Genomic DNA, 57,671 nt, shown 5'->3' on the forward strand with positions numbered 1-57,671 from the left:
TATGGAACCGATGGACGGCGGAGCCGCCCTGATCGCAGGCGCAATCGATGCAACCTTGCCGTCATTGGCGGCAAAAGCCGCAATCTTCGATGCTCTGCCGGAAGCCAGCATGGTTGTTGACGGCGCCGAACTTCAAGGCGCGCAACGTCCAAAAATCCTCGACATGCTTATGACGACGCAGCAGGTCATTGATGCCAAGGAAGAAGCCTTGGTTGAAATCGTCAGCGCATATCATTCGAAAGCAATTCCGATGATGCGCGAAGACTATGACGGCACGGTTGAACTGATCACGCGTTGGCTGAAAGGTGTTGGTCGTCCAAACGTGACAACAGATGATGTCGCGCCTCTTCTGGGTGTGACAGATTATCAAGACCGTCAGGGTATCAAAGATGCCTATGCTAGCGGCGAAATTAAGGATGCGTTCGAACTGCAGTCTAACTTCCTGCTAAAGAACGAGTCGATTGGCGAGTTGCCAGACCTTGACGCGCTTGTAGACGATACAATCGTCAAAAAGATCTAGGTCGCGGCAAAGCCACCAAGAATAGGCGCAAAAAGCGCCGTGCGCTCCGGTTGTGCTTGCAATTCGGAGCGCGCCAAATCTGACCCGGTCACAGAAATTCGTACGCAGAACAGGCCGAGGTATAGCAGAAGCTTGCCGTATGGTTGCGTACGAAGAAGAAACGCGGAAAGTGTTGGCGTAGACCACGCTCCAACGGGAAGAGGCTTCATGGAACAACTAAAGGCATTTTTGACAGGTCGGTTGGTCCTGGGCGTTCTAGCCGTCTCGGTGGTCCTCTTGGCTTACCATCTGATAACCCTGAAGCCTGGAAACAACCCAGCCCTGCTTCCACCAATACCGTTAATCGTCACCTCTTTTTTCAAGACACTGGGCTCAGGCGCACTTCAGGAAGCACTTTTTGCCAGTCTTTACAGGATTTGTCTGGGATTTGTCATCGGGACAACATGCGCGCTGGTTCTGGGATGTCTCGTCGGCTGGTACAAAACAATCGAATACATCGTGGACCCTTTGATCGAAGCCGTCCGTCCGATCCCGCCGCTGGCATATATTCCGATCATCATCATCTGGTTCGGGATCGAGGAATTCAGCCGCGTTCTATTGATCTCGATCGCTTGCTTCATGGTGTGCGTGGTCAACGTGATTGCAGGCATGAAGAACGTTCCCCAAGTTTATGTCGATGCGGCTTCGACGATGGGCGCGTCACGGTTTCAGGTGTTTCGGACGGTCGCAATCCCGGCTGCCACACCGTTTATCATCACCGGTTATCGCATCGCACTCGCTGCGGCGTGGACAGCCCTTGTCGCCGCCGAACTTATTGCCGCTCCAAGTGGTCTTGGTTTTATGTTGCAAGAAGGGCGACGCTACTTTCTGACAGATCAGGTCATGATGATCATCGTCATTATCGGAGCCTGCGCGTTTATAATGGACCGCACTTTTCGTTCCGTTCAACGGCGTTTAATGGTTTGGTCGGAGGCTCGCGAATAAATGTCCGAGATCAAAGTCAAAGACCTTACTCACACTTTCGGAGAGGGCACAATCGAAGCCCTGACCGTTTTGGAGGATATCAATCTCAATATTCCATCCGGTAGCTTCACCTCGATTGTGGGAACATCTGGCTGTGGCAAGTCCACCCTTCTTAAGATGATGGCCGGATTGTTCGATCCGTCCGACGGCGAAATGACCCTGGATGGGAACTTGATCAAGGGCACGGATCGCAAGCGCGGCATGGTCTTTCAACAGGATGCTGTATTTCCCTGGATGACGGTCGCAAAAAACATCTCCTACGGGCCCCGGATACACGGGGCATCCAAGGCCGAGCAGGCCGCCGCCGAGGAAAAATGGGTGGAAGCCGTCGGCCTTAAAGGATTTGAGCATCGCTGGCCGCGCGAGTTGTCGGGCGGTATGCGAAAACGTGTCGATATCGGTCGGGTCTACGCCAACGATCCTGACGTCTTGCTAATGGATGAACCGTTCGGCGCGCTCGACGCGCAAACCAAAGAGCGGTTGCAAACCGATTTGCTGGACACCTGGCGCGAGACTCAGAAAACAGTTGTCTTCGTAACCCACGACCTGGAAGAAGCGATTTTCCTGTCGGACCAGATCGTTGTGATGTCTGCACGTCCCGGCCGCATTCGGCACATTGAAGATGTATCGCTTCCACGCCCCAGAACGAACGAAATGCGGCTGACGTCCGAGTTTCTGGATATCAAGCGCAAATTGTGGAATATGCTCGACCATTGATTTTTGAAAGGCGGATACAGCGGCATGCAGGCGGGTAACAAAAAGCGAAAAATTGCTGGTCGACCAAGCTTTCAGGATGCCGAAGCGAATGCGCTTGAACTTTTTCGGGATCAGTGCCGCCATGTGACTTTGTCGCGCAAGCAGACGATGCCTCTCTGGGAACAATTGTACCTGCATCTGGAAAGCATGATCCTCAGTGGAAAGCTGGTGGTCGGCAGTCGAATTCCTCCCGAGCCGATCCTTTGCGAGATATTCGAGGTGTCAAAGCCCGTAGTGCGGCATGCCATTTCGGCTTTGGCGACCAAGGGTCTGGTCGTGAAAATCCCGCGCAAGGGTATGTTTGTGGGTGAGCGTCCGAAAGAAAGCGGGTTTATCACGTCAAATATCAGCCTGTTTGATGATATGTTGTCGCGCGGTGCTTCCATCGACACGCAGACGTTCGAATTTGTGCGCGAGGCAGCGGACTCGCAAGAACGAACCAATCTGGGCCTAGAGGTCAACTCTGAAGTCATTCGGATCACCCGCGTCTTTAGGATCGACGGCCATGCGATCACACATTCGGTCATGTCCTTTCCGGCAGACCAGCTTGAGGGCTTTGACCACGACAGCTTTCGCGGCGGTTCGATCCACAACGTTCTGGCGACCAAATTCGGCCTGAAGATTGTGCGCGCGGATCGATGGTTGAACGCTGAAACACCCCCCAAATTCGTGCTGGATCGCATGGGTATTCCGGAACCCCGGTCGATGATTTTTATTGAATCCATCGGTTACCAAGACGACGGGAATCCCCTTGAATACTACCGGTCGTACTACGATTCGTCGGTCGTACGCATCCGCGTTTCGGTTTCAGATTAAAGCGGGAATCGTCCAATTTGATGAGCTTGGCGTTGCATATGGAAGCGATTGTATCCGAACAGGATGCAGGAGTGGGGGTCGTTTACGGTACGGGGCGAAATGACACTCTAAGCATTTCCACGATGCCGTTTGACGATATTGAGTACGGTATTCTTGCTGATGCCGAGGTCACGCGCGATCCAGCGATAGCTACGACCTTCTTCAACGGCGGCAAGAACGTCCGGTGCAAGTTTGTCTGATTTCGGACGCTGCCCCGGTTGGCGCCCTAGTTTTTTCCCATACGCGCGGGCCGCGGCCAGGCCGTATTTCACACGCTCGCTAATCGGGTCTCGCTCATGCCTTTAACGCTTTTTTCACCGGCAAGCCTGCCGTTTTGTTCCCTGAAATCACCTATAGTTTCTATCGCGCATGCTGCCAGTTGTATGGAGTGCAAAAAAGAGAAACCCGCTCGACATAGATTTCCGCATAGATCCTAAACGGTTCAAAGGTGAATCTGGTGGCATCGTCATTGCGAACCCAAATGCACCTACGGGTATTGCCATTGAGCTTTCAGAAATAGAGATAATACTACGATCAAATCCTGATATCGTTGTTCTTGTTGAAGAAGCATATGTTGATTTTGGCGCTTCAAGCAGCGTTAGCCTGGTTCCGCAATACGACAATCTGATAGTCGTTCAGACGTACTCGAAATCAAGAAGTCTTGCAGGGCTTCGCTTCGAAATGGCAGTCGCACATCCGGATCTTATTGACGCTCTCACCAGAGTAAATGTCACTGTACCCTAAAAAATCAGAATCTTGTCTGAAATTGCCCCGCAAAATCAATGCAGGTTTGTGCCTTTAATTTTCATATTGTACCGTTAATTGTAGTACTGCACCATTAATTGCCAGACAGTCGCGCTTGTGGAAAACTTTACTCTCCCTTTGTAGCGCACCGACGGATTTCGCCTTGCTACCAAGGACACAAGTATGAGTTCCGACCTGCAGCATCGCCTGCGGAAGTATTGCAATTAAGGGTACAGATTCGCCTCAGAATACTCCAAATCCGCAGAATCTGATTAATTAGGGTACAGTGACAGCAATCAATGAAGCGTCCAACTCAGAAGTCCTGGAGAATGGACGAGACTTACATACGTGTTCGCGGCAAGTGGATGTATTTCTATCGAGCAGTCGACAAAGCGGGGAACACCCTTGATTTCATGCTGTCCGAGCGACGAAATCGCCCAGCAGCTACTAGGTTCTTTGCCAAAGCACTGTCGTCAAAGGGGATCCCAAACAAAATCATCATAGACAAGAGCGGCGCCAATGCTGCGGGCATTCGAGCAGTGAACAGAGTCCTGAAGCGGTTCGGTTGCCCAGCCAAAGTACAGACGATCAGGTCCAAATTTTTGAACAACATGATCGAACAGGATCACAGATTCTGCTGGCGCTTTTGAGGGATGTGTCCCCAAGTGATATTTAGCCCGCCTGCCAATAACGGACCAGGATAGTCAGCCATCATCCGTGATACATTTGAAAGAACGAGTTAGACGAGAACTTTGGACAATAAGCATGGCATCGTTTGTCGGCTTGTTTTTCGGGCCAGGGCTGAGCAGCCTGGGTTAGAAATCCAACTCGCCATTCAGTTAATGAGAGCAGCTTCGGTGCGGCGGATAAACGGGCGAGCAGGACTTGGTTTGTATCTTCTGTCAGCAAGCTCAGGGAAAATCTCAACTAACTCCTGATAAACTTCAAGATCTGCATTGAGTATGTGTTCACCTGCGTAAAAGCTTTCGAGCAGGGCGTTCTCGCAGACTACGATTTCGTGTTTGTCAAACATTATGTGGATGTAGTTTACCGTATCACAAGGTTCACGGTAGATTCGGTCTCCATCACAAAGATGTTTGGCCGCACAGAGCAACTCGGGTGCATGGAAATGCAGTTCACAGCGCCAACCTGAAACCAGAATTCGATGCTGGGGTGAAACACGCAGCTCACGACGGTTTCCGATCGTGCCAGGTGCAAACCGGATTGGCGTATGTTTGCCCCGACCGCAAACAGAACGTTTGCCGATCCATCTCACGGGCTGCGGTCCATGATCCAGTGTTTCAACCAGATCGCCAACTTTCAGGTCTTCGATTGGGCGATCACCGCTCGGGGTGCGAATTTGCGTTCCCTCAGTGAAACATGCGATTTCGACCGTCTCGATACTCAGATAGGTAAAACTTCGACCGTTCGGGAGGTTAACCGTCCCACCGGTAGATCCAGGAGAAAATGGAGTGAATGTAGAGCCCGGAGGCAAAATCAACCGGTCGTTTCCATTGCCGCCATCAACGAAACTTGTGTTCAATCCGGCGTGTATGACGTCTCTGCCGCCGCCGCCGTCCAGATTGCCGCTGCCGTCTTCCGCGAAAAGCGTGTCGCGACCGCCGCCTCCACTGAGATTGTTATTTCCTGAACCGCCGCGCAGGATATCTTGACCCTGACCGCCAAAGATATTGTTGTCGCCTGAGCCGCCTTGCAGCGTGTCATTACCCCGCCCACCGCTGATACTTCCACCGAGCGAGCCGCTATCGACAAGGGTATCGTTGCCCCGCCCACCGCTATACCCACCTGCGTTCAGACCTACGGACCCACTTACATCGTCATCATTGTTGTTACCGGTGTACTCAACAAACTGGCTAAAAGACCCACCAGCAAGATCGCCGTCGGTATAGGACGTGACGGTGCCTGTATTTACGTTGGTAAATGTAATGGAACTTCCAGTCATGGTAACTTGGATAGCGTTGCTCAACCCCGATGCATCAATCGTGCTATCGGGGCCAATATCCAGCGAAGCCCAAAAAGAGGGATCGTTTATGTCTGCATTGGTTAGAGTGATAAAAACCGGCATGCCGCGATCCACTATTCAAACAAGTCAGTACAGTGCAGTCATTTTTGAGGTACATCCTACCCGACCAGCCGTTCAAACCCAACCTTGGGAAAAACGACGCATGAGAACTGGATATAGCAAGCTCGACCTACCTTGTTCGCAATTCGAAAGAACGGAGAACTCTGAGAATTGTGCCTGTTTCGACCAGCAGCTTAGCGGCGTGTCACGGTGCCCTGATTTGTTGGACACTCGCTTCAGAAGGTGAGCAAAATCAGTGCTTGTTTGTGCCTCTAATTGCTGGACTGTATCGCTAATTACCGGACTGTGCTCTTAAATCCTGGACGACGTTTCCTGTAGATAAGCTGGGTTGCGGTCAGACATGAGTAGGGCGGGTGCTCTTTTTTCTTTGCCGTTGGAATAGGCAACCCCTACTCGGCGACCCCCGGATATACAGACATTTAGGGCAGAGTGACATCTATACACCGGAATCTGTAGGGCGCGGTAGCTGATTTGGTAACTCAAATAAAGTAATCTACGGCAAGTATTTTGAGTGTGCCAAGATGCACAACTTATCTGAACGCCTTGATAGGTTCTGATGTCTCATTTCAAAAGGTCTTGGAGATAGAGGCCGCCAGGCACAAAAAGATGGTCATGATAAGAGCTTGATACAGGGTTCATCTCCAAGTCATTTTGTACGAGCGCCTATGCTATTCCTGTTAGAAAGCCGATAGCTTCACTATCCCGCAGTGTACTATTCCATGAAAAAAACTTGTTCCATATCGGCCCACCATTCACCTTCTTTGCGGGTCTCGAACGCGTCTTGCATGGGGCCGCAGACTTTCCACCAGTCTTGCGTAACAGGGTCCGCTGCGATTGCGGCGGTATCGGCGGCGAAATCGGTTCCGGAATATTCAAAATATCCGAACATCAGGTGTTCGGGACGTTTGAGAAAGATCGAGTAGTTGCGAAAGTTCGACGCTTTGAGCCGCGCGAGGACACCATCCCATACATCTGCGTGCAGGCGGATGTATTCCTCTGCGTGCTCAGGCCTTAGCCGGATTATGCTGCCGATGCGGCGAACGGTGGGTGGCGTGTTGCGAGGCAGGATTGCGCCCTTGTGGCCGATTACCTCAGCCGCCAACGTGTGTGCTGTCATAAGCCGGTCGGCCTCCGGTGCGCCATGAATAAAACTGGCAAGATAACCCCCATTGAAACTGTCGCCCGCCCCAGTGGTATCGATGACCGATTGTGCCTGTGAGAACGTCAAATCCTGTAACGAGGCATCAAGCGGAACGGGGCCCTTTGCGCCATGTTTAACCGCCCCTTTCTGAATTCCCATACCGCGCAGACGGAATACGACATCACGAGGGGTGGCGTCTCCGAATATCTCAGCTTCGTCCTCATACGTGGGCAAGGCGATGTTGGTGATGGACCAGAACCGTTCCGTCTGAACGTGGGCGGTGCGGGCGTCTTCCCACAGCATTGCGCGATAGTTTGAATCGAATGCCAAAAGGCCACCTGCCTTGCGCCGCGCCACAAGCGCCTTGAATAGTCGGTCTCGTGCGGGCGGTGAAATGATGGCGAGCGTAATGCCCGAAAGGTAGATCAGGTCGGCATGTGCAATCGCCTCTATTTCGTCACTCTCATCATTCGCAAACAGCTGTCGCGCCGCTGACTTGTCGCGCCAGTAGTGAAACCTGCGTTCGCCGTTTGCATCATTCTGGATCGCATAAATTCCAATCTGGCGGTTCGGATCTCGCCGAACGAATTCTATGCTGAGTTCTTCGGATCGCATCAGATCAATTGCCGCAACAGAAGCAGCGTCTTCGCCTACGGCGGTGACATAGGTCACGGTGATGTCTTGGCCCGCGCAGGCACGGGCGCAGTAGATCGCCGTGTTTAATGTGTCGCCACCAAAGGCCATTTTGAGCCCACCGGGCCCGTTCGACATTTCGGCAAGAGGTTCGCCAATGCAAGCGATATGAAAACTCATTCTGTGGTATCCAATCCGTAAAAACCCGTGGCGGTGCCACCATAGATCGCCGCCTGTGCGTCGGCGGGTAGGTGGCCCAGAAGTTGGGTCGAAACGTCTCTCCACCGCGTATAGTCGCCCGCAAGGTTCAGCACCGGCCAATCGCTGCCCCACATCAGGCGAGACGCACCAAAGGTGGACAGGACGTGGTTCACAACCGGTGATAACCAATCGGCATTCCAGCCGGGTCCGGCCTCATTGGCGAGGCCAGAGATCTTGCAGTATGTGTTTGGCAAGGCCGCGAGCCTCTCCATGCCATCGCGCCACGCGTTACCCGGATCTACGCCGCCCGCAATTACCGGTTTGGCACAATGGTCGATGACGATGCGCAGGTTTGGCAGGCATTCAGCCATCGCGGCCAGCACATCCAGATGCCGTGGCACGACCAATGCGTCGAGCCGCAGGCCACGGTCCGCCACTTGTTTCAACGCCTCCATCACGTGAGGGCGCAGGATCCAATCGGTGTCTTCGATATCCTGCAGCATCGGGCGGATGCCCTTGAGGACAGTATTTTTCGTCAACCGATCCAATGTTGCGGCAACGTTGGCGTCTTCCAGATCAACCCAGCCGACAACGCCTTTGATAAAGTGCGCCTGCCTGGACAAGGAGACCATGAACTCCGTTTCGGCCACCGCACCGGCAGCTTGAACAAGCACCGTGCCGTCAATTTTGTGCTGCCTCAAGTGGGGCTCCAGATCGCGAGGCAGGATGTCGTGCCGTATGGCTGCCACCTCATCCGTCATCCAGTCGTAGTCGCCGCGCGCAATCTGCCAGAAGTGTTGATGTGCGTCGATCATGGCGGGTTTTGACATGGGATACCTCACGAAGTCCTTGTGTTTTGGTTTTATATAATTAAAAACACATTGGGTAAAGCAGTCACATTAAGGCACCGACACATTGGAAACTCTGACCCCCATCATGCAGTTCGGCACCAGCCGTTTCCTTCAGGCGCACGCCGATCTGTTCATATCCGAGGCGCGCTTGGCGGGGCAGGATGTGGGACCGATCAGCGTTGTGCAAAGCTCGGGCGATGCGGCACGGGCTGGGCGTCTACAGGCCCTTGCAGTACCCTTCCCGGTTAAGATCGAGGGGCTTGAGAACGGCGTGCGGGTTGAGAAAACCGTCGAGGTCGGCAGCATTGCGCGCGGTTTGTCCACGTCAAACGACTGGGCAGACGTGCGGCGGCTCTTCGTGGAAGAGGTGCAGATTGTATTGTCCAACACGGGCGATGCAGGATATGCGCCGCAACCCGAAGATGAACGTCAGACCTTCGATCAGGCGATGTCGTATCCGGCTAAACTGACCCTCCTTTTGCGGGCGCGGTTCGAGGCCGGGGCGGTGCCGATCCAAATCATGCCGATGGAGCTGATTTCGGGCAATGGCGAGGTGCTCAAGGCTCGCGTCATGGAGCTTGCGAAGAATGACTCGCACGCATTCCTTGACTACCTTGCGACCGGTGTGACTTGGGTCAATTCGCTGGTCGATCGGATCGTTTCTCAACCGATCGAGCCTGCGGGCGCCGTTGCCGAACCCTATGCGCTTTGGGCGATCGAGGATCAGTCGGGATTGCGCGTTCCCTGCATACATCCTGCGGTGAAGGTTGTGCCCGCGCTGGCGGAAATCGAAGCGCTGAAGCTCTTTGTGCTGAACTTAGGTCATACAGTGCTGGCGGATCGGTGGCTTACGGCGGGTGGTGCCGCAACGGTCATGGTGCGGGATCTGATGGAAACACCGTCTGAGCGTGAACATCTTCAATCCATTTACACCAACGAAGTCCGGCCCGGATTTGCCGCCGCTGGCCAGGGTGCAGCCTTCGACGACTATGTGTCCACAACACTGGAACGGTTTGCCAATCCCTTTCTGGGTCACGCCATTGCCGACATCGCGCAAAACCATGCGATGAAAGTAGAGCGTCGTATCGAGGCGTTTTTGAGTTTTGCCAGAATCCAAAGCGATACTTCCGCCAAACCCATACTGGAACACATTTGCGCCCGTCAAAAAGGAGCTTGAGATATGACATTCGCAACCAATCAGGTGGGGCAGACTAATCTTCGCGTTTCCTCCGTGTCGCTTGGCGGTTCAAGCTTTGGCAACATCGGCTACGAGATCAGCGATGCAGAGGCGATCTCAGTGATGGAACACGCCTGGTCGCGGGGCATTCGCTATTTTGACACTGCTCCACACTACGGGCGGGGCCGGTCCGAGGCGCGGCTTGGCGCCTGGTTGGCGGGTAAACCGCGCGAACAGATTGTACTGTCGTCCAAGGTGGGGCGTGTGCTGTCGCCAGGACCGCAGTTGGGAGAGGCAGACGGGTTCATCAATCCGCTGCCCAATGCGGTGCGCTATGATTATACCGCAGACGGCATCCTTGAAAGTTTCGACGGCAGTTGCGAACGGCTTGGCACCACCGAGATTGAAATCCTCTTTGTCCATGACATTGGAGTTTTTACGCACGGGGTTGAGGCGAACGCCAAGCATTTCGACGATTTGATGGGGTCGGGTATGCGGGCTCTTCATAACCTCAAGCAATCGGGCCGGGTTAAAGCTATCGGGCTTGGCGTCAACGAAACGCAGGTCTGTCTGGATTTGATGGCAACGGAAGCGCCGGATGTGATCCTGCTGGCCGGTCGATTGACGTTGATGGACCGTGAAGCGGAAGACGGGTTGCTACAGGCTTGTGCTGATCAAGGGACCAGTCTGGTTTTGGGCGGAATCTTCAATTCCGGGATACTGGCAACGGGCCCAAAGCCTGGCGTCTGGTTCAACTATGGCCCCGCGTCCGATGTTATTCTTGAAAAGGCCTCTCGGTTGCAGGCTCATGCCGCCGATGTCGGGTTGACGCTTGCGCAAGCGGCCCTGCAATTTGCAATGCGCCATCCCTCGGCGTGCTCGGTTCTGATCGGGACCGGGAAGGTCAGCTCCTTGCAACGCAATTTGGACGCGGCCAACCTAAACCTGTCAGACAATGCGCTTGCGTTCGTGTCCACCTAGACGGCGCGGTCATGGGCCTTTAGTGAATTGACCAATGTCTTTGTCGACGTGGCCAAATGCTGTTGCGCCGCCTGTTCTGCCCGGCCTAGATCACCGCTGCGCAGCGCGTTGATATAGGCAAGATGTTCGTGGATGGCCGTCTCGTTCCGGACCCGCTCGTCCTCTTTGTTCCATTGGAAATGGTAGTGGAAGATGAGCGAAATGATCTTCTGAAAGTCGCGTACAAAACGATTGTCGACGACCGAATTGATCGTGAAATGAAAGGTCTCATCCAGTTTTGAGAAGTCGTGATAATCCGTTTCGATACGCGACAGCAGGTGGCGGTGCTCGTCTTCCAGTTGGTCTAGGCGGACCCAAACAGTGTGCTCGGCGGGCAATGCGATCAAACGCCGGACGGCGTTCATTTCCAGCACAACGCGCAGTTCCGAAAGCTCAAGTGCGAAGCTCTGGGTGAAGCCTTCGAGCCGCCAACCACCGCGCGGCCGCCGTTGGACGATGCCATACCGGTTGAGCGAAGACAGGAACTCTTGCAGTGTGTGCTTCGCCACGTGAAAGTCTTTCGCGATCTGGGCGACGTTCAAAACCGTGCCGGGGGGCACATCCATTCGCAGAACCCAATCGAAGAACCGATTCTCCAGTTCGTCCATGTCCAGAAACGCCGGCGGCTCTTCGAGGAAGTCAGATTTTCGTACCGACCTTTTGATAATTTTCTCCCGCCCATTCAGCTGGATGATGCTAGCCTGAGACAATCGGTCCAGCACGCTACGTACCACAGTTCGGCTCACCTGAAGGTCCGCTGCAATCGCGTTTTCCGATGGAAGCGACTGACCTATCGTCATTTTTTTGCAGTGATCCAACATTGTATTGTATGATTTTATCAGCCGCACATTGCTTCTTGCCAAGACGTTCCCCATCAGCTTTGCCGTACGCCTCAAGCCTATCGGTTTTTTTGGAACTGTACAGAAAAATTAAAAACACTTGACCAGTCAGGTTCAGTAAGTTCTGTATTAAATAATTAAAGACCGAAAACGGTCACTTTGGGAGGACATCAGGTGTCAAGCAAAGCACCCGAACAAAAGCGGAAGTTCCGCTTTCTGCCAGAAGGTACGTCGCTGCATAAACTGTCAGCGGTTGCGACGCTTTTGGTCTTGATCTTTGCGTTCTCATTTACCTCACCAGCCTTTTTTACGGTCAACAACGGCCTGACGGTTCTTTTGCAAACCTCTGTGATCGGTTTGCTGGCAATAGGGATGACGATGGTCATCATCACCGGTGGCATTGATCTGAGTGTGGGGTCGATTTTGGCATTGGCCGGTGTGATCGCGGGCCTGACAATCAAGATCGGGCTTCCCGTTGCACCAGCGATGGCGCTGGGGGTTTTTACGGGTGCGGCCTGCGGGTTCGTCAATGGCATGGTGATCGCCAAGATGCGGATCACACCTTTCGTGGCCACATTGGGTATGATGCTGATTGCTCGAGGGATCGCCCTGCAACTGACAGGTGCGGCCCCGATCAGTCGCCTTGGTGAGGCCTTCGGCGTGCTGGGCAATGGTGCATTGTTCCGCATTGTTGAAATGCAGGACAATGGCTTTCCCAAGGTGATCTTCCCCGGAATTCCGTACCCGGCGATCCTCCTTTTGGTGATGGCTGTCCTGGGTTGGTACCTGCTGCAAAAGCGACAGTTCGGGCGGCACATCTTCTCTGTGGGATCCAACGAAGAGGCCGCGCGTCTGTCCGGCGTCAATGTGGATCGCACGAAAATCTGGGCCTACACGACGTCCGGCGCCTTGGCCGGGATTGCAGGCATGGTCCTGATGTCGCGCCTTGTCACCGTCCAGCCAAACGAAGGTGTGATGTACGAACTTGACGCCATCGCGGCCTCGGTCATTGGCGGCGCGTCTTTGATGGGCGGCGTGGGAAGCATTTCAGGCAGCATGATCGGCGCATTCATCATCGGCGTGCTGCGCAACGGGCTGAACATGGCCGGAACATCGGCATTCATTCAGATGATCATCATCGGGATCGTGGTGATTGGAGCGGTCTACATCGACCAAATTCGCAACAAGAACTAACCATCTTTAATCTGGGAGGAAACTATGAAGAAATTACTCGCAACCGCAATCACTGCAAGCGTTCTGGCTGCAACCGGATCGGTCGCCGCCGCCGGAGAAATCGCCGTCATTGTAAAGACGACGAATTCCAACTTTTGGCAGAACGTCAACAAGGGTGCGACAGCGGCCATCGCCGATCATTCCGAGCACACGATGAGCTTCAACGGCCCTGCCTCCGAATCGGCGGTGAACGATCAAGTGGCTTTGGTCGAGAATGCGATCAACCGTGGCGTCGCGGGTATCGTGCTGGCCCCGAGCGACCCAGAGGCCTTGGCCCCGGTTGTCAAACGCGCCTTCGAAGCGGGCATACCGGTCGCGATCATCGACAGCGGTCTGGCGGAAGGCAACGAGCAGTACTACCAGGCGTTCCTGTCCACTGACAACTGTGCTGCTGGAGAGTTGGCTGCTCAGATGATGATCGACAACGCAGGCATCACCGGCAAGGTCGCCGTCATGTCTTACGTTGCTGGTGTTGGCTCGGAAATCGGGCGAGTCGGCTGCTTTGTCGAGCATATGAACGCAAATTCTGATGTCGAGATCGTTGGCCCGTTCTATTCACAGTCCCAGATGGCGACCGCGCTGAATCAGACAACTGACATTCTGGCGGCGAATGACCTGGTTGGCATCTTTGGTGCCAACGAGCCAACCGCCATTGGCATGGGCCGCGCGCTGGAGCAGGCTGGCAAAGCAGGCACGATCACCGCCATTGGCTTTGACGGCAACTCCGACCTGCAGGACATGGTAAAAAGCGGCACGCTGCTTGCCACTGCTGTCCAAGGCTCGTTCCAGATGGGTGAGCTTGGTGTTGATGCGGTGTCCGCCGTCATCGCTGGCGAGACTGTTGAGGATTTTATCGACACCGGTGTTGTGATGGTGACCAAAGAAAACATCGACGCACCAGCGGCACAAAACGTCCTTTACTAAACCTCCCTCGGGTTGGCGCAATATATGCGCCGACCCATTTCTCTGTTCGAAGAGGCTCACATGCTGGACAGTGTGCAAATCTCTCAGCCACTGGTTGAGATGGATAATATCGTCAAGACGTTTGGCGGCATTCACGCCGTTGAAGGTGTTTCCACAGATCTCTATTCTGGCGAAGTTGTTGGTGTTTTGGGCCACAACGGCGCCGGGAAATCCTGCCTGATGCGGATTTTGTCCGGAGCCATGCGCGCCAACAGCGGTGAAATACGCGTGAATGGGCAAACGGTTGATATGAAGTCCCCGCAAGATGCGCGTGAGTTTGGCATCGAGACGATCTACCAAACACTAGCTCTTGCCAACCATCTGGACGCCCCGGCTAATCTTTTTATGGGGCGAGAGCTCAAAACGCGATTTGGCAATCTTGACGACAAACGCATGCTGTCTGAAGCAACAGAGGCCATACGCCAACTAAATCCAAATTTCAAAAACCTGCGTGACCCGGTGGCCCGGCTGTCGGGTGGTCAACGTCAGGTCATCGCAATTGCTCGCGCGATCTATTTTCAAGCCAAGATCCTAATCATGGACGAACCCACTGCCGCCCTTGGCCCGTCTGAAACTGCCATGGTTGCCGACTTGATCGTGCGCCTGAAAAATGAAGGCATTGGCATCTATCTAATCAGTCACGACATGCACGATGTCTTCGAACTCTGCGACCGCGTGATGGTCATGAACAAGGGGCGCAATGTGGGCGCCTTCCGCATCGAAGATGTGAACAAGGACGACGTCCTGAGCTTGATCATCAAAGGCACGTTGCCCGACAGCTGGGAACCCCGAGGGGGTGCGGAATGAGCGCGCCAACGCGCCCGCATGGTGCGGTGATAGAACCCGGGACGTTCGTTGTTGAACAGCGTGTGCCACAAACTGACTTGCCCGAGGGCTGGGCACTGATCAATATCTGCTCGGTCGGGCTGTGCGGCACCGACTATCACATCTTCGAAGGCAAGCATCCCTTCCTCGAGTACCCACGGGTCATTGGCCACGAACTAAGTGGACGCCTCGCGTCCGACGTCGATGGGTTCGCAAAAGGAGAGTTGGTTGTCATTAACCCCTATCTGTCTTGCGATACCTGTCACTCTTGTAAACTCGGTAAGCGCAATTGCTGCTCTAATATCGAAGTTCTTGGAGTCCACCGAGATGGTGGCATGACGCCTCAGATCGCGGTGCCTGTCAACAATCTGATCCGCGCCGAGGGGCTAAGCGCGCAACAAGCCGCAATGGTCGAGTTCCTGGCCATTGGGGCCCACGCCGTTCAACGGTCCAATGTCGCCGCAGGTGCCCGCGTATTGGTCACTGGCGTTGGTCCGATCGGGATTGGCGTGGCCCTTTTTGCGCGGTTGAAGGGGGCCGAGGTCGTCTTGCTGGATGTCAGCGAAGAACGCCTTGCCGCAGTACAAACAAAGTTTGGCTTCTCGCAGGGCTTCACATCTGTGTCGGCTGCAATCGACGGGGTTACCGGGTTCGATGTGGTCTTTGATGCCACGGGCCACCGTGGTGCAATCGAAGCAGGCTTTGCCGCCGTGGCCTTTGGAGGGACATATGTCCTTGTGAGCGTCGTCAAGGAAACCGTGACCTTCAGCGACCCGGAGTTTCACAAACGCGAAATGACCTTGTTGGGCAGTCGAAACGCGCTTCAGGCGGACTTCGACTGGGTTTTGTCGGCAATGCGGGCGGGTGACATTGACACGGATGAGCTATGCTCTGCTGTAATGCCACTGGAAGACTTGCCCGCTCAGATGGAAAGCCTTGCCCGTGACCGCAGCGGCTTGATCAAGGTCATTGTCACACTGGGGGATTAAATATGGCAACACCGATCCTTCGCCTGCATGATGACGACAACATTGCAATTGCCTTGCAAGACTTGAGCATAGGTGAGGCCGGCGCGGTTGAGGCAATTCCAAAGTCGCACAAGATCTCGACGCAAGATATTTCTGAGGGTTCGCACATTCTCCGCTATGGTCAAATCATCGGACGTGCGACTGTTGCTATTCTGGCGGGGTCACATGTCCATGATCATAATCTCAGCATGAGTGATCACGCCTCTGACGCCGTCAATAAATCCGCCGTCAAGGTGTTGTCCAAGCCAGCGGAACCGCGGACCTTCCTCGGCTATCACAGAGAGGGTGGGGGCGTCGGGACGCGAAACTATCTGGGTATCCTCACATCGGTGAACTGTTCTGGCTCTGTCGCGCGCTTCATCGCAGAAGAAGCAGAGAGAACCGGCCTCCTGAACCCATTCCCCAACGTCGACGGCATCGTTCCGATCGTCCATAGTGCCGGCTGCGGGATGTCCAGCCGAGGCGAGGGTTATGATGTCTTATTGCGCACCCTGGCGGGCTATGCACGTAACCCGAACTTTGGAGGCATCCTGCTCGTCGGGCTGGGGTGCGAAGTGTTGCAGCTGGCCGATCTGGTCAAGGGTCAGAAGATTACCGATGACGGCCCTCTGCGCTACATGACGATTCAGCAAACCGGCGGGACGCGGCGTACTATTGATGCGGGGCAGGCGCATCTGGCCTCCCTCGCGGAACTTGCCAATCAGGCAACACGACAGCTAGCACCGGTCTCGGAACTGGTGCTGGGGGTGCAATGCGGTGGATCAGACGGGTATTCGGGCTTTACTGCAAACCCGGCTTTGGGCGGCGCTTCGGACCTTCTAGTGCAACACGGCGGCACATCCATCCTGTCTGAAACATCCGAGATCTACGGCGCTGAACATTTGCTTACCGCTCGAGCGACGACACTAGAAGTGGCGCGTGCTTTGATGGACCGGCTCGCCTGGTGGGAGGAGTACTGCACCCGTCACGGCGCACAGATGAACAACAATCCGAGTCCCGGTAACAAACGCGGCGGGTTGACCACAATTCTGGAGAAGTCTCTTGGCGCTGTAGCCAAATCAGGGCATGCGCCGCTCTCTGGCGTGTTCGACTATGGCGCACCTTTAACCACTAAAGGTCTCGTGTTCATGGACAGCCCCGGCTACGATCCGTGTTCCGTCACGGGGCAGGTCGCCTCTGGTGCCAACCTGATTGCTTTTACCACCGGTCGCGGATCGGTGTCTGGCTACAAGCCGACGCCAAGTCTAAAGCTCTCTTCCAACTCTGATCTCTTTGACCGCATGGGCGATGATATCGACATCAACTGTGGCGACATCGTCGAAGGGACCACGCTCGCAGAAAAAAGCTGTGAGATTTTCGAGGCCATGATCGCTACTGCCAGTGGGATAAAAACGAAAAGCGAAGCGCAGGGATTTGGCGGAGTGGAGTTTGTACCATGGCAGATTGGCGCGGTGCTATAGCTAATCGACTACTGTTTCATCCTTTATCCGGCGTTGCAGCTAACTTCGCGAAGTGTAGTTTCGAAAGCGTACGCGGAGGAAATTGGCAGCACCAACCCAGAACAGCGTGATCGGATCTCGGCTTTTGCCTAGCTTGTTCTGCCGAGGATATTCGCACCGAACTGCACAGCCGATGCATTCAACCGGTGATCGCAATGCGAAAGTCCCGAAAGAGGCGCGTTGGGTTGGATTGTCCTCTCTACCGGTTAAGAAACCTGGTCGAGAGATGTTTCAACAAACTTAAGAATGCTCGGCGGGTGGCTACCCGCTATGATAAGACAGCCGAAAGCTTCCTCGGCTTCGTAGATATCACTTCGATCCGCCTTTGGATCCGCTATTTGTCAATATAACCTAGAGAAGGGAACCGCGACCCAAGGAGGCCTTGACCGTGGGTTCAGATTGCCGCAGCATGGCCGTTGAAACAGCCATTCGTGCACGGCGAAGCATTTACAAGTAACGAAAAGTGGCTATGCGGGACTTCGGAGCCGTGTGTTATAGCCGTTGTTGAGGTAGGAAGCTCCTATAATTACGTTCGTGTCTGCAAAGAAGAATTTTTAGCGATCGCACTTGATTGTAGCGCTTATGTCGGATCACTTAATCGATGAGACTGAGGCTGCTGCTAATTTAAACGCTTGGGATTTTAAATTTTTGAGACTCGGAGATTTATCTAAATCCGCTTCATCAAACGATAACTGTACATTCGTTTAACCTGCCGAGATTGGCGTGGGAGGGCACCGTGAGCTTAATGCACAGGTCTCAGTGGATTAACCGCAAGGTCAGTGGAATTCGCTAACTTGCGCCAGTTAAGTTGACGGTGCCCTTCGAACGCGTACTTTTCTCTAACCCTCCCTTCAGCATTTATGTGTCTGTAAAAGTAACGCTCAGCGCAGATAATTCCTGTTAACAGATGAATTCCTGCCTCCCTAGTATGAGGGGATAGTTGGCTGCATGGCAGTAACCGTCGCCACCATCGGGAAAAGCTGCCCAAGCGAAGCTCGGCCGAAACGGCGGTCATATTTGACTGCAATATTGACATATAAATGGGGAACAAAATGAAAGACAGTCTTTCGAAATTATTGAGTGCCATCGACGAGGGCAGCTTCAATCGTCGAGATTTCCTGATCCGCGCCGGTGCATTTAGTGCGGCTGCATTGGTCGCGGTCTCTGGCTCTGGTGGAGCCGCGCTTGCAGATGAACCCAAAAAAGGTGGCATACTCAAGCTTGGCATCGGTGGCGGCGCATCAACTGACAGGCTGGATCCTGGACTTGCCGAGAACGCCGCGATGCTATTGGTTGGCAGGCTGTGGGGCGAAACGATGCTGGAGATCACGCCCGACAGCCAAGTTGCGCCACGGCTTGCGGATTCGTTTTCTTCGAATGAAGACGCGACCGAATGGACATTCAAAATTCGCGAGGGGATCACGTTCCATGATGGGTCCCCGATGGGCCCAGCGGACATAGTTGCTACATTCAAACGCCATTCCGATGAAAATTCAAAATCCGGCGCTTATGGCAACATGAAAGGCTTGTCCGACATTCGGGCGGACGGTCAAAATGTTGTGGTCACAACGGAAAGCGGAAATGCCGATTTACCGTTTTTGCTTGCAGGATACAACCTTGTGATTCAACCGAAGGGTGGCGTGGATAATCCAAATGCCGCTAACGGGACCGGAGCATACGTAATCACTTCGCAGGAACCGGGCATTCGTTACACCTTTGAAAAGAATCCGGACTACTGGGACGAAACCCGTGGCCATTACGATGGCATTGAAATTACTATCATAAACGATTCGACTGCCCGTAACTCTGCTTTGCAATCCGGCCAAGTCCATATGATTAATCGCGTCTTGCCGAAAGTTGCCAAGTTTCTTGCACAGGCGCCGGGCGTTAAAGTCAGAAACGTTTCTGGTCGGGCGCATTACGAATTTGTCATGATGGTTGATAAGGCACCTTTCGATAACAAGAACCTGCGGCTTGCCTTAAAATACTCGATAGACCGTCAGGAAATGGTCGATAAGATCCTTAATGGCTACGGATCGATTGGCAACGATATCCCGATCAACGCGGCTTATCCTCTGTTTGATACCTCGCTCCCTCAGCGAGAGTTCGACCTTGAAAAAGCAGCCGAACATTACAAGGCATCTGGTCACGACGGCAGCCCGATCGAACTGATTGTGGCAGAGGCCGCATTCCCCGGCGCTGGCGATGCAGCCGCCCTTTGGCAACAGTCTTGTGCCAAGGCGGGTATCACCTTGACCCTTAAAAAAGTACCGGATGACGGTTATTGGGATGATGTTTGGCGGAAGGCGCCTTTTTGTGCCAACTATTGGAGCGGTCGCCCAGTACAAGACCAGATGTATTCAACCGCTTATACCTCGACGGCATCCTATAACGACACCCATTTCTACAACCCAGAGTTTGACGCGCTAATAGTCGAAGCGCGCGGCGAGTTGGATCAGACTAAACGCTCCGATCTTTATTCGAAGATTGCACATCTGCTTTGGGATGAGGGTGGTGCCGTTGTCCCGATGTTCAACGATTTAATCGATGCCCATAGCGATACAATAGCAGGCTGGGTGGATGATCCAAACTTCGAACTGATGGGCGGCTACGCCCCAGTCAAGACGTGGATGGCCTAAAATCATGCATGTTGTGAATTGATGTCTAACCGGTCCAGTTGGCCGGTTGGACATCAGCAAATCTGGATTGCATGCTTCGCGTAGCCATGGGTCATAGGAATCGTCACCGAATTGGCAGTGAAGCTTGTTGGATGGTGTTGTCACGTTAACTGTTGTTCGGTTGCTCATACCCGTGATTGGACGTAGGTGATATTGATGAAGCCATCGTCAATCAGCTGCAAGCGTCACCGGTTTCCTCCTCAGATCATTGCCCACGCGGTGTGGCACTACCTTCGCTTCAATTTGAACCACCGCGAAGTTGAAGAGATGCTGCTGCAACGTGGGATCGAGGTTTCTTACGAAACCATCCGCAATTGCTTCTGTGTCCCCGCTCGCCGCCGCTCAGCCTTAACAATTCGGCATCACCGTCTCGAGGCCTTTGACGATTGGAATGCTGCCACACGAGCTGCTTGAAATCTGAGCATCAGCACTTCTTTGTGGACTGGGTGTTAACGTGACAACTCGCCTCTGGCGTAACCAAAAAGCATGATCCTAGCGTAGCTGAATGATCGTTCAATATGCACCTGATTTATGCACCACCCCAAGAGGCTTATTTTTTGGGTTTTTGGGCATGACGCAAATAGGCCACCGCAACACCACAGAAGTAAACGTTAGCAATGATCGAAACCGTGACAAAGTTTGAAATTGGGAACCCCACATTTTGAGTAATACCCATGCTACAACTCTGAACGCCCCCCTTCCGCGCTTGACCGGCAGACCCAGAACAACGCATTCTTCGCGGGCTTAGAACACTTGAAAGCAGCGTGGAACTTAGAACCGATACATCTTAGAAACGCCGCTCACCTGTTCGAATGACCGGGACCACGTCAAACCATGACACAAGCCAGTAGAAGAACAAAAAGACTACCACCTTCGGCTAATCAATCTCGGCGCGATCTTATCCAAACGAATTCGACAATTGTGCCATTGCTCAAAATTTTTTCCGCTGTTGTGGAGGAAAATGGAATCGCCAATGCTCAGATCAGGTTGAACAAGGATGCTTCGACGATCTCGCGCGCACTGACAAAGCTAGAGTCGCACTTGGGGCTAACTCTGTGTCAACGTGGGCGTGCAGGTTTTTCGCTGACTTCAGAAGGCAAGACAGTCTACGAGGAGGTTGAAAAGCTGCAGCGGGCCTTGTCGGGCTTTGACCGTCGCATAGCAGCTATACACGACTTTGGATCCGGCTCTCTACGTGTCGGAATCTTAGATAATATTCTTCAGAACCCAGTGTTCCCGCTCGGTCGTGTATTCCGAGAATACACGTCTAGTTTTGTGACACCGCCAGCCATTGACGTTCAGGTCATGCCGCCAAGAGAATTGGAAAAAGCTCTAGCTGAGGCACGCGTTGACATATGCATTGGTATCTTGCCAAGCCATAGTCCAGGTCATGTTCGCATGACAGCATGCTATGAAAACGATCTGTTTTATTGTGGCCGAGACAGTGCGCTGCATAACCTGTTGCATCCTTCAATTGCGCCAGAGACTGTCATTGATGAATTGGGAAACCAGGCTCTGGTTACCAGAGACTTCCTAGAAATACCGGATATGCCCGGTTTCAGTATTAATACGTTTCAAGAAGTCAGTTATACTGCCAATCTAGAGGCTGTTTGTCTGATGATCGCATCAGGAGCCTATGTCGGATTCTTGCCGGAGCACTACGCCGAACCGTATGTTAAAGCTGGTGAAATACATCCAGTTTTACCCGAAAGGCTGTCAAAACAAATCTCTATTCAGTTGGTAACATTGAAAAGTTGCTTTGACAGCCGAACGGACGTGCGCAGGTTTTTTGCCCTTGCACGCGAATTCATGGACGAATGCTAGCGCCATTAAGCGTGAGACTCATTCGAGCACTTTTGCCAAATCAGACCGTGTTGCATGGGCACCAAAAATTCCGCCTTCCCTGTTCAAGCCATTCAGGACGGCATCGTGAAGAGCATCTTCGGCCGCGCCACAACAATCGGAAATCAATAAGCAATCGATTCCACGTTCATTTGCATCTCGCATTGTGGAAGACACGCAGACATCGGTTGTAACCCCAAACAAAATCAGGTGTTTGACCCCCCAATCGCGCAGAATGTCATCTAGCTCGGTTTGATAGAAGGCGCTGTTTCCAGCTTTATCGACGACTGGCTCATTGGCAGCAGGATCAAATCCCGGCGCAAAGTCCCAACCGGGCTCGCCGCGTACTAACAAACGCCCCATTGGACCAACGCTCCCAATCGCAGCGCCAACGCGAATTGCACGCAGTTTTTTGGTTTCGCTGAGATCACTGAGGCCTGGCTCATGTCCCTCGCGAGTATGTATAAGTCGGATTGAGGTGGCTCGAAGCAATGCGAGCAGTTCTTTCGTATTCTCTGCCGCCATGTCGATCGATTCATTGGCTTCACCCAAAGATGCGAAATACCCGTCTGGCGACAGAAAATCATTCTGCATGTCAATGCAAATTGCTGCCGTGTCTGCCAGAGACCACTTGCCGCCAATTGGCCACGAATATGGGGCCGAGGCCACGATGGGGAGAGAATTTTCAGTCATCATTTTCCAATTCCACTGTTGATTTTTCTAAGTGGTAAGGAAGTTGCCAAATCTAATAAATAGATAGATTGGCAACGTAACGTGCAATATATGCACGCAATATTGTTTAGCAGGGTATTGCCAAGTTGCCTGGCGTTTCGACGGCGACAAAAGGCAACGAATGAACATCCATCCAGCATGCCGCGCCTGAAGGGTTTTCGCTACCCTCGTGAGGTCATTGCCTACGCGGTTTGCCTTGAGCACTGCGGATGTCGAAGATCTCTTGGCGGAACGGGGTGCCATCGTGGCCGGGAAAACATTCGGCTTTGGGTCAATCGTTTCGTCGCGCATTTTGCTGCCTACATCCGGCGCGATTGTCCCAAGCCGAACGACAAATGGCACATGGACGAGGTTTTCATCACGATCCGCGGCGAGAAGCATTGGTTGTGTCAGGCCATCGACGCGAACGGCGACGTACTTGATATCCTTGTTCAAATCAGGCGAAGTGCAAATGCGACCAAGTGGTTTTGCAAATGATTGGTCGCTCAGTTTGGTGAGCCAAGGTTCGTGATAACGGACAAGTTGCGCAGCTACATCAAGCCCGTTAGCGCCTTGGCACCGCAGGCCGACCACCGGGTCTGCACAGTTGACTATTTGGCATGAGACTGTCCCAGAGGGCAGGGCAGAAAAAAACGGGGCTGAGCACCTCTTTTTCATAATCTCTACCCCAAGTTTTCATCTCTACAATCAAAGACAAGCGCAGCAGACATTTCGTCGTGCAATACATACCCGCTCTAAGAAGTTGGGTGAATCAGCAGGAGAAACATCGCAATGCCCAATTCAAAACTTCTTCTTTCCCGCCGCAAGATGCTTAAGGTTGCTGCAGCAGGCGGGCTTGTCTCTTCAGGTGTGCTTGCTACGCCTGCGTTGACCCAATCACGCACAATCAAGATAGGGTCCTATGGGGGTTTTTTTGAGGACAACTTCCGCCAGCATATTTATCCTGCGTTCACTGAGGAAACGGGCATAGCAGTCGAAAGCATCACTCAACCCGACTCATCCGGCTGGCTTTTAACAACACAACAGGCAATCCAAGCCGGTGTTCTGCCAGCCGATCTTTCTCTGCATGTTCCCACAAACGTCATCAAAGGTGATCGCATGGGTGAAGTGTTTGACCCCATTGATCCAACCCGCATTCCCAATATTGGCAACGTTCAAGGTGGTTTTTTTAACGAAATGCCCGGCGGCCTCTACGGCGTGGGTGCGTTTAGCTACTACACCTCGTTGGTTATGAACACGGATGAGGAGGAAGCGCCAGAAAGCTGGACCGAATTGTGGGATGTCGACCGGTTCCAAGCCAGCCTTGGACTTCCGACCGAAGCAGCGTCACCATTGCTCGATATCGTGGCCGTGTCGTTCTTCGGTGGTCCGGACATTCTACAGACGCGCGAGGGGATCCAAACTGTCATCGACAAGGTCGCGGAGATGCGGCCTAATATTTCCCTTTGGTACAGTTCGACTAGCCAGATGGAGCAAAGTCTAAAGAACAATGACGTTATTGGAGGAATGCTTTACCACGACGTTGTCGGATTGCTGGCGTTGGACGGTATGCCGCTCGCCTCGATCTTCCCGAAGGAAGGCAATCCGGTCGATTTCAATTCCTGGACATTGTCGGCCGGAACCCAAAAACGCGAGGAAGCGCACGAGTTCATCAACTTTTGCTGTCTGCCGGAAACACAGGCACTGCTTGCACGCACGATTGGCGTTGCGCCGGTTGTGAATCCTGCGACAACTGATCTGACGGAGGAAGAGTTCCACGCCGTCGCTGGAACACCCTCGTTCCCCATGAGCTACGATGTCCTGCTCGACAATGAGACCTTTATCGAAGAGGCCATGACAAAAATGCGAGCAGCGGGATAAGCGTGCACCAAAGAAGGAGGTGCGCATGGAATTGACCTTTACAACGCATCAGGCCGTTACGAGCGACGGGGTTACCCTTGTCTACAAAACGGCTGGCGATGGTCCACTTAACCTCATTCTCATGGGTGGATGGGGCTGCACACGGGATTACTATGACGAGACTCTGGCTCACATGTCCATTAAAGGGTTGAGAGTTGCCGTCTTTGATCTTCGTGGTCATGGGGACTCAACGGAAAGTCCTGACTCTTACAGCTCGGCTCGGCAGGCTGCAGATGTGCTTGCGGTAGCGGATGCTGCGGGGATGGATGGGTTTGTCGCTTGCGGGCAGTCTATGGGTGCTAAGTATGTCCAATACCTGCCCGTGCTTGCGCCCACACGTGTACTGGGACTTGTGCTCATCAATGGTTGTCCGGCAGGACGTATCGATGTTCCTTGGGAACAAATTGAGGAAACGTCGGGATATGCGGGTGACCGGCACGCAATGCGGGCAACCCACAACGCAATGATCACCAGAACAGTCAAACATGAGCTGTCCGAAATGTGGATCGATAACGCCGCTAAGATAAGTCGTCAGGTACTGCGTGAGACTCTAAAGCACTGTTTCTACGATGATTTCGAGGACAAGGTGCGCGCAGCCGCGCCATTTCGAGCGCTGATCGTAAGCGCGCTGCATGACAAGTTTTTTCCTGTCGACATGATGCAGGAAAGGGTAACTGGGATCATCCCTGGCGCACGCGAGGTCTATTTGGACTGCGGTCACGAAATCCCTTTCGAGCGACCCGCCGAGCTTGCGATTGCAATGGAGTCTTTTCTTGCCGCGTGTGATCCAATGATAAATGCGCCTACCACACTATTTGCTAACTGAACTAAGGACAAGGCATTGCCCAAGTACAAGATATATAAGCCGGAAGGTGTCCCGGACCCATACGGCACATATGTTCACGGATTAGAGCCAGAGAGGGGATCTCGGTTAGTGTTCATTGCTGGCCAAGTGCCGGTAGCAGCAGACGGCAGCGTGCCTAAAACAATGACTGAACAGGCGACTATTTGTTGGGGACATGTCGAAGGTGTATTGAAAGATGCGGGCTTGGACATGTCGCATTTGGTCAAAACAACAATGTACTTAACAGATCGAGAACTTTATGCGGAGGCTGACGCGGTTAGTGCAGAGTTCCTGAAAAATCACCGCACCCCTGCCGTCTGCGTCGAAGTGAGCTCTCTTATGGAGCCAGATTGGCTGATTGAAGTTGAGGGCATCGCTGCAGCCCCCTGAGGCACGAGGTCTATCTTGACGCCAGCAATGGCTGACAATCTGCCACGGCTCAAAGTGCTAATGGTGGCCAGTGACTGCGTTACCAACAGTAAGCAAAGATTCATTGGTTAATCAAGATGTTCTGATCGTCATCCTGATACGAAGGTAGTGAATAGGTCGTATCGGAAAACCGATCACCCTTCCATCGGAGAAATCACGTGGAATGGGGCTTCAACGGGCTAAAGAACACCAGTTTTGTGTCGCGCAGAAACAAATTTACCGAAAGCTGTTTTGGCTTCGCCAGCAAAACGTCAATTCGGTCGTGCTCCATCATTTGTCAACGTGACCTAGTTGTTGCGCACCAGTAGCCATGAGTTTGCAACACAGCCAGTTTCTATGTGTCCGGGAATCACCCGTCAGAGTCGGCTGATTGCGTACTGTAGAATACCAAAACATTGCAAGAAATCATAGACTTGATGATTTCTTGCTCGAGCGACACCGAAAGCCACGCTGAGCGATCATTATTCGCGCTCCAAGATTGGTTTCCACCGTGGAATACTGGAACGCGAGAACTTCATCTTGTGGTTCGGGATGTCTTTATTCCTGCCTTTAAGGGGCGGTTTTGGAAGGTCTGGGAAAAGGTGCTAGGGGTTAGGAGAGATACGCTTGTTAGGATCAATCTGACCAACCTTCGGGAAAATACCCGAAGACTGGTGGAACGCTGCCAGCAGGAAGGCGTATTGATCACCGGTGTGACCAAGGCAACATTCGGTCTGCCGCAGGTTGCACGTACGATGATTCAAAGTGGTGTGATAAGCATTGGTGAATCGCGTTTGGAAAGCGTGAAGCGCCTGAAAACTGCGGGAATTCGCGCGCCCTTAATGATGTTGCGTATACCTTCGCTTAATCTCGCTAAAGACATAGTGTTGAAAACCGATATCAGCCTCAATTCCGAGCGCACTGTGATCGAAGCACTTTCAGATGCCGCGGTTCGGCATGGCAGAGTCCACAAGATAGTCCTGATGATTGATCTAGGAGATCTTCGCGAAGGTGTCATGCCAAAGGATGTCGAGCCTTTGGTGGAGCGTGTGCTGGAGATGCCCGGCGTTCAACTTGTGGGTGTGGGAACCAACCTGACCTGCTACGGTGGCGTAATCCCAACGGAAAAGAATCTTGGCCGGCTAGTCGATTGCGGAGATCGATTGGTAGGGTCCTATGGCGTAGACATTCAATATGTCTCGGGCGGGAACAGCAGTACTCTGCCTTTGCTGTTTTCGGGGAAGCTGCCTGCTGCGGTGAACCACCTTCGCTTAGGTGAGTCTATTTTGCTGGGTCGGGAGACTGCTACTTCGACGCAGTGGCCTGGGGCTAGTAGTGATGTGTTCGAACTTAGCTCGGAACTTATTGAAATAAAAATTAAACCTTCGCTTCCAATCGGGGAAACCGGGATGGATGCTTTTGGTCGAAAGGTCTCGTTCGAGAATAGAGGCAACCATCGAAGAGGTATCGTGAATCTTGGTCGTGCGGATCTCGATGTCGATGGACTGGTCCCGATCGACCCCAACATCACGATTTTGGGCGCGTCGTCAGACCACCTTCTGGTCGATCTTAGCGCTACGAAAACCCCCAAGAAACTTGGTGATCGGCTAACATTTCGAATGGCCTATTCGGCGCTGATCGGGGCTATGTCTTCTGACTCCATCTCACGGGATATCGTTGAAGACGAGAGCAGAGAAACTGAAATTTCGCAGGTTGCACTGGTCTGCCGTGACGTGGGTGATGGCCGTAATAGATCACTGCTGCCAGACATCGCCGCGCGCATCGATGAGCTGGGCTGCGATGTTGTTTCTACTACTATTACCGGTAGTGACCAAGTGTTCGAGCAGGCTCTGAACGATGCGATTAGTTGCGAAGGGCGGTTGATGGTGACGGGAGGCAATGCCGCCGTTGCACAGTGCGCCCTTAGCCAACTGGTTGAGCGCCACGGCCCCTTGGGAGTTGTCTGGATCGATGCACAGCCGGGATTGGTATCCGAGTCCGAACCCGCCGAGATTCTGACCGGTGCCTTTGGAAGTGACGAAGCGCTAGATCTTTTGACCAACAACGTCGTCGTTATTGGTCTGCGCGAGGGAAGCCCCGCGCAAGTTCTAGCGCTGGTTGACCATGAAGTCTCGGTATTCACGATGGAGGATATTGATCTTCTCGGAATCCAGGAGGTGATTGACAAGTGCCTCAGGCAAACTTCCGCAGGAACCGCAGGCGTCTTCGTTTATTTGAATCCAGCTGTGATGGAAGATTCGGACCAGGGTAGGCAAAAGGCGCTAACTTGCCACGAAACCTCGTTAATCTTGGAATGCATCTCCGATAGCGAACATCTGCGTGGCCTAGTGGTCGCACAAAGTCCGAAAGGATTTTCTGAGACTTTGGCTGAGCAGGTCAATAGCGTCACGCTAAGCGCATTTGGCAGGAAGACAATGCATTCACCAAGTGACTTGGAGAAAACCGCATACGGAAACCGCAGCATGAGTGGTGGCCACATTATCCCTTCAAATAAGGAGAGCCAGTGATGGAGAACATCAAAGTCGCAATCTGGGGCCTCGGTGCCATGGGCAGCGGAATGGCCCGTATGTTGGCAAAGAAATCAGGGGTTGATATCGTCGCGGTATGCGATTTGGCGCCGGACCGAGTAGGGCGCTGTCTCTACGACGTCCTCGGTCTTGCGCGAGGAAATCACCCTGAGGTTATCATTTCAGACAATCCAGACACGGCATTTCCAGACAGGACCGCCGATGTACTGCTCCTTGCTACGGATTCCTTCACCAAGGGCGCGTTTGATAAGATCGCCTTGGGCCTTTCACGTGGGATGAACGTGATTTCAACGGCTGAAGAATTGGCTTATCCGCAAGCACAAGAACCTGAGTTGGCGCGTCAACTCGACGAGATTGCGCGCGATAACGGCACGTCGGTGTTGGGAACCGGCATCAATCCGGGATTCGTAATGGATTACTTGGTGTTGGCGCTTACAGGAACCTGCGAACAAGTAGACGGGATCAAGGCTTCACGCGTCAATGATCTTTCACCTTTTGGCGGTACTGTTATGCAAGAACAGGGCGTGGGTACCACTCAAGCGGAATTCGAAAAAGGGGTCCGCGAGGGCAGCATCGCTGGTCATGTTGGTTTCCCGGAATCGATCCGAATGATCGCTGATGGCATCGGGTGGAAAATCGAGCGGATTGACCAGAGCCGCGAAGCAATCCTTACCTCGGTGGATAGAAAGGCACCCTTTGCAAGTGTCGCGAAAGGCGATGTCGCGGGGTGCCGTCAGTCCGGAACCGCAACGGTTGATGGCGAAGAAAGGATCGTCATGGAACACCCTCAGCAAATCCGACCACAGGACGAGGGCATCAACACCGGCGACATTGTCGAGATCAAGGGAACTCCAAATATCTCGATGAAGATCAGCCCCGAAATCCCGGGAGGCATTGGTACGATCGCCATGTGCGTAAACATGATCCCGCAGGTAATCAATGCGGATGCGGGACTAAAAACGATGTTGGACTTGCCTGTTCCGCGCGCAATCATGGGCGATTTCCGTGATCAGATTCGTGCCGAAAAGCGCGTCGTCGAATAGTGCCGTAAAGGCATTTTGTAAAGGAGATCCGAATGCGACAAGCACGCGCCGGCGATTGGGTCCGGATATATAGGAAGGTGATTTCAGCTGAGGAACGGTCACCGCAGATCCCAGATGATACTCGCGCAACTGAATTGGGTATGTGGGTTAAAGGCACGATTCAAGCTGATGGGGATATTGGTGACCACGTCGAGGTCGTCACCACAATTGGCCGTCGCGTTTCGGGTAAGTTGATCGAGGTAAACCCTTGTTATGAATTAGATTTTGGCGAATTCCGGCGTGATTTGCTCGATATTGGCACACAGGTCCGTGGCCTGCTGAAAAATGAGGTCGAGACCGATGGCAAGTGACATGTGCTTCAGCGCGGTAATGCAGCGCAAAAACGCAATCATGAAAGCCTCGATCGGGATTGACTATTCCGATTTTGAGACGGGTGGCATCGCATTCGACTATGAGGCCATGATGCGGGAAACTGGCTACTCGCTGAAGGAAATGAAAAAGATCCAACGCGAAGCTGGCGTCGGAAGCACCCCGCTGCTGGAAATGCGCAACTTGACTCACTTGTCGCGCAAAATGGCTGGCAAACCGGGTAAAGGGGCGCGCATCTTCGTAAAGGACGAAGCTTCAAACCCATCCGGTAGCTTTAAGGACCGACGAGCTGCAAACGCCGTCTACCATGCGAAACGGTTGGGATATGGAGGCGTCGTAGCCGCTACCAGCGGCAACTACGGTGCTGCAGTAGCCTCCCAGGCGGCGATCAATGGGCTGAACTGCATCATCGTGCAGGAATGCTACGACAGTCAGGGCGCCGGGCAACCGGAAATCATCGAGAAAGCCCGCCGCTGCGAGGCATACGGGGCCGAGGTTGTACAGCTGACGGTTGGCCCGGAACTGTTTTTAACCTTCCTATCGATCTTGGAGGATACCGGTTACTTCAATGCGTCGCTCTATTCGCCCTTTGGGATTGCTGGTGTAGAAACGCTGGGGTTCGAGCTTGTCGAGCAAACCCGAGAACTAACCGGACGCATCCCGGATATGGTAGTTTGCACTCATGCCGGTGGCGGCAACCTAACTGGCACGGCCCGGGGGCTATTGGCTGCGGGTGCTAAGGACACAACCGTAGTCGGTGCCAGCGTCAACCTCAAGGGGTTGCACATGGCTTCGGATAGGCAATTCAATCGAAAGTCGTTTACAACAGGCCACACTGGGTTTGGTATTCCTTTTGCCACCAAACCGGACCGCTCGGATGTGCCTCGGTCCGCCGCGCGGGTACTGCGTTACATGGATCGTTATGTCACCGTGAATCAGGGTGAAGTCTTTTACATGACAGAGGCACTGGCGCGATTAGAAGGTTTGGAGCGTGGCCCGGCAGGTAATACCTCGTTGGCCGCCGCGTTTTCGCTGGCGCAGGAACTAGACGAAGACCAGATATTGGTGGTTCAGGAAACAGAGTACACCGGGGCGGGTAAACACGTACAAGCCCAACTGACCTTTGCCAAAAAACAAGGCGTGCAGATCGGGTTCGGTGACCCCAAAGACGAAGTCGTCGGCGAGAGTATCGTTTTACCCGAGGGTCCACACCTGATCCGGGCTGTTGACGTCGATCTCGACCGCCTGCGCCGCTCCTATATTCGAAACGCTTGTCAAGAAGCGCAGTGCAATGGGGTCTCGGACCAGGACGTCGTGTTTCTCGCGGCGGAGACCCGAACTACCCAAACGTTCGTCCGCGAGATGTTGAACGAACTCACTGCAACCTGACATCCCGTTGACGAGGATTGAACAATGAAAAGAAAAGACGAATTCGAAAAGCGGCGGTCGCATCTGGCCAGCCTCAGTAACGATGAACTGCAAGCGCGGTTTTGGGAACTGACCGACATGGTTGTGGATCCTTTGCTTGAGCTTGGCCGTAAGAACACCACGCCATCAATCGAGCGTTCCGTCCTTCTTCGCATGGGCTTTTCCTCAATTGAGGCACTCGCGATCGTTGAGGGTGTATTGGACCGTGGCCTGATGGGTAAAGGTGCGGGCCACGTCGTCTTCAAATTGGCCAAATCCGAAGGGATGGGAATCCGCGATGCCGGGTTGGAACTGGCAAACGGTAAGCTATGGGATCGTGCAATAGGTCTGTTTTCAAAGGTGAAGTCATGACCGTGTTAAATCCGAACGAAAAGCTCGACATCGAATCCATTCTGACTGATCTGGAGAACTATCGTCCAAAACGCCGTGGCTGGACTTGGCGTGAGGCCTCCGGTGCGATACAGGCCGGCCCGTTTACTTTCCGCGATTGTTCCACGCCGCTTAAGAACAGTGTTGCGCTACCCTCTGCTAAGTATTTCAACGGCATAGACCCACAGTCGAAAAACTCGATCACGACCGAGATTGCCTCGGGGCGCTTTGAAGATGATATCCGAAGGATGCGCATGGCCGCCTGGCACGGCGCTGATCACATCATGGTTATCCGCACGGCGGGCCAGTCGCACTATGACGGTCTAATTGAAGGTACGCCACAAGGGATTGGCGGGGTACCGATCACACGTAAACAGGTGCGTGCGCACCGTAAGGCGCTGGACTTGATCGAAGAAGAGGTTGGACGCCCGATCAACTATCATTCCTATGTGAGTGGTGTAGCGGGGCCGGAGATCGCCGTCATGTTCGCTGAGGAGGGCGTCAATGGCGCGCACCAAGACCCCCAGTACAACGTGCTCTATCGCGGCATCAACATGGTTCGCAGTTTTGTTGATGCATGCGAGGCAAAGACTGTTATGGCCTGGTCCGGGATGGCTCAAATCGACGGGGCGCACAATGCGAATGCAACCGCGCGCGAAGCCTGGAAAGTCACGCCTGAGCTTATGGTTCAACATGCGATCAACACCCGCATGTCAGAACGCGTCGGGATCGCGCCGCAAAATATCTGCCTGTCCACCGTTCCGCCAACTGCGCCGCCCGCGCCCAGCATGTATCTGGACCTGCCATACGCCGTAGCGTTGCGAGACCTGTTCGACAAGTACCGGATGCGTGCGCAGATGAACACCAAGTACATGGAGGCCTCCACTCGCGAGGCCACTGTGACCCACACGCTCAATTTGTTGATCTCGCAACTGACACGAGTGGACATCCAATCGACGATTACGCCGGACGAGGGCCGCAACGTCCCGTGGCATATTTATAATGTTGAGGCATGCGACACTGCAAAACAGGCCTTTGTCGGAATGGATGGGCTGATGGACCTCGTCGCGCTTAAGGACGATGGCGTCTTGCGGAATAAGGCGCGTGAGATTAAGGAACGCGCGATCCTATTCATGGAAGAAATGCTCGAAATCGGCGGGTACTTCGAGGCCGTTCAAGAAGGGTATTTCGTTGATTCCGGTTATTTCCCTGGTCAGAATGGTGATGGGATCTCACGCGAAATACAAGGTGGTATTGCTGCAGGCACTGTCTTTGAACGCGACGAGGACTATTTTGCTCCTGTCACAGCTCATTTCGGCCACAACAACGTGACACAATACGATCCTGAGGCAACCGACAACCCGGCTAGCTTGATTAATGGTTCGACATTCGAAAAACCCGAGAAGACCATCTATGTCGATGAACTGGACGAAACTGACAATGTGTCTGTACGGCTCGCAGAATCCGCGCCTTACCGCATGTCTTCAAGCATCAAACCAGAGTCTGAGTGGGCGGGTGACGGAGTAATTTTGCTCACGCTGTTTTTTCCCGTCGATGCGCGCACGGCTGCTGCTGCTGCGATCGAGATGGCAACAAGGATGGGGCTGGAAGAACCCGAAGTCATTAATCGGGAAGTGATGCACCCAGCCGAGGGGACGCGGATCGAGCTGAAGGGCAAGGTTCCGTTTGCCATTGACGCGGAGACGCTAAGTATCCCGCCCGAGCCCGAAATCATTTCAGACGACGAGCTGCGAAGCGCTATTGATAAGTGTCCAATGCGCATCGTGGCCGGGACGGTTGGCGAAGATGAGCACTCTGTCGGCCTGCGAGAGATCATCGACATCAAGCATGGCGGAATAGAGAAATATGGGATCGAATGCCACTATCTCGGAACGTCTGTCCCGCTTGAAAAACTGATTGATGCAGCGATTGAATTGGATGCCGATGCGATCCTCGCGTCGACCATCATCAGCCATGACGACATCCACTATTCCAACATGCGAAAACTGCATGATCTGGCCACCGAAAAAGGCGTCCGCGACAAGCTGGCGATCCTGGCTGGCGGCACTCAGGTGACACCAAAGATCGCGGAGGAAATGGGCGTCGACGCCGGGTTTGGCAGGGGCACGAACGGTGCGCATGTCGCGACCTTTCTTGTTCAGAACCGGCGGCAAAAGTCCGAGCCCGAATATCGACGAAACTGAGGGGTTGGCATGATGTGGATTGACAGCCTTGTTGCGGAAATCGGCAGTACGACGACCACAGTCAGCGCGTTTGGCGGTATCGGAACGTCGAACCCAAGCTTTTTGGGCCAGGGGCAGGCGCCGACCAGCGTTGTCGAGGGAGATGTTCGCATCGGACTAGAAGCGGCCAAAGGCGATTTGGCGCGTTGTCTTGGTGTCGAAAAAGTGAGCGCCGGTGAGATGTTGGCCACTTCGTCCGCTGCGGGAGGTTTGGGTATGAGCGTGCATGGTTTGGTGCACGACATGACTGCGCGCGCGGCAAAGGAAGCTGCGCTAGGGGCAGGCGCCATTCTGCGGACATTGACCACCGGTCGAATGCGGCGTGGTGACATCAAGCGCCTGCTTGAGTGCCGACCAAATATCATTCTGTTGGCTGGTGGAGTGGACTACGGTGAGCGAGATACGGCGCTCAACAACGCTGAGCGAATTGCCGATCTGGATCTGAAAGTACCGCTAATCTACGCTGGAAATGTTCAAAACCAAGACGACATCCGGCTAATCTTCGAGAATACCAGATTCGATCTGCATGTTACAGAAAACGTTTACCCGAAGATTGACCAACTGAATGTTGAACCCGCCCGTCGCATCATCCAAAATGCGTTTGAAGATCACATTGTGCACGCACCAGGTATGGAGCATGTCCGAGAAATGGTCGATGGGCCGATAATGCCGACGCCTGGAGCCGTTCTCGAGGCAGCAAGATTCCTCTACCAAGAATTTGGCGATCTTGTCGTACTTGATGTTGGGGGTGCCACGACCGATGTTCACTCGGTTACTGAAGGCAGTGAAGAGATCAGTCGCATTTCTATCAGCCCTGAGCCATTGGCAAAGCGGACTGTCGAAGGTGATCTTGGAGTATTCGTAAACAAAGACAATGTTGTAGAACTGGCGGGTCGTGAGGCAATCGAAAAAAAGCTTGAGGTTGATTCAGTATCGCTTGAGCAACTGATGGCAAATCATCCGCCAATTCCACGCAACGCGTCTGAGCTAAGGTTTACGGAAGAGCTTGCACGGGTGTGCGTCCTCAACGCTGTGGAACGTCATGCAGGCGCAATTCGTAGCGTCTATGGCCTGTCCGGCAAGAAGGACATTGCCGAAGGAAAGGATCTCACGGAGGTGAAGTACATCGTGGGCACAGGCGGGGCTTTGACCCGGCTCCCGAGCCGTGTGGATTTGTTAGCTGAAGTGACTAAGCACAATAGGCACGGTACTTGGTTGTTGCCGCGAGAGGAAACGCGGGTCCTGATCGACAATCATTATACTTTAGCGGCGGTTGGTGTTTTGGGGCAACGCCATCCTGAGGCGGCATTGGCTCTGGCAAAGCAGAGTCTGGCTATGACGGGATGCCGCTCCTGTTTGCCCCGAAGTTAACTTGACAACGATACGTTTCGAGGCGTGGAATCCCCCCGACCCACGCCTCCCTTCAATTCAATCGGTACTGTCGAATGTTCAATTGGAGCAACCATAGTCGGCATTACAGGATCAAGCCTATCCTCTGATCTGAACAAACATCCGAAAGCCTTATGCCGTCTTTCAAAGTGCTGGGTGAGACCATCTCGTCTATGCCTTATGCCGGCAGCACCTCCACGTATGTTTTAATGCAGTCTGTGTAAGACAACGAAATCTGAACGGATTACAAGTGTTTGGATATAGAGACAGAGGATTCAATCACTGCTACCGCTTTCAGCGTTAGCACTTTTCTCCAGCCAACTGAGCAGCGCGATGACCGCCGAGTTTGAAGATGAGTCTTTTGGCACAGAGGCAGTGTACCAGACACATCTGGCAACGCGTTTGTCCAGCGGGACGAGCGTTCCCATTTGCAGTTCACGCTGGCAAATGATGTTGTCGGCAAGTATTACACCTTCTCCGTCGATTGCGGCGTCAATTGCCATGGAAAGGTCAGAATAGACTTTTCCGGTCTGCCAACCATCGCCTGCGGATACATGTTCAGCATACCAGAGCTGCCAAATCTGCCGACCATTGTCATGGACTAAGGGCATGTGGTCGAAATCTAGCTTATTATCCTTACTAAGCAGTTTCTTTTTCAGGTCGGGAGCGCAGGCCGGAAAGCAATCCAGTGGAAAAAGCTTGCGATGCATAGCCCCGGACTTTGGTCTTCTTGTGTCAAAATGCACAAGCATATCGGCCTGACCTTCTCCGAATTGGGGAGCTGTCCATGCCGACTTAACATCTATCTCTACGTTCGGAAACTCTGCGCAAAACTCATTAGTCTGACGTCTGAGCCAACGTGAGGCAATTGCAGGCTCAGCAAGAATGGTAAGTGCTCCCCTTTGGTTCAATTTTAAGACACTATAACAGGCGTCTCGCAAGGTCTGGAACGCGTTCGACAGGTGTGGGGTTAGTGTCCTCGCTTCTTCAGTCAATTCAATCCTGTTTCCATGCCTTATGAAAAGTTGCGTACCAAGCCAGCCTTCAAGTGTTTTAACATGTTGGCTGATTACGCTGTGGCTGACGTGAAGCTCCTCTGCAGCCTTGGCAAAACTGGAATGGCGCGCAGCGGCTTCAAAAGCCCTGAGAGCGTTTAGATGTCTTAAGGGTACGTCCATGGTTTGAGTATAGGTAAAACCTTCGCTGAGGCCCAGTTAAAACTGATTTCTGTGTCGGCTTGTAAAATTTACACTTGCTGTATCACCGAACTTCGGACTCAGCGAACTGGAGAATTCGAAGGCTTGTGACACTAACAGGAGCAAGAGAATGCCATTCAAATCGACCGCAAAGACAATAAATCGCCGTACATTGCTCAAGACTTCTGCCGGAGCTGGGTTTGCTGCTGCATCCGGTCTGCTCGGGTCGCCTGCTATTGCTCAAAACCGTTCCATCTCGGTCGGTGCGTATGGTGGCTATTTTGAGGATAGCCTTAAGGAACATGTCTATCCAAAATTCACCGAAGCAACCGGGATTATCGTCAATAGCGTAACCCAGCCAGACTCGACGAGCTGGCTACAAACCATGAATCAAGCCCTTAAGGCGGGCAATGTTCCGGCGGATCTGTCGATGCACACGCCTCTGAACCTGCTCAAGGGAGAGCGTCTCGGCGGTATATTCGCACCGATCAACACCGGCAATGTCTCGGGCGTTGATATGGTGTCAGAGGATTTCATTCACGCTTCTGATGCGGGTGTGCTGGGCGTTGGCGTTTTCAGCTACTATTCTTCAATGGTCGTGAATTCCGACGAGGTCGACCCGGTTCCTGCAAGCTGGGCCGAGTTCTGGGATACCGGCCGGTTCGAGGCCAGCCTGGGCCTGCCCAAGAACGTGAACTTCAAATTCCTCGATGTGGTCGCCGCGACGTTCTTTGGCGGTGTTGACGCACTGCGCAGCCATGACGGAATTGTCGCTACGGTCGAAAAAGCTTCGGAACTGCATCCGAATGTGGCTTTGTGGTTCTCGGCGGAAAGCCAGATGGAACAGGCACTCAAGAATTTTGATGTCGTCGGTGGCATGTATTTCCATGACGTCGCCGGTCTTATGGCTTCCGACGGGCACCCTATCGCCTCAGTTTTCCCTAAAGAGGGATGTCCAATCGATTTCAACTCTTGGACGCTTTCGGTAGGTTCCGGAAAAGCAGCTGAGGCTGAAGAGTTTATTGCGTTTACCTCGCAGCCAGATATTCAGTCGCTGATGGCGCGAAAGATCGGTACGGCGCCGGTGATCGATCCAGCCAAAACAGATCTTACACAAGAAGAGTTGTCTGCTGTCGCGGGTACTCCTGCGATCAAGTCACCGTATGAGGTTTATCTGGATGATGAAACCTTTATCACCGAAACCTGGGACCGCATGGTCGCCAAAGGCTGATCAGAGTTTTCTACACATGTCCGACCTCATCCTGAAGAACATCCGCAAGGCCTATGGCCATGTGACGGCTGTTGAAAATGCAAACCTGACCTTTGAGTCGGGTAAGTTGACGGCGCTGTTGGGGCCGTCGGGTTGCGGCAAGACCACCTTGCTTCGGATGATTGCCGGACTGGAGATGCCCACCAGTGGCGATATCATTCTTGGAGGCGAGAACATCGCCTCCAAAAGCGCTGAGCAGCGTAAATTTGGCATGGTGTTCCAGAGCTTCGCGCTGTTTCCGCACCTGAACGTTGCGCGGAACGTGTCCTACTCGCTTCGGATTGCTGGGGTCGATGCGACAACCCGGCGTGCCAAGGCGCAGGAGTTGCTGGAACTCGTGCAACTGGGCGACAAGGGCCAGCGAAAGATCGGTCAGCTTTCCGGCGGCCAGCGCCAGCGGGTAGCCATCGCACGCGCCCTGGCGCAGGAGCCCGAGGTCTTCCTGCTTGACGAGCCGATGTCCGCCTTGGATGCGCAGTTGCGTGGCGATTTGCAGATGCAATTGCGCCTGTTGCAGCAAAAGCTCGGCATAACGACGATCGTTGTCACGCATGATCAACGCGAAGCCATGACCATGGCAGATCAGATCGTTGTCATGTCGCATGGCCGGATCGAACAGATCGGCACACCGCAGGAAATCTATCACAAGCCTGCCAACAGCTTTGTGGCGAACTTTATCGGAAACGCGAACCTTCTGGATGGGATAGCGACGGCGACTGGCATTCGTGTCGGTGGAACAGAAATCGCGGTCAGCGACCGGGGCAGTTTCGCGGCCGGGCAGGCCGTGACCCTGTTTTGCCGCCCCGAGGCGGTCGCTTTGCACGACACGGAGATTCCCAATTCGGTACCCGGCACCGTTACATTTGTACGCGATGAAGGACCTGCGCGTGAGATCCATCTGGACACGCCAGCGGGTCACATGACGGCCGAGATACCGGGGTCGTTCGAGGCGACCGTCAAAATTGGTGACCGTTTTCACGCGGAGTTGCCTGATGGCTTGTTGCACCTGCTGCCTGAACGCTCCCACGACGATGAAGAGGCCGCCTGATGTCAAAGGCCGCAGCTTTGCCCACGCGTCTGGCCAAAGTGGCCTATATCGGCGCAGTGCTGGCGATGTGTATCACGCCGTTTCTGCTGGTGTTTGCCATTTCTTTTGGCGAGAAGATTGAAGGCGCCGCCTGGGTCTGGGGTTTTCAATTCGACAATTATAAACGCTTCTTTGTGGGGGCGGATTACCCAAACTCCATCTCTTTTCTGTATCTGAAGTTTCTTTGGTACTCGCTTTACTACGCCATGATCGCATCGATCCTGGCGGTGGCGACCTGTTTTCCATTTGTTTGGCTGATGACTCGTCTGTCGCGTCGGGCGCAAACGGTTTGGCTGGTGTTCTTTCTGGCCAGCCTGACCTTGTCCGAAGTGTTCGTCGTGATGGGCTGGGACATTCTGCTGTCCAACCGCTCGGGCCTGCCCGCCTTGTTCAAGGAAACCGGTCTGACCGATTTGCTGAAAGAGACCGGTTGGTTCGACGTTCTACGGAGCTGGGGGTTGGCAAGCCCGCGCAACGTACGCTTCAAACCGACGGAGTTCGCAACTATCTTGACTATGACTTATCTGGTCTGGCCATATGCGGTCATCCTGCTCTATCCGCCACTGTCCAAGATCAACAACGAGATCATCGAAGCCGCTCGCACCATGGGCGCAGGGCCCGTCACAGTGGTGCGTACGGTGGTCCTGCCCATGGTGCGAACGCCGATCGTCGGAACCGTTCTGCTGCTCTTTGTGTTCCTGCTTGGTGCCTATGTGACCATTGCTGTATTTGCGGCTCCAGAAAAACACACGCTGTCGATTTCAGTCTATGAGGCGGTGCGCGGAGCGACGCTGAATGCACCCTTTGGCTCGGCTCAGGCGATCATCCTGCTGATTGCGGCGGCAGTGGTGCTGGTCTTCAGCCGCATGGCCCTTGAGCGGGGAGAGAAGTGATGGGCATGCTGCTGTCCCGCGTTTTTATGGGCCTGATGGCCGTTTGGATCATTGTCCCGATTCTGGTGGTCTGCGCAGCTGCCCTGAACGGGGGGCGGACCATGTTCTTCCCGCCCGAGGATCCCACATTTGCTCGCTTCGTCGAGTTCTTCGTGACAGAAGAAGTCTGGATCAGATCACTGCGTAATTCGATGATTATCGCTCTGGGCAGCGCAGCGCTAGCCGTGATTGCGGCTTGGCCGATTGCCTATTGGCTTTGGCGCAAAGCAGACGGTGTGTCGAAGGTGCTGGCCGGGCTGGCGTCGATGCCCTTTGCTTTGCCGCCCATCGTTTTTGGGGTCGGGCTTGTCTTTTTCTGGGGGTTCTCCGGTTCGCTCGGAAACATCTGGTCGGGCATCATCAGCCACGCGGCGCTGTTTATGGCGTTGCCGCTGACCACGCTTTCCATTGGTCTGCAAAGCCTTGACCGGTCGCATCTGGATGCGGCGGCAACGATGGGAGCGTCTGAGGCCACCGCCTTTCGCACGATCATTCTCCCACAGATGCTGCCATTCACCGCCTCGGGTTTTTTCTTTGCTGTGGTGCTTAGTTTCAACGAATTCATCGTCGTCTTCTTTGTCTCAGCCTCGGCCTATTCGACGGTGACGGTACAGATCTTCAACTCGCTTCGAAACGGGTTCACGCCGACCATGGCCGTAGGCGCCATCACGTTCATTACTACCTCGATCATCATCTTCTCTTTGATCGCAAGGTTCGGAAACCTTCCGCAGCTTCTTGGCGCGGACAAATCCAAGTAAGGAGAAATACATTGGCTAATCCAAATAGAAAAGAACGCGCGCTGATTGAAGGAAACCCGGTACTGGTCGTGATCGACATCCAGGCGGGTGCCTTTATCGATCAAAGCGCCACGGGCCGCAACATCGACCACATGCCCGGCTATGCGGATCGCATGATGCAGGCGCGTACAGCAATCGACAAAGCGCGCGAATGCGGCATTCCGGTAGTTTTCATTCAGGAGATTCACCGATCGGACCAGGTAGATTTCGGTCGCGAACTGGATGGTGACGAAGATGTGCATTGCCTCGACAGCAATCCAAACACCGAGCTTGCGAAAGAGCAGATGGGCTTTATCGACGGTGATTATGTGATTCAGAAACGGCGCTATTCGGCTTTCTACGGAACCGATTTCGAGATCCTGCTGAAAGGGCTGAAAGCCGATACTTTGCTTTTGACCGGTGGCCTGACAGACGTTTGCGTTCACTATACTTTTGTGGACGGCCATCAGGGCGACTATTTCTGCCGTGTGATCGAGGATTGTGTCGCAGCATCAAGTCAAAAAGCGCATGACGCAGCGCTTGCAGCGATGGAGTATCTGCAAACCGGCGCGGTCCGCAGTCTGGACGAGACGCTGGCTGCGATGGAGGCAGTCAAGTCCTAACCTAGATTTGTAGTGTTATCCCAACGTACTGCGCCCCGGGCCAGCGATCCGGGGCGCAGTTATCTAAAGCTTAAGCATTACTTTTTGGCGGCTACCACAATAATCTCGACCGCAAACTCGGGCACGGCAAGCTTGGCCTCGCCACAGGCGCGGGCCGGTGCGTTACCCCCGGGTACCCAGGCATCCCAAACTGCATTCATTTCATCAAAGTCCTTCATATCCGCCAGCCAGATCGTGGCCTGAAGGATGTGATCCCTGTCTGATCCCGCTTCGATGAGCAGCTTGTCCACCTCGGTCAAGCAGGTGCGCGTCTGTTCGGCGACGCTGGCGCCCAACTCGCCAACCTGGCCAGCCAGATAGATCGTATCGCCGTGAATGACGATTTGACTCATCCGGTCTCCGACATGTTTGCGTGTGATGTTCGACATGGTTTTTCCTTTTTCCGTGTCTGTTTAAGAAAGCTTGTTAGCGCCCGTTCACTTTGATGAGGAGAGCACAAGGCTTGCGGCTGCCAAGTCTTCAAGTGCGAGACCGACCGATTTGAAGACCGTATAGCCGAAGGCATCGCGCCGCCCCCTGTGTTCGCCACGACACAGCTCGGTCAGATCTGCGACGATATCGGTGCTACTCAATACTCCGTCTGTGATCGGTTGGTACAGATCGCCGGCCTTGATCGCTCCGGTTCGGGTGTCGACGAAAATATCAGCCTGCGCCATGGCCGCATCGTCGCATTCCCGCATGTCCTCGCGAAATGCGCCGATGAGGTCCAGATGCGTGCCGGGTGTGAGCCAGGAGCCATGAACGACCGGTCGGGTCGAGGCGGTTACCGTGGTAATGACATCTGACTTCGCGCACGCCGCCTCAAGGTCTTGCACAGCGATTGCAGGCAGTCCGTCCGCTTGCATTTCCGAGGCAAGCGCCGCCGCCTTTTCTTCGCTTCGGCCCCAAACCAGAACCTTGTCGTAGGAGCGGACCGCTGCATGTGCGCTGGCCACTTCGATGCTCAGTTGCCCGGTGCCCACAACCAGCAAGGTCCGCGCATCGGTGCGCGCGAGGTAAGAGGCCGCAAGCGCAGAGGCGGCCGCCGTGCGCCGGGCGGTGAGCGCATCGCCATCCATAACAGCTGTCAGGCGTCCCGTTTGGCCGTCAAAGGCCATGTAGCCGGCATTGATCGTCGGCTGTCCGATTGCGGCATTTTGGGGAAAGAAGGTCACGACCTTAACGCCGATCGCTTCTCCCGGCATCCACGCTGGCATGATCAGGACAGAGGACGTGGAACCATCGGGCTGTTCGATGTTTAGCACCTGTCTGTCGGGGGCCGAAACGGCCCCGTCTTTGAACCAGGTTCTTAGCTGCTCAATCAAGTCGGGCCATGCCAGGCGCTGCTTGATCGCGTCGTGCAGGATGAGTTCAGTCATTTCTATGTCCTTGGATGTGGGCGGCCATCAGCGTTGAATGCGTGCCGAGCGTTCGCGTTCGATCCGACCCACATATGCATCCAGAAACAGACAAATCACCAGATAGATCAGGCCGATAAACAGATAGAGTTCGCGGTAGAACCCTTGCCAGTTGCCGTCGAAAAGGCTGGATCTTGCCGCGCCCAGAAGATCGAACAACCCAATGATGATCAACAGCGACGTCGCCTTAACGAATGCAATGGCGATGTTGACGATCGGTTGCATCGAATTGGCGATCACCTGAGGGAGGATGATAAGGCGCTGACGTTTCCAATAACCAAAGCCAAGGGCTTCACTGGCTTCGGTTTGCCCCTTTGGCAAGGCCTGCAAGGCACCACGCAGTGCCTCGGCGAAATAGGCTGATGTCAGCAGGGTCAGGCCAAACGCGGCGCGTGTGAGTTTGTCGATCATCATGCCCTGAGGCATCAGCAGCGGGATGATCGCAAAGGTCATGAAAACCAGAGTGATTGCCGGTATCCCGCGAACGATCTCGACGAATATCTTGCAGGGGACATTGATCGCAGTATTTTTTGACACGCTGCCGAGCATGAGCAGAACGCCGAGCGGGAACGCGCCTGCGAGGCCGCCTATTGTGACGACAAGCGTTATCGGCAGACCGCCCCAGCGATCGTTGTCTACAAGCGTTAACCCCAGGAACCCGCCCCGCATCAGAAGGATGCCGATGAAAAACGCGGTGATCCAACTGATGAGCACACGGCCAAGAGTGCGGCGCGTAAAAAAGCCGTAGATGGCTATGGCGACGACCAGCGCCATGAACAAGGCTGGTCGCCATAGTTCGTCCACAGGGTAGGCGCCAAACAGGATTAGGTTCCATTTGGCGCCGATAAAGGCCCAGCATGCGCCGCCATTGGTGCGGCAATCCTCTGCCGTTCCGACCAGTGTTGCATCGGTGATCAGCCAGCGCACGACAGCGGGGCCAGCGCTTACGAGAATGAGAAGTAATGTAAGTGTTATGATCGTGCTGAGCGTGTTGCCGAAATAGGCCGATCTGAGGCGCTGAAAAAAACCCTCGCGCGGTGCGGTACTTGGGGGGGCGGACGCCGTTACACTACCACTCATACCGCGCCTCCAGCACGTGAGAGAGTTTCGTGATCACATAATTGAGTGTGACATAGAACAGCATGTAGATCGCAATAAGCTCTATCGCCTGACCGGTCTGGTTCATTGCAGTGTTGCCGGCAGACACAAGTTCCGGATATCCCACAGCCACCCCCAGCGAGCTGTTTTTTACGAGGTTGAGTAATTCGCTCACAACCGCCGGCATCGCAACACGCGTGGCTTGCGGAAGTACAACAAGGCGCAATCCCTGGCCTTGACTGAGACCGAGGGCTTGCGCTGCTTCCATCTGGCCAGTGGAGATGGATTCGACAGCACCTCTGAGAACCTCGGCAATATAGGTTCCGGTATAGACTGACAGCCCGATCAGGATCGTCAGGAACTCAGGCGAGATCGTCGCGCCGCCATTGATGGAAAACCGGCCCGCCGCGGGGTATTCGAAGGCGATTACACCTGCTCTGGTGAGCAAGATCATCAAACTGGCGCATCCTAAAGTCGAAAGAAGAAATATCCATGATCCGCTCTTGCCGGCTTGCCGACGTTGGTTGGAAAGCCAGAACGCGGCGAGCAGAACGGCCACCACAATTGCGATCACTGCCCATGCGGTTCCGTCCGGCGCAGGGAAGTTAATGCCCCGGTTGCTGATATAGAGATGTGGCAGGGGGCTATAGGTTTCCCTTGGCGCAGGCATGCTGACCGTAAATATGCCGAACCAGAAGAAAAGCTGTAGGAGGACGGGTGTATTTCGCACCACCCGGACATAAAGCTTGGCGATGCGCTCTGCGGTGCGATGGCCCGACAACATCGCGACCGCGGCGACAAATCCCAGAAACAAGGAAAAGAAGATCGCGGCAACAGCCACTTTTAGCGTGTTGCTGAATCCCGCCAACAAGGCTCGCCCGTAGCTGTCATCGCCATCATAGGGGATCAGACTTTCGCCAAGATTATAGCCCGCACGATCCCACAGGAACCCAAAACCGGTCGCTATGCCCTGGGAGTCGAGCCGCTGTTTTACGTATTGGGCGACAAAATAGACGCACGCGGCCATTCCCAGCAACAAAATGAACTGGAAAATGCGTTGACCGTGAGCCTGTCTGAAAGTCGGGCGATGCATTCTGCGAACCTGCGAAAAAGCCCCGCCGAACGTGCCGGCGGGGAATTGAATCTAGAACAGTGGCGAATACATCAGGCCGCCATCGCGCCATAACGCGTTCTGCCCACGTTCCAGACCCAGGGGAGAATCCTGCCCAACGTTCCGCTCGAAGATTTCGCTGTAGTTTCCTAAGGACGAGATGACATTGGCGACCCAATCGTCATCCAGACCAAGCGGTTCTCCTACGCCGGGCGTGACACCAAGAAATTTCTGAATGTCGGCATTGTTCTCATTTTTCATGTCCTCAACATTATCCGCCGTAATATCGAGCTCTTCGGCGGTCAGAGTGGCGTAGACAACCCACTTAACGACATCCATGAAATCCTTGTCGTCGCCGCGCACAACCGGGCCAAGCGGGGATTTTGCCATGATGTCCTCAAGCACGACGTACTGGCTTGGATCATCGGATGTCAGGCGAACAACGGCCAACTGCGAAAGGTCGCTGGTAATCACGTCGCAGCGATTTGCGAAGAACGCCGAGAAGAATTCCGTGCCGCTCTCAATCACAACCGGTTTGAAGGTGATGCCGAGATCGGTGAAAAAGTTGCGTACGACATATTCGCTGGTCGTACCCTGCTGAATGCAGACGCTGGCGCCATCCAGCTCTTTTGCGTCTGTAACGCCCAAATCGGCGCGTATCATTAGCCCCTGACCGTCGTAGAAATTGAACATTGGAAAGTTCAGCCCCAGCCCGGCGTCGCGGGTCAGTGTCATGGTGCTGTTTTGCGCCAGGACATCAATCTCTCCGTTTTGCAGTGCGGTGAACCTTGCCTGAGCGGATAGTGGTACGAATTTCACCGAGGGTTCACCGAGAATGGCTATTGCAAACGCACGGCAGAAATCCGGATCCAGCCCCTGCCATGCGCCGTTTTCGTCCGGCGCGCCGAAGCCGACCAGACCTGGATGAACGCCACATGTCAGTTCTCCGCGGTCTTTGATGGTCGAGATCAGATCGGCTTGTGCCATGGTTGCCAGGCCTGCCGCACATATCGAGGCCATAGCAAGTGTTGTCTTCAACGGGGTCATCACAGGGTTCTCCCAGGTTGTTGGTTGTTATAATCGTATACTATTTCCTAAAACTAAGCTGACTGAGACCACATATGTCAACTTCTTTGTTTTGATTGCTGTACGAAACACTTTCGTATACGATACAAAGGACAGGCAAAATACCGTCTTGAAACTTATTTCGATAGCAAGTCTGATGGGCGCAAACGTGTACGGAACCAATTCGAATCAGGAACGATACAGGACCAAAGAGCAGGATAGCGATGTTCTAAGATATATTGCCGCTCGCGTGTCTTCAGAAAATGCCACGGCACCCCAATTTGTCGTTCAGGTCCTGCGAGAGGCCATCATTTCCGGCGCGCTCGAAAGCGGTCAATCCATTCGTCAGGATCAGATTGCAAAGGAGCTGAACACCAGCAAGATCCCCGTCCGTGAAGCGCTGCGCGAGCTCGAGGGTCAGGGATTGGCTAGCTTCACACCAAACAAGGGCTTTGTGGTCAGCAAAACCTCGCTTGAAGAAATGAGCGAAAGTTTCAAGTTGAGGCTCATGCTCGAAGTCTTTGCCGTGCGCGAATCCTTACCTGTTGCGACGGGCGCGCAACTCTATGAAGTAGAGAAAATCATTGATGAATATGAGCTGGTCAAAGACCCGATGCTGACCAGCTATTGGAATCTGAAACTGCATCTCGCGCTCTATGAACCTGCTGGCATGCCCCACTTGTGTCGTATGATCACCAGAGCCCATACCGTGTCACAGCGCTATACCCATTTGTATATGAAGTTGCGCGGCGAAGAAAATGAAACACAAGACGAACACCGTGCAATTCTTGCGGCCTACCGGGCACGGGACTTGGACCTCGCCGCTGATTTGATGACCGATCATATTTCAGTTGCTTGTGATCGGTATACCCAATTTCTGGCGGCCCACTTGAGTAGCGGCGCCTGACCTCTGGAATTTCACATTATGCCGGTGCTTCGCGCGACGTTTTCGCGAAGCTTTCGGGTGTTGTTTGAAGTCGTCGCTTGTCACGCTGCAATGCCGATTGTGTCTTGTATTGGCAAAAACCATGCTTACGAAAAACCGACGCTGAGCCGTAGATAAACCTACGTACCCTAGAATAGTATACGATATAGCATGATGCCGCCGATCGAATGAATGATTGATCCGGTTTTCGCATATCAAACGCCGTAGCTTCATCTTGAGGAACACCGGCGTCATATAGGCAGGGGGAGGACCCATGAAGTTCCGTACAAAAAACACACCCGATTTCGAAAACATGTCGCTATCAGACCGCGAGAGACTCCTGGGCATGGTCGGCCAGGGAGCGACCCGACGGGATGTCATGCGCTGGATGATGGCGCTTGGAGCGACGGCAGCGGCGTCAGGAACGGCATTCGGATCCGCGACGGCGGCCTGGGCGGCCACGCCAAAGAGGGGCGGCAGGCTGACTATTGCGGATGACCAGCACGGTCCGGCGGATACGCTTGATCCGGCCCTGTTCGCCTCGTCGAACGACTACTTCCGGGGGCGGATGTTCTATGGGTCCCTGACAAGGTTGACACCGAACCTCAGTTACGAGCCCGAACTTGCCGAAGAGGTGCTTTCCAACGACGACGCCACGGAATGGACGTTCAAGATTCGGAAAGGTGTCGAGTTCCACGACGGCAAAGCCCTTACCGCCGATGACGTGATCTTTTCGATGAACCGGCATCTGGGGCCGGACACGATCTCGAAAGCCGGCTCGCTGGTGGACATGGTTTCCGAATGGGTCAAGGTCAACGACCACGAGGTTAAGGCGGTGCTGAATTCACCGAACGCCGACTTGCCGATTGCCCTTGGTACGTTCCACTTCAAGATTGTGCAGGACGGCGCCACGGATTTCTCTATGCCAATGGGCACCGGCCCTTACAAGGTCAAAGAATTCCGGCCGGGTGTCCGGACCATTGGCGTGCGGAATGAAAACTACTGGACCGACGGCGCCTATCTGGACGAGATCGAACATTTCGGTATAGGTGATCCGGTGGCCCGCCTGAACGCCTTCCTGAACGGCGATGTCGACCTGATGGCCAATTTGCAGCCGCGTGCTATTGAAATGGTTAACGCCGCCGAGGGCAAGGAAGTCTGGTCTGTGAAATCTGGCGCTTATGTCAATCTGGCCTGTCGGATGGACCACAGCGATTCCAACAATATCGACATGATCCTGGCGATGAAGCATCTCATGGATCGTGAGCGTCTGGTGAAAGGTGTGTTCAAGGGCGAAGGCTCATTGGGCAACGACCAGCCCATCGGCGCGGCCTATTTCGATCATTGCCCCGATCTGCCGCAGCGCGAGATGGACCCGGAAAAGGCAGCCTATCACTTCAAGAAATCGGGTATCGGCGGCACGACAATTCCGATTATCGCGTCCGAGATCGGACCGGGCTGTGTCGAGCAATGCCTGTTCCTGCAGCGCGAAGCCAAAAAGATTGGAATGAACATCGATGTTCAGAAGGTTACGACAGACGGATGGTTCAGCACGGTCTGGATGAAAGCTCCGATCAGCGCCCAAAGCTGGAATATGCGGCCGACGGCCAACATCATGCTGTCGCTGGCCTTCAAGTCCGACGCGGCGTGGAACGAAACCTTCCATCAGGATCCCGAATTCGACAAGATCCTGGTCGAGGTGCGCGGTGTGCAGGACCCGAACCTGCGCAAAGAGATGTATTGCACCCTTCAAGAAAAGATCCACAACGAAAACGGCTGCGTGCTGCCGGCGCACCGCAATTACGTCGACGCAAATGCGAGCTACGTAAGAGGGCTTTCCCACGTTCCGATCAACAATTTCGGCGGCTCCGAATGTGCCCCGACATTGTGGCGTGACGATGTCTGATGTCTCTGCCCCGGCGTATGCTGCGCCGGGGCAGAGACGGCCGAATGAACTAGGCGGGGAACACAATGCAGGCTTTAATCGCAAAGAGGTTGTTCATTGGTCTTGTGACAATGTTGGCGGTCTCGATAATCATCTTCCTGGGGACAAAGATCCTGCCCGGAGACGCGGCGCAAATTCGGCTGGGTCAGTCCGCCAGTGCCGAGAATCTGGCCAACCTGCGTGAAAAGCTTGGGCTGGATCGGCCCTATTACCAACAATACCTCACATGGCTCGGCAATTTCTTGAGCGGCGATCTGGGTAATTCCCTGTCGGGTGATGCTCCGATTTCCGGTCTGATTGCGGATCGTTACAAAAACACTCTGATTGTCAGCGCGCTGACCGCGCTGATCGGTGTTCCTATATCGCTGGCGCTTGGCATTGCCGCAGCGATGTACCCGGACAGCTACCTGGATCGCAGCGTTTCTATGCTGTCCGTGGTTCTGGTGGCCGCGCCGGAGTTTTTCACCGCGACACTGCTTGTCATGTTCTTTGTTCTGTTTCTTGGGCTGGGCAGCACGATCGTGTCCGGCAGTACTGAGGGGATGGGCCTGTTTGCCCTGATCGGACATTTTGCCCTGCCCATTGCCACACTGTGCTTTGTCATCGCATCGCAAATGATCCGGATGTCCCGGGCTGCCTTGCTGAATGTCATGGCCTCGCCATACATCGAGATGGCCATCCTGAAAGGGCTACCGCGTCGACGCATCATTCTGCGCCATGCTCTGCTCAACGCGATCGGGCCGATTGTGAATGTGGTCGCGCTGAATCTCGCGTATCTGGTCACCGGTGTGATCGTGGTCGAAGTGTATTTCTCCTATCAGGGCCTGGCGACGCTGATCGTTCAGGGCGTGCAGACGCGCGACTACGTGATGGTGCAGAGCCTGGGTATGATATTTTGCGCCGTCTACGTGGTCATCATGTTGATTGCCGATATCGCCGCCATAATGTCCAACCCCCGACTGAGGCATCCGAGATGACCAATCCCGCGTATCAAGACGACGAACACTACGTCGCCCCATTCTCAGAAGACACACAGTTCGGAGAGCTGAAGGATTCCGCACCGGCGGCAAAGTATAGGCCATCGGTCACCGGATGGTTCGGAATACTTGTTGTAGGCTTCTGGATTCTGATCGCCGTTTTGGGCCCTTTTGTCGCCCCCTATGGCGAGAACGATCTGCCGTTTCCCGATGCCTATAGCGAGTTTCAGGTCCCTCAGCCCGGAGCCTGGTTGGGTACAGATGTCGAAGATCGCGATGTCCTGTCGCGGCTTCTATTTGGCGCGGGCCGGACACTCGGCATTTCAATTACGGCCACGGTCATGGCATATTTCTTGGGTGTTGTCCTGGGGATCGGTGCAGTTGTTGCGGGGCCCAGAGTGGATTTGATCCTAAGTCGGATCAACGACGCCTTTCTCAGCCTGCCGACAATCATGTTGGGGCTTGTTGTGGTGGCCGCGGTCGGATCTTCGATACCGGTTCTGATCCTGACGGCGGGCTTCATCTATACCACAATCGTTTTCCGGCTGGCGCGCTCCATCGGTATGGAGATCGTCGTGATGGACTATGTCGAAGCTGCAAGGGCGCGCGGTGAAGGGTTGTGGTGGATTGTAACCCGAGAGGTCTGGCCAAATGCGGCCTTGCCGCTTGTGTCGGATTTCGGGCTGCGACTGATCGTGGTGATCCTGTTCATTTCTAGCCTGAGTTTCCTCGGGCTTGGCGTTCAGCCCCCGCAAGCGGACTGGGGTTCGATGGTGCGCGAGAATTTGGGAGCTTTGCAGTATGGCGCAAGCGTTGTTCCGGTTGTTGCACCGGCGCTGGCCATTGCTTCGCTTACGGTCGGGATCAACCTGATCGTCGACGATGTATCCGCCGGGGCAGGCGGCAAGCTGGCGAAACGGATGTAAGATATGACAGATGTTGTTTATGAAGCAGAAGGCCTGCGGATCTCGGCCACCAGAAAAGACGGCAGCGAATTGCCAATTGTCAAAGGCGTGGATTTTCGGGTACGTCGCGGTCAGGTTGTGGCTTTGATCGGAGAATCCGGATCGGGCAAAACCACGATTTCGCTATCCGCACTGGGATATTGCAAACCGGGGCTGACGATTTCCGGTGGTCAGGCCAGGCTGCTTGGTCAGGACGTGACGCAGATGTCAACCGAAGCGCTACGGCCCTTGCGTGGCGAAAAAGTCGCTTATCTGGCACAAAGCGCTGCGGCAACGTTCAACCCGTCTCTGAGGATTAACGAACAGGTGACCGAAGCCCCGGTTGTTCATGGCACAAAAACGCAGGCTCAGGCAGATCAGCGGGCGCTGGAACTTTATCGGGCGCTGGATTTGCCCAACCCCGAGAATATTGGAAGTCGCTATCCCCATCAGGTGTCGGGGGGACAATTGCAGCGCCTGATGGCGGCGATGGCCTTATGCGGCGACCCAGACTTGTTGGTGCTGGATGAACCAACCACTGCGCTGGATGTGACGACGCAGATCGAAGTGCTCAAGGCTTTCAAGAAAGTCATCAAGGACGAGGGCACGGCGGCGATCTACGTGACGCATGATCTGGCGGTTGTGGCGCAGATCGCTGACTACATCGTGGTGCTCTACAATGGAAAGATCCAGGAAAAGGGGCCGGTGGATGTTATTGTCAACAACCCACAGCATCCCTATACCAAAAAACTCATGGCGGCGGTGCGTCCCAAACCTACAGCCGTCGAAGGTGACAGGACAGAAACGGTGCGTGATGAGTCACCTAGGGTTGCGGCAGAACATGTGACAGCGGGCTATGGAAAACAAGTGGGCGGCCTGCCGCTTGTGAAGGTATTAAGCGATGTCAGCGTTGATGTCGGGCATGGCAAAACCCTGGGCATCATCGGTGAATCAGGTAGCGGCAAGTCGACGCTTGCACGCACGATTGCCGGTCTGTTGCCCGCAAGTTCCGGCGAGGTTTCGCTGAATGGGAATCTGTTGCCGCCGGACCTCAGAAAACGAAGCAAAAACGATCTTCGCCAGATTCAGTTTGTGTATCAGATGGCGGATACGGCGCTGAACCCACGGCAAAGGATCGGCGATATCCTGTCCCGGCCGTTGCAGTTTTACATGGGGCTTAGTGGCCGCGAGCGGCGCGCAAAAGTCCAGGACCTGTTGGAAATGGTGAAACTTCCGCCGGAATTCGCCACAAGGCTTCCGCATGAGCTGTCGGGCGGGCAGAAACAACGGGTAAATCTGGCGCGCGCGCTGGCCGCCGACCCCGAGGTTATCTTGTGCGACGAAGTGACCTCTGCGCTCGATAGTGTCGTCGGCGCGGATGTTATCGCATTGCTGCAGGACCTTCGGGACAACATTGGCGTCTCAAACGTTTTCATCAGCCATGACCTGTCGACCGTCGCATCCTTTGCCGATGAAATCGCTGTTTTGTATGCCGGGCGCGTCGTTGAGAAAGGCCCTACGGATTGTGTGCTTCAGCCGCCGTTCCACCCTTATACAAAGCTGCTGATCGACTCGATTCCGGAAATGGACACCAGCTGGTTGGACCAGAAAAAGCAGGCGCATTCAACAAGCACGAAAGATCTTGCCAAAGCATGGTATAATGCCGAGTCATGTCCGCTATGCTCACGCTATCCGGTGGTCGCGCCGGACCCAGCGAACAAGGAAGACTCGATCGTGCATCAGATATCGGACAAACATTTTATCGAGTGTTTGAGGTCTCGCAGAGTCTTTTGATCCCTCCAAACCGGGAATTGGCTTATCTTTCTGGGCGTGCTGAAAGCTGGCCGAGCTATTGCGACAAGCGTCGAAGCAGAAATCGCCCGCGTTCTTGGACAGTTAAAAAAACCGCACCCCGCAATAGTGCAAGGCGCGGCGACCAAGTCAGTTTGTTAATCTGGCTTTTAGGTCAGGCCGTACAGGCGTCCCATTGCCAGAGCGATCGGCACTGATATGACCGTTTTCAGCAAGAAGACGATCAGGAGATCGAAGAAACTCAGCGGGATGCTGGATTTCAGCAAGATCGCTCCGGTTTCGCTCATGCAGATGATTGTGATTGTACCAGTGATACAGATGACGAACTTCGTAAGCTGAGAGTCGATATTCTCTGCTGCGAGGAACGGAAGTAGAAGATCGGCAAAGCCCGTCAAAAACGCCGGTGCGGCAGTTTCAGCTTCGGGCAGGCCAATAAGGGAAAGCACAGGCGCAAGAGGCGTGGCCAACCAGTTAAACAGCGGTGTGTATTCTGTTGCAATCAAGGCAAGGGTACCGATCAGCACGATCAGCGGGAAAACCGTCATGTATAGTTCGAACGTGGTCAGTACGCCGTTCTTGAGGATTGTTCCGATTCCCGGCGCGCGTTCTGCCTTGGCATATGCGGTATCTGCGGCGATCTGAAACTTGCTCTTCGTTTCATCTACCGGCGCGTCCAAGCTTGGGTCTTTGCGGCCTTCGAAATACTCTTCAGTCTTGTTCGAAAGCGGCGGAATGCGCGCTAGGACCATCGTCGACACCACCGCGACAATGACAAGTGTCAGGAAGAGATAAAGGAAACTCGCAACATCGACACCACCGATTGTGGTCGAGTAGATGAAGACCGCAGGCAACGAAATTGTGCCAAAGCCCAGGCAAACAAGCGAGACTTCGCGTCCAGTATAGAGCCCTTTTTTGTAGTCAAGTTCAGCAGCGATGATCCCGTTGGTCCCCGAGCCGACAAAAGAGGTCAGTGATAGGACCGATGCACGCCCTGGCAGCCGGAAGAGCGTTTTGAACACTTTTTGCAGATATGCGCCAACAAATTCTACGCCGCCAAAATCCAGCAGGAAGGGCAGCATCGAGGTTGCCAGCAGAAACACGACCAGCAAAGAGGGCATCAGGTAGATGATGATGATCTCGCCGGTGTATTCGCCCCAGAGTGCCTCATGCCCGAGGTGGAAATAGGCGCAGACCGCGACCACGCCACCCGCAAGTCGGAAGATTACGGAAAGCCAGGGCGCGACGAAAATCGCTTTCAGATAATCGTTCAACTGTCCGCCGCCGGTCAATGTTGCCGCCAATGATGCGACACCGGACAGGACCATCAGGGCTACGACGACGATGGGCAAAGCGCCTTCGATCGGTGCACTGATCAGTTTTTGTAGCAGGGCGATTGGCAGGGTTAGTTCTCCATCCCAGGAGAAGGGAAGCATGAAGAAGCAAAAGCCGAACAGGGATCCGATTATCAGTTTCAGATAGATCGCTGTGCTGCGTTGCGAGGGTGCTGCGGTTTGTTCCATGTTTTGGACATCAACTCAGTTAGGTGGTCACTTCACTAGTCACGGAACCGACAGCCAAGCTGCACCCAACACCGCAATGCGATGCTGCGAACAACCCCATGCAGGTCAATGCGTTCAGGTCCGCTGGGAAGCGCCTATTTCGTTATGAGACCAGAACTCGGCTGATCCCCTCCCCATTGATCCCGGCACCGCGACGGGCATCCGGAGATCAGAGTGAAGTATCGCATGAACACTGAAATGTTCTAAAAACAAATAAAATGCGCTCAGGGTCGTTTTTTACTTCGCTATAGAAAACAACCAAAAGAAACCGCGATATTGTGGCCCCTGATCAGGCTTTGGCTCGCCGTTCTCTGTGCGGGTGGCATTCGATTGAGGTCAGTTCGGGGAACGGAAATCTCTTTTCTGTGCTTCAGCGACGATCCATTTTTTGAATGTCGCAACTGCAGAATTCGCTGGTGCGTTTTCGTCGATTGCAACACTGTACCACGTACAACGGCTGACATGGTCGTCAATTCTCTTGAGGGTGCCGTTAGCCAATTCCTTGTGACAAATTATGTCATCCGCCAGTATGATGCCTTCGCCGTCCACTGCCGCATCGATGGCGAGCGCCAGATCGGAATACACCTTGCCTTCGGTCCAAACCTCGCTTGCGCCAGCGTGTTCACTGAACCATTGCTGCCAGATATGGCGCCCGTTATCATGAATAAGTGGAAAGCTGGTGAAGTCATCCCAGTTCTCCGAAAGATTGAGCCGCTCATAGATTTCGGGTGCACACGCGGGGAAACCGTCCAGCGGAAAAAGTTGCGCAGATTCAGCATGTATCCGCTGAATACGCTCTTCAAAATGGATGACCGCATCCACCTGATTTTCGCCGATCGCCGGGGTGCGCCATTCCGAGCGCAAGTTACACTCGATTCTTGGATATTGTTCGGAAAATTCAGAAATTTTCTTCCGCAGCCAACGCGACGCAATCGCAGGTTCAGCGCTGATGGTGATCGATCCGGTTTGCGAGAGCAGAAGTAGCCCCTCGCAAGCATCACTCAGAACCTGGAGTCCATGGGCCACCTGAGATTCAAACTGACGCCCTTCCGCCGTCAGTTCAATGCGGTTGCCGTGCCGTTCGAACAGACTTGTCCCAAACCACTGCTCGAGATTACGTACATGCTGGCTTATTACGCTGTGACTAACATTCAGCTCCGCTGAGGCCTTGGCTATGCTGCTGTGCCGCGCCGCTGCCTCGAAGGCGCGTAGTGCATTTAAGTGTCTTAGAGATCCGTACATTTTTTCAGCGTATGAATATACGACGCTGAGAGCAAGAATTACCTAGTTTTCCAAAACACCGTTGCCCAATAGTTTCTTCGAGTAACGTTTGTGGGCGCAATAGTCTCACCGAAGCGCAATACCGCGTCACCAAACCAATACCGGTTTCAGGCGACACCGCTCGCATGGTGATGTGGGTCAGGCACCAGTAGCGCTACGAGTGCACCAAACTCAATCGCCAATGGTTGGGATAGGGCTTCCAGGCGAAGGTAGGGGAGGACAAAATGAAAACAACGATCCCGGCAGGCGCCAGAAAGCCACATATGTGGGAAGCGCTGATCTCTCTCTTTTCTCTCGTGACGGGTATCTTTATCTCAATCGTGCTTTACGGTCTCGATGCGCATATTCCCATGCTGCTCGGAGTGGTGGTGGCCAGCCTGATAGCGCTTCGCTGCGGATTTTCATGGACCAACATCCAGAACGGCATGGTGCGCGGGATCACTGCTGCCATCCCGGCAACGATTATTCTGATCGTGGTAGGCATTCTGATCGGCGTCTGGATTCTGGGTGGTGTTGTGCCAACGCTCGTCTACTTTGGGCTAAAAACCATATCCCCTGCCGTTTTCCTGCCAACCACCCTGCTGATTTGCGCGCTTACTTCTGTGGCAACCGGAACAAGCTGGGGTACGACCGGGACTGTTGGTGTCGCTTTGATGGGCATCGGTGCCGGATTGGGCTTTCCACTGCCAATTGTCGCAGGTGCAGTGCTATCGGGAGCCTACTTCGGGGATAAGATGTCTCCGCTGTCTGATACCACGAACATGGCCCCGGCCATGGTGGGCACTGACGTATTCACCCATATCAAACACATGTCCTACACGACATCGGTGTCTTTTGGCCTGACGCTGATCATCGAGATTCTGCTCGGCCTGAAATACAGTGCGACCGAAGGGAATTTGGAACGGATCGACGCCATTCTGACAACGCTTGAAACCCAGTTTACACTCAATCCGGTCCTTCTGTTGCCCATTTTCGTGGTCATGTTTGTTTCGTACAAAAAGGTTCCCGCCATCCCCGGCATTACGCTGGGTGCGGTCGCCGGGGTGATCTGCGCGGTCGGGCTACAGGGCGCGAACTATGAGACAATTGTTTCGGTAGCGATGTGGGGATACGAATCCAACACCGGAATCGAAGATGTAGACACGCTGCTGTCACGCGGCGGGCTCAATTCAATGATGTACACCATCGCGCTGATCTTCGCGGGCATGATGTTCGGCGGTGTGATGGAGCGCACCAACCAGCTTAAAGTGGTGGCGGAAAAGATCCTGAGCTATGCCAAATCGACGGGGTCGCTGATCCTGTCCACCGTGTTGACCGGTATCATGGCCAATATTGTGATGGCAGATCAGTACATGGCGATCGTGATGAGCGCGCGCAGCTTTGCACCTGCCTATCGCGAGCGAGGTCTGGCACCGGAAAACCTTAGCCGCGCGGTTGAGGACTCGGCGACGGTGACGGCAAACCTCGTGCCCTGGAATGCGGGCGGTGCCTATCAGTTTGCCACTCTCGGTGTGCCGACGTTACTGTATCTGCCATTCAACTTCTTCTGCTGGCTGTCACCCCTTGTCACCATTCTGTTCGGTTACATGGGATGGACGATTACGCCGCTGAAAAAGGGTGCGCCCGACACGGCAAAGCAGCAGCAGGCTTCGGCCCCTGCCGAATGAATGAAACCGATGCAGGTCCCTGTTGTTCTGGGATCTGCTACCAATCAAGTCCAGAGGCCTTCGAACAATGACAGACAACAGCAACCTCGTTGCGGTATTTGCTGCTTTGTTCGCATCTGCGGTGCTGAGCTTTTCGGACAATTTCGTTGCGGCCGTGTCGCAGGAGGCCGGTCTCTGGCAATTTCAGGTCACCAGAACTCTGATCGCTGTCCCGGTGATTGTTCTGCTGGCCTATCTGTTTGGGGTGCCTCTGCGCGTCAGGAGTATGGCGCGGCTTGCGTTACGAAGTCTTGTCATATCTGTCGGCCTGCTCATGTACTTTGCTTCGCTCGGATTTCTGCCGGTCGCGCAAGCTGGCGCAGGGTTGTTCAGCTCGCCGATCTGGGTGCTAGTCTTTGCGGTTATTTTCCTGGGCAAACGCGTGAATATCTGGCAGGTGACGGCCATGGGCCTGGGCTTTTCGGGCGTGCTGATGTTGCTTCAGCCAGATCTCTCGGATGCTTCTCTTCTCTTACTGCTGCCGTTGGCGTCAGGCGCGCTATATGGCTTGGGGGCTCTTGTCACCAAACACCTTTGCCAGAATGAAAACGCGCCGACACTTGCAGTTGGTGTCTTTTCGGCAATGGGGCTGATCAGCTTGGTCCTGCTCATCTATTTCACTGCCTTTCCGCCGCAATCCGACGATGCGCCCTTCTTCGCCCGCGGCTGGGAAGGGGTGTCTAACAGATTCCTGCTATTGAC

The 57,671-nt window shown here is 54.1% G+C and carries 50 protein-coding genes and 4 pseudogenes (2 of these 54 cut by a window edge); 41 read left to right on the plus strand and 13 right to left on the minus strand.

The window, feature by feature from the left end:
• The 7 genes and pseudogenes from Q1B46_RS16085 to Q1B46_RS16115 all read left to right on the plus strand — a co-directional run.
• Nucleotides 1–520: the 3' portion of an ABC transporter substrate-binding protein gene (locus Q1B46_RS16085; protein ID WP_299949490.1), read on the plus strand. It extends 506 nt beyond the left edge of the window; the window shows 520 of its 1,026 coding nt (coding positions 507–1,026); the start codon falls outside the window, past its left edge; its stop codon occupies nucleotides 518–520.
• A gap of 207 nt (nucleotides 521–727) precedes the next feature.
• On the plus strand, nucleotides 728–1,504 hold the full coding sequence (locus tag Q1B46_RS16090) for an ABC transporter permease (protein WP_299949492.1): 777 nt from the start codon (nucleotides 728–730) through the stop codon (nucleotides 1,502–1,504).
• Nucleotides 1,505–2,260, plus strand: coding sequence for an ABC transporter ATP-binding protein (locus tag Q1B46_RS16095; protein ID WP_299949494.1), 756 nt, complete (start codon nucleotides 1,505–1,507; stop codon nucleotides 2,258–2,260).
• Nucleotides 2,261–2,284: 24 nt separating this feature from the next.
• Nucleotides 2,285–3,115: a GntR family transcriptional regulator gene (locus tag Q1B46_RS16100; RefSeq protein WP_299949496.1), complete on the plus strand. Its 831-nt coding sequence runs from the start codon at nucleotides 2,285–2,287 to the stop codon at nucleotides 3,113–3,115.
• Between the two features lie 20 nt (nucleotides 3,116–3,135).
• The gene (locus tag Q1B46_RS16105) at nucleotides 3,136–3,354 is read left to right on the plus strand and encodes a hypothetical protein (RefSeq protein WP_299949498.1); all 219 of its coding nucleotides are present in this window, start codon (nucleotides 3,136–3,138) and stop codon (nucleotides 3,352–3,354) included.
• A gap of 169 nt (nucleotides 3,355–3,523) precedes the next feature.
• Entirely contained in the window at nucleotides 3,524–3,898 is a 375-nt protein-coding gene (locus tag Q1B46_RS16110) for an aminotransferase class I/II-fold pyridoxal phosphate-dependent enzyme (RefSeq protein WP_299949499.1), read from the plus strand.
• A gap of 302 nt (nucleotides 3,899–4,200) precedes the next feature.
• A pseudogene (locus Q1B46_RS16115) lies at nucleotides 4,201–4,533 on the plus strand (DDE-type integrase/transposase/recombinase); the annotation flags it as partial.
• 200 nt (nucleotides 4,534–4,733) lie between these two features.
• On the opposite strand, the gene Q1B46_RS16120 reads toward Q1B46_RS16115, so the two are convergent.
• From Q1B46_RS16120 to Q1B46_RS16130, 3 genes are all read right to left on the minus strand, one after another.
• Complete coding sequence (locus Q1B46_RS16120) at nucleotides 4,734–5,984, minus strand: Hint domain-containing protein (protein WP_299949501.1); 1,251 nt, start codon at nucleotides 5,982–5,984, stop codon at nucleotides 4,734–4,736.
• A 730-nt stretch (nucleotides 5,985–6,714) separates the two neighbouring features.
• Nucleotides 6,715–7,956 carry a PfkB family carbohydrate kinase gene (locus Q1B46_RS16125; protein ID WP_299949503.1) on the minus strand — a complete coding sequence of 414 codons (1,242 nt, stop codon included), beginning with the start codon at nucleotides 7,954–7,956 and terminating at the stop codon, nucleotides 6,715–6,717.
• Nucleotides 7,953–8,807 (minus strand): amidohydrolase family protein, encoded by an 855-nt coding sequence (locus Q1B46_RS16130; RefSeq protein ID WP_299949505.1) that lies wholly within the window; start codon nucleotides 8,805–8,807, stop codon nucleotides 7,953–7,955. The genes Q1B46_RS16125 and Q1B46_RS16130 overlap by 4 nt, the downstream gene beginning before the upstream one ends.
• Nucleotides 8,808–8,892: 85 nt before the next feature.
• On the opposite strand from Q1B46_RS16130, the gene Q1B46_RS16135 reads away from it, so the two are divergent.
• Together Q1B46_RS16135 and Q1B46_RS16140 are read left to right on the plus strand one after the other, a co-directional pair.
• Nucleotides 8,893–10,005 carry a mannitol dehydrogenase family protein gene (locus Q1B46_RS16135; RefSeq protein ID WP_299949506.1) on the plus strand — a complete coding sequence of 371 codons (1,113 nt, stop codon included), beginning with the start codon at nucleotides 8,893–8,895 and terminating at the stop codon, nucleotides 10,003–10,005.
• Between the two features lie 3 nt (nucleotides 10,006–10,008).
• Nucleotides 10,009–10,986, plus strand: a complete 978-nt coding sequence (locus Q1B46_RS16140) for an aldo/keto reductase (RefSeq protein ID WP_299949508.1) — start codon at nucleotides 10,009–10,011, stop codon at nucleotides 10,984–10,986.
• Here the strand turns inward: Q1B46_RS16140 and Q1B46_RS16145 are convergent.
• Nucleotides 10,983–11,825: a GntR family transcriptional regulator gene (locus tag Q1B46_RS16145; RefSeq protein WP_299949510.1), complete on the minus strand. Its 843-nt coding sequence runs from the start codon at nucleotides 11,823–11,825 to the stop codon at nucleotides 10,983–10,985. The genes Q1B46_RS16140 and Q1B46_RS16145 overlap by 4 nt on opposite strands.
• 213 nt (nucleotides 11,826–12,038) lie before the next feature.
• On the opposite strand from Q1B46_RS16145, the gene Q1B46_RS16150 reads away from it, so the two are divergent.
• The 9 genes and pseudogenes from Q1B46_RS16150 to Q1B46_RS16190 all read left to right on the plus strand — a co-directional run bounded on the left by Q1B46_RS16150 (nucleotide 12,039) and on the right by Q1B46_RS16190 (nucleotide 21,914).
• Complete coding sequence (locus Q1B46_RS16150) at nucleotides 12,039–13,058, plus strand: ABC transporter permease (RefSeq protein WP_299949512.1); 1,020 nt, start codon at nucleotides 12,039–12,041, stop codon at nucleotides 13,056–13,058.
• Nucleotides 13,059–13,082: 24 nt separating this feature from the next.
• On the plus strand, nucleotides 13,083–14,021 hold the full coding sequence (locus Q1B46_RS16155) for an ABC transporter substrate-binding protein (RefSeq protein WP_299949514.1): 939 nt from the start codon (nucleotides 13,083–13,085) through the stop codon (nucleotides 14,019–14,021).
• A 60-nt stretch (nucleotides 14,022–14,081) separates the two neighbouring features.
• Complete coding sequence (locus Q1B46_RS16160; RefSeq protein WP_299949516.1) at nucleotides 14,082–14,867, plus strand: ATP-binding cassette domain-containing protein; 786 nt, start codon at nucleotides 14,082–14,084, stop codon at nucleotides 14,865–14,867.
• Complete coding sequence (locus Q1B46_RS16165; protein ID WP_299949518.1) at nucleotides 14,864–15,874, plus strand: zinc-binding alcohol dehydrogenase family protein; 1,011 nt, start codon at nucleotides 14,864–14,866, stop codon at nucleotides 15,872–15,874. The genes Q1B46_RS16160 and Q1B46_RS16165 overlap by 4 nt, the downstream gene beginning before the upstream one ends.
• Before the next feature lie 2 nt (nucleotides 15,875–15,876).
• Entirely contained in the window at nucleotides 15,877–17,373 is a 1,497-nt protein-coding gene (locus tag Q1B46_RS16170; RefSeq protein WP_299949520.1) for a UxaA family hydrolase, read from the plus strand.
• Nucleotides 17,374–17,513: 140 nt separating this feature from the next.
• Nucleotides 17,514–17,762, plus strand: a pseudogene (locus Q1B46_RS16175) (transposase); the annotation flags it as partial.
• Between the two features lie 702 nt (nucleotides 17,763–18,464).
• Entirely contained in the window at nucleotides 18,465–20,051 is a 1,587-nt protein-coding gene (locus tag Q1B46_RS16180; protein WP_299949522.1) for an ABC transporter substrate-binding protein, read from the plus strand.
• A gap of 195 nt (nucleotides 20,052–20,246) precedes the next feature.
• Nucleotides 20,247–20,402: pseudogene (locus Q1B46_RS16185) on the plus strand (IS6 family transposase); the annotation flags it as partial.
• 522 nt (nucleotides 20,403–20,924) lie between these two features.
• A complete protein-coding gene (locus Q1B46_RS16190; protein WP_299949524.1) occupies nucleotides 20,925–21,914 on the plus strand; it encodes a LysR family transcriptional regulator in 990 nt (329 codons plus the stop codon).
• An 18-nt stretch (nucleotides 21,915–21,932) separates the two neighbouring features.
• Here Q1B46_RS16190 and Q1B46_RS16195 read toward each other — a convergent pair whose 3' ends face one another.
• Complete coding sequence (locus tag Q1B46_RS16195; protein ID WP_366871595.1) at nucleotides 21,933–22,628, minus strand: isochorismatase family cysteine hydrolase; 696 nt, start codon at nucleotides 22,626–22,628, stop codon at nucleotides 21,933–21,935.
• 174 nt (nucleotides 22,629–22,802) lie between these two features.
• Between Q1B46_RS16195 and Q1B46_RS16200 the strand changes: the two are divergent.
• The 11 genes and pseudogenes from Q1B46_RS16200 to Q1B46_RS16250 form a co-directional block, all read left to right on the plus strand.
• A pseudogene (locus tag Q1B46_RS16200) lies at nucleotides 22,803–23,240 on the plus strand (DDE-type integrase/transposase/recombinase); the annotation flags it as partial.
• 195 nt (nucleotides 23,241–23,435) lie between these two features.
• Nucleotides 23,436–24,524 carry an extracellular solute-binding protein gene (locus Q1B46_RS16205; protein ID WP_299949526.1) on the plus strand — a complete coding sequence of 363 codons (1,089 nt, stop codon included), beginning with the start codon at nucleotides 23,436–23,438 and terminating at the stop codon, nucleotides 24,522–24,524.
• A gap of 25 nt (nucleotides 24,525–24,549) precedes the next feature.
• Nucleotides 24,550–25,389, plus strand: a complete 840-nt coding sequence (locus Q1B46_RS16210) for an alpha/beta hydrolase (protein WP_299949527.1) — start codon at nucleotides 24,550–24,552, stop codon at nucleotides 25,387–25,389.
• 15 nt (nucleotides 25,390–25,404) lie between these two features.
• Nucleotides 25,405–25,797 carry a RidA family protein gene (locus tag Q1B46_RS16215; protein WP_299949529.1) on the plus strand — a complete coding sequence of 131 codons (393 nt, stop codon included), beginning with the start codon at nucleotides 25,405–25,407 and terminating at the stop codon, nucleotides 25,795–25,797.
• Between the two features lie 434 nt (nucleotides 25,798–26,231).
• Nucleotides 26,232–28,343 (plus strand): alanine racemase, encoded by a 2,112-nt coding sequence (locus Q1B46_RS16220; RefSeq protein ID WP_299949531.1) that lies wholly within the window; start codon nucleotides 26,232–26,234, stop codon nucleotides 28,341–28,343.
• Complete coding sequence (gene ord / locus Q1B46_RS16225) at nucleotides 28,343–29,407, plus strand: 2,4-diaminopentanoate dehydrogenase (protein ID WP_299949533.1); 1,065 nt, start codon at nucleotides 28,343–28,345, stop codon at nucleotides 29,405–29,407. The genes Q1B46_RS16220 and ord overlap by 1 nt, the downstream gene beginning before the upstream one ends.
• Before the next feature lie 32 nt (nucleotides 29,408–29,439).
• On the plus strand, nucleotides 29,440–29,757 hold the full coding sequence (gene ortA / locus Q1B46_RS16230) for a 2-amino-4-oxopentanoate thiolase subunit OrtA (RefSeq protein WP_299949535.1): 318 nt from the start codon (nucleotides 29,440–29,442) through the stop codon (nucleotides 29,755–29,757).
• The gene (gene ortB / locus Q1B46_RS16235) at nucleotides 29,747–31,165 is read left to right on the plus strand and encodes a 2-amino-4-oxopentanoate thiolase subunit OrtB (protein ID WP_299949537.1); all 1,419 of its coding nucleotides are present in this window, start codon (nucleotides 29,747–29,749) and stop codon (nucleotides 31,163–31,165) included. The genes ortA and ortB overlap by 11 nt, the downstream gene beginning before the upstream one ends.
• A gap of 24 nt (nucleotides 31,166–31,189) precedes the next feature.
• Nucleotides 31,190–31,555 carry an ornithine aminomutase subunit alpha gene (locus tag Q1B46_RS16240; RefSeq protein ID WP_299949539.1) on the plus strand — a complete coding sequence of 122 codons (366 nt, stop codon included), beginning with the start codon at nucleotides 31,190–31,192 and terminating at the stop codon, nucleotides 31,553–31,555.
• Nucleotides 31,552–33,777 (plus strand): D-ornithine 4,5-aminomutase subunit OraE, encoded by a 2,226-nt coding sequence (gene oraE / locus Q1B46_RS16245; RefSeq protein WP_299949542.1) that lies wholly within the window; start codon nucleotides 31,552–31,554, stop codon nucleotides 33,775–33,777. The genes Q1B46_RS16240 and oraE overlap by 4 nt, the downstream gene beginning before the upstream one ends.
• Nucleotides 33,778–33,786: 9 nt before the next feature.
• The gene (locus Q1B46_RS16250; protein WP_299949544.1) at nucleotides 33,787–35,187 is read left to right on the plus strand and encodes a GlmL-related ornithine degradation protein; all 1,401 of its coding nucleotides are present in this window, start codon (nucleotides 33,787–33,789) and stop codon (nucleotides 35,185–35,187) included.
• 293 nt (nucleotides 35,188–35,480) lie between these two features.
• Here Q1B46_RS16250 and Q1B46_RS16255 read toward each other — a convergent pair whose 3' ends face one another.
• A complete protein-coding gene (locus Q1B46_RS16255) occupies nucleotides 35,481–36,383 on the minus strand; it encodes a LysR family transcriptional regulator (RefSeq protein WP_299949546.1) in 903 nt (300 codons plus the stop codon).
• 148 nt (nucleotides 36,384–36,531) lie between these two features.
• Between Q1B46_RS16255 and Q1B46_RS16260 the strand changes: the two genes are divergently transcribed.
• The 5 genes from Q1B46_RS16260 to Q1B46_RS16280 are packed head-to-tail and all read left to right on the plus strand — an operon-like array spanning nucleotide 36,532 to nucleotide 41,089.
• Nucleotides 36,532–37,632 (plus strand): extracellular solute-binding protein, encoded by a 1,101-nt coding sequence (locus tag Q1B46_RS16260; protein WP_299949548.1) that lies wholly within the window; start codon nucleotides 36,532–36,534, stop codon nucleotides 37,630–37,632.
• 16 nt (nucleotides 37,633–37,648) lie between these two features.
• Nucleotides 37,649–38,719 carry an ABC transporter ATP-binding protein gene (locus tag Q1B46_RS16265; protein ID WP_299949550.1) on the plus strand — a complete coding sequence of 357 codons (1,071 nt, stop codon included), beginning with the start codon at nucleotides 37,649–37,651 and terminating at the stop codon, nucleotides 38,717–38,719.
• Nucleotides 38,719–39,651 (plus strand): ABC transporter permease subunit, encoded by a 933-nt coding sequence (locus tag Q1B46_RS16270; RefSeq protein ID WP_299949552.1) that lies wholly within the window; start codon nucleotides 38,719–38,721, stop codon nucleotides 39,649–39,651. Before Q1B46_RS16265 ends, Q1B46_RS16270 begins: the two co-directional genes overlap by 1 nt.
• Nucleotides 39,651–40,448: an ABC transporter permease subunit gene (locus Q1B46_RS16275; RefSeq protein ID WP_299949554.1), complete on the plus strand. Its 798-nt coding sequence runs from the start codon at nucleotides 39,651–39,653 to the stop codon at nucleotides 40,446–40,448. The genes Q1B46_RS16270 and Q1B46_RS16275 overlap by 1 nt, the downstream gene beginning before the upstream one ends.
• Nucleotides 40,449–40,459: 11 nt before the next feature.
• The gene (locus Q1B46_RS16280) at nucleotides 40,460–41,089 is read left to right on the plus strand and encodes a cysteine hydrolase (RefSeq protein ID WP_299949556.1); all 630 of its coding nucleotides are present in this window, start codon (nucleotides 40,460–40,462) and stop codon (nucleotides 41,087–41,089) included.
• Between the two features lie 77 nt (nucleotides 41,090–41,166).
• Here the strand turns inward: Q1B46_RS16280 and Q1B46_RS16285 are convergent, their stop codons facing one another.
• The 5 genes from Q1B46_RS16285 to Q1B46_RS16305 are packed head-to-tail and all read right to left on the minus strand — an operon-like array spanning nucleotide 41,167 to nucleotide 45,802.
• Nucleotides 41,167–41,517 (minus strand): RidA family protein, encoded by a 351-nt coding sequence (locus tag Q1B46_RS16285; RefSeq protein ID WP_299949558.1) that lies wholly within the window; start codon nucleotides 41,515–41,517, stop codon nucleotides 41,167–41,169.
• Nucleotides 41,518–41,565: 48 nt separating this feature from the next.
• Nucleotides 41,566–42,507, minus strand: a complete 942-nt coding sequence (locus tag Q1B46_RS16290; protein ID WP_299949560.1) for an ornithine cyclodeaminase family protein — start codon at nucleotides 42,505–42,507, stop codon at nucleotides 41,566–41,568.
• 27 nt (nucleotides 42,508–42,534) lie between these two features.
• On the minus strand, nucleotides 42,535–43,626 hold the full coding sequence (locus Q1B46_RS16295) for an amino acid ABC transporter permease (RefSeq protein ID WP_299949562.1): 1,092 nt from the start codon (nucleotides 43,624–43,626) through the stop codon (nucleotides 42,535–42,537).
• Nucleotides 43,616–44,737 (minus strand): ABC transporter permease subunit, encoded by a 1,122-nt coding sequence (locus Q1B46_RS16300; protein ID WP_299949564.1) that lies wholly within the window; start codon nucleotides 44,735–44,737, stop codon nucleotides 43,616–43,618. The genes Q1B46_RS16295 and Q1B46_RS16300 overlap by 11 nt, the downstream gene beginning before the upstream one ends.
• A 51-nt stretch (nucleotides 44,738–44,788) precedes the next feature.
• Entirely contained in the window at nucleotides 44,789–45,802 is a 1,014-nt protein-coding gene (locus Q1B46_RS16305) for an amino acid ABC transporter substrate-binding protein (protein ID WP_299949566.1), read from the minus strand.
• 148 nt (nucleotides 45,803–45,950) lie between these two features.
• Between Q1B46_RS16305 and Q1B46_RS16310 the strand changes: the two genes are divergently transcribed.
• From Q1B46_RS16310 to Q1B46_RS16330, 5 genes are all read left to right on the plus strand, one after another.
• Entirely contained in the window at nucleotides 45,951–46,727 is a 777-nt protein-coding gene (locus Q1B46_RS16310) for a GntR family transcriptional regulator (RefSeq protein WP_299949568.1), read from the plus strand.
• Between the two features lie 292 nt (nucleotides 46,728–47,019).
• On the plus strand, nucleotides 47,020–48,651 hold the full coding sequence (locus Q1B46_RS16315; RefSeq protein WP_299949570.1) for an ABC transporter substrate-binding protein: 1,632 nt from the start codon (nucleotides 47,020–47,022) through the stop codon (nucleotides 48,649–48,651).
• 65 nt (nucleotides 48,652–48,716) lie between these two features.
• Nucleotides 48,717–49,667, plus strand: coding sequence for an ABC transporter permease (locus Q1B46_RS16320; protein ID WP_299949572.1), 951 nt, complete (start codon nucleotides 48,717–48,719; stop codon nucleotides 49,665–49,667).
• Entirely contained in the window at nucleotides 49,664–50,593 is a 930-nt protein-coding gene (locus tag Q1B46_RS16325; protein WP_299949574.1) for an ABC transporter permease, read from the plus strand. Before Q1B46_RS16320 ends, Q1B46_RS16325 begins: the two co-directional genes overlap by 4 nt.
• Before the next feature lie 3 nt (nucleotides 50,594–50,596).
• The gene (locus Q1B46_RS16330) at nucleotides 50,597–52,405 is read left to right on the plus strand and encodes an ABC transporter ATP-binding protein (protein ID WP_299949576.1); all 1,809 of its coding nucleotides are present in this window, start codon (nucleotides 50,597–50,599) and stop codon (nucleotides 52,403–52,405) included.
• Nucleotides 52,406–52,572: 167 nt separating this feature from the next.
• On the opposite strand, the gene Q1B46_RS16335 is transcribed toward Q1B46_RS16330, so the two are convergent.
• Nucleotides 52,573–53,943 carry a nucleoside recognition domain-containing protein gene (locus Q1B46_RS16335; RefSeq protein ID WP_299949578.1) on the minus strand — a complete coding sequence of 457 codons (1,371 nt, stop codon included), beginning with the start codon at nucleotides 53,941–53,943 and terminating at the stop codon, nucleotides 52,573–52,575.
• 375 nt (nucleotides 53,944–54,318) lie between these two features.
• On the minus strand, nucleotides 54,319–55,224 hold the full coding sequence (locus Q1B46_RS16340) for a LysR family transcriptional regulator (protein ID WP_299949580.1): 906 nt from the start codon (nucleotides 55,222–55,224) through the stop codon (nucleotides 54,319–54,321).
• Nucleotides 55,225–55,487: 263 nt separating this feature from the next.
• Between Q1B46_RS16340 and nhaC the strand changes: the two genes are divergently transcribed.
• Complete coding sequence (gene nhaC, locus Q1B46_RS16345) at nucleotides 55,488–56,930, plus strand: Na+/H+ antiporter NhaC (protein ID WP_299949582.1); 1,443 nt, start codon at nucleotides 55,488–55,490, stop codon at nucleotides 56,928–56,930.
• Between the two features lie 67 nt (nucleotides 56,931–56,997).
• Nucleotides 56,998–57,671, plus strand: partial view of a DMT family transporter gene (locus Q1B46_RS16350; protein WP_299949584.1) — the 5' portion only. It continues 259 nt past the right edge of the window; the window shows 674 of its 933 coding nt (coding positions 1–674); the start codon lies at nucleotides 56,998–57,000; the stop codon falls past the right edge of the window.

This window comes from uncultured Ruegeria sp., assembly GCF_947500045.1.
In the GTDB taxonomy this organism is placed as follows: domain Bacteria; phylum Pseudomonadota; class Alphaproteobacteria; order Rhodobacterales; family Rhodobacteraceae; genus Ruegeria.

Bases quoted from the DNA above. Each gene is read 5' to 3' on its own strand.
- Q1B46_RS16265 (WP_299949550.1), top strand. From the start codon at position 37,649: ATGTCCGACCTCATCCTGAAGAACATCCGCAAGGCCTATGGCCATGTG.
- ord (WP_299949533.1), top strand. From the start codon at position 28,343: ATGGAGAACATCAAAGTCGCAATCTGGGGCCTCGGTGCCATGGGCAGC.
- Q1B46_RS16260 (WP_299949548.1), top strand. From the start codon at position 36,532: ATGCCATTCAAATCGACCGCAAAGACAATAAATCGCCGTACATTGCTC.
- Q1B46_RS16180 (WP_299949522.1), top strand. From the start codon at position 18,465: ATGAAAGACAGTCTTTCGAAATTATTGAGTGCCATCGACGAGGGCAGC.
- Q1B46_RS16195 (WP_366871595.1), bottom strand. From the start codon at position 22,628: ATGATGACTGAAAATTCTCTCCCCATCGTGGCCTCGGCCCCATATTCG.
- Q1B46_RS16205 (WP_299949526.1), top strand. From the start codon at position 23,436: ATGCCCAATTCAAAACTTCTTCTTTCCCGCCGCAAGATGCTTAAGGTT.
- Q1B46_RS16320 (WP_299949572.1), top strand. From the start codon at position 48,717: ATGCAGGCTTTAATCGCAAAGAGGTTGTTCATTGGTCTTGTGACAATG.
- Q1B46_RS16340 (WP_299949580.1), bottom strand. From the start codon at position 55,224: ATGTACGGATCTCTAAGACACTTAAATGCACTACGCGCCTTCGAGGCA.
- Q1B46_RS16335 (WP_299949578.1), bottom strand. From the start codon at position 53,943: ATGGAACAAACCGCAGCACCCTCGCAACGCAGCACAGCGATCTATCTG.
- Q1B46_RS16210 (WP_299949527.1), top strand. From the start codon at position 24,550: ATGGAATTGACCTTTACAACGCATCAGGCCGTTACGAGCGACGGGGTT.
- Q1B46_RS16165 (WP_299949518.1), top strand. From the start codon at position 14,864: ATGAGCGCGCCAACGCGCCCGCATGGTGCGGTGATAGAACCCGGGACG.
- Q1B46_RS16140 (WP_299949508.1), top strand. From the start codon at position 10,009: ATGACATTCGCAACCAATCAGGTGGGGCAGACTAATCTTCGCGTTTCC.
- Q1B46_RS16170 (WP_299949520.1), top strand. From the start codon at position 15,877: ATGGCAACACCGATCCTTCGCCTGCATGATGACGACAACATTGCAATT.
- Q1B46_RS16090 (WP_299949492.1), top strand. From the start codon at position 728: ATGGAACAACTAAAGGCATTTTTGACAGGTCGGTTGGTCCTGGGCGTT.
- oraE (WP_299949542.1), top strand. From the start codon at position 31,552: ATGACCGTGTTAAATCCGAACGAAAAGCTCGACATCGAATCCATTCTG.
- Q1B46_RS16190 (WP_299949524.1), top strand. From the start codon at position 20,925: ATGACACAAGCCAGTAGAAGAACAAAAAGACTACCACCTTCGGCTAAT.
- Q1B46_RS16250 (WP_299949544.1), top strand. From the start codon at position 33,787: ATGATGTGGATTGACAGCCTTGTTGCGGAAATCGGCAGTACGACGACC.
- Q1B46_RS16105 (WP_299949498.1), top strand. From the start codon at position 3,136: ATGAGCTTGGCGTTGCATATGGAAGCGATTGTATCCGAACAGGATGCA.
- Q1B46_RS16110 (WP_299949499.1), top strand. From the start codon at position 3,524: ATGCTGCCAGTTGTATGGAGTGCAAAAAAGAGAAACCCGCTCGACATA.
- Q1B46_RS16120 (WP_299949501.1), bottom strand. From the start codon at position 5,984: ATGCCGGTTTTTATCACTCTAACCAATGCAGACATAAACGATCCCTCT.
- Q1B46_RS16155 (WP_299949514.1), top strand. From the start codon at position 13,083: ATGAAGAAATTACTCGCAACCGCAATCACTGCAAGCGTTCTGGCTGCA.
- Q1B46_RS16315 (WP_299949570.1), top strand. From the start codon at position 47,020: ATGAAGTTCCGTACAAAAAACACACCCGATTTCGAAAACATGTCGCTA.
- Q1B46_RS16285 (WP_299949558.1), bottom strand. From the start codon at position 41,517: ATGTCGAACATCACACGCAAACATGTCGGAGACCGGATGAGTCAAATC.
- ortA (WP_299949535.1), top strand. From the start codon at position 29,440: ATGCGACAAGCACGCGCCGGCGATTGGGTCCGGATATATAGGAAGGTG.
- Q1B46_RS16145 (WP_299949510.1), bottom strand. From the start codon at position 11,825: ATGACGATAGGTCAGTCGCTTCCATCGGAAAACGCGATTGCAGCGGAC.
- nhaC (WP_299949582.1), top strand. From the start codon at position 55,488: ATGAAAACAACGATCCCGGCAGGCGCCAGAAAGCCACATATGTGGGAA.
- Q1B46_RS16125 (WP_299949503.1), bottom strand. From the start codon at position 7,956: ATGAGTTTTCATATCGCTTGCATTGGCGAACCTCTTGCCGAAATGTCG.
- Q1B46_RS16130 (WP_299949505.1), bottom strand. From the start codon at position 8,807: ATGTCAAAACCCGCCATGATCGACGCACATCAACACTTCTGGCAGATT.
- Q1B46_RS16270 (WP_299949552.1), top strand. From the start codon at position 38,719: ATGTCAAAGGCCGCAGCTTTGCCCACGCGTCTGGCCAAAGTGGCCTAT.
- Q1B46_RS16100 (WP_299949496.1), top strand. From the start codon at position 2,285: ATGCAGGCGGGTAACAAAAAGCGAAAAATTGCTGGTCGACCAAGCTTT.
- Q1B46_RS16160 (WP_299949516.1), top strand. From the start codon at position 14,082: ATGCTGGACAGTGTGCAAATCTCTCAGCCACTGGTTGAGATGGATAAT.
- Q1B46_RS16300 (WP_299949564.1), bottom strand. From the start codon at position 44,737: ATGCATCGCCCGACTTTCAGACAGGCTCACGGTCAACGCATTTTCCAG.
- Q1B46_RS16255 (WP_299949546.1), bottom strand. From the start codon at position 36,383: ATGGACGTACCCTTAAGACATCTAAACGCTCTCAGGGCTTTTGAAGCC.
- Q1B46_RS16240 (WP_299949539.1), top strand. From the start codon at position 31,190: ATGAAAAGAAAAGACGAATTCGAAAAGCGGCGGTCGCATCTGGCCAGC.
- Q1B46_RS16095 (WP_299949494.1), top strand. From the start codon at position 1,505: ATGTCCGAGATCAAAGTCAAAGACCTTACTCACACTTTCGGAGAGGGC.
- Q1B46_RS16290 (WP_299949560.1), bottom strand. From the start codon at position 42,507: ATGACTGAACTCATCCTGCACGACGCGATCAAGCAGCGCCTGGCATGG.
- ortB (WP_299949537.1), top strand. From the start codon at position 29,747: ATGGCAAGTGACATGTGCTTCAGCGCGGTAATGCAGCGCAAAAACGCA.
- Q1B46_RS16325 (WP_299949574.1), top strand. From the start codon at position 49,664: ATGACCAATCCCGCGTATCAAGACGACGAACACTACGTCGCCCCATTC.
- Q1B46_RS16275 (WP_299949554.1), top strand. From the start codon at position 39,651: ATGGGCATGCTGCTGTCCCGCGTTTTTATGGGCCTGATGGCCGTTTGG.
- Q1B46_RS16330 (WP_299949576.1), top strand. From the start codon at position 50,597: ATGACAGATGTTGTTTATGAAGCAGAAGGCCTGCGGATCTCGGCCACC.
- Q1B46_RS16305 (WP_299949566.1), bottom strand. From the start codon at position 45,802: ATGACCCCGTTGAAGACAACACTTGCTATGGCCTCGATATGTGCGGCA.
- Q1B46_RS16295 (WP_299949562.1), bottom strand. From the start codon at position 43,626: ATGAGTGGTAGTGTAACGGCGTCCGCCCCCCCAAGTACCGCACCGCGC.